This window comes from Yersinia mollaretii ATCC 43969 (assembly GCF_013282725.1).
In the GTDB taxonomy this organism is placed as follows: domain Bacteria; phylum Pseudomonadota; class Gammaproteobacteria; order Enterobacterales; family Enterobacteriaceae; genus Yersinia; species Yersinia mollaretii.
The window spans coordinates 1903159-1960829 of sequence record NZ_CP054043.1; the positions used below are offsets into that span (position 1 = coordinate 1903159).

A 57671-nucleotide genomic window follows, 5' to 3' on the forward strand; every position below is an offset into this window, starting at 1 on the left:
CCGCCCCAGACAGAGCATGGCAAATCTTGAGCAGATCAATTTCATCTAAATACCATCTATGTTCGTTATCTTTATATGTCTGCAACGGAACCTCATTTAAGAAAATAATTTCATTATCAAGATTAAGATATTCTACCTGCGCTTTTAACTCAGAGGCATACTCAGGATCTTCATCCATATTGCCAAATATGAGTAATTTCGGTGTGGCTAATGTTTTCTCTTGATAAATATTAAATAGCTCACTAAATACACTGATTGATATTTCAATCCCTTTAACTCTGAACACCCGGACAGGAACAATAACAACAGCAGAATCTGTCGGGATATGATGTTGGTTTAAAAATTCACTATGCCTCTCTTTGAGAGCCGATAGCTCAATGGTTGGCAATATGTTTGGGATGACATCGGGCTTCATTGTTGTTGGGTAGCTTCTGCTCTCATTTGCCAGTGCTTCAGAGGCGACTATCCATTTAGTATAAGTATTATCTTGGGGTATTGGCGTCAACGGATTTGGTTCTTTAGGGTATAACCTCGCTTCATTTTCATAAATGGCATAACTGCCAAAGAGGTCATGATCCCAAAAAATAATGCCGCCATTATCTTTTTTATCCCAATACTTTTTCGCGGCGTTATGAAGCGCAAGGCTAACAGGGGCCGCATCAGAAAGTGTCAGATTTAAAGAGAATACCCAGTCAATAGCATTATTCTCAAACCAATGAATAAAGTACTCTTCATAGGCTTCAGAAATTGAAGCCATCTCCGCCCTGACATCATTAATCTCTGTGCTTGTTAATGATTCATATTTTGAAATCTGACTTCTTATACTGGAAAATCTATCACTACAAATAGCATTATATGTTGAATGTTGATGGATAGAGCTGACTTTCATCCAGATTGGATAATGTGATTTCTCACTCCCGTTTGGGAAGAAGTGTTTTTTGTCTGGCCGCCAAGAAAATCCTAAGTCTGCCGGTATTTCATTAATGATAATATTATTTTTTATGGCTATTTCTACGACATTTCTAAATATGGTTAGCAGGCCACTGGTTGGAAGTCCATCTCCTGATATGACAGCCCATTTCATTTTTCTCATTATCGAATTCCTGAGGTTAATTGTCTAATTTAATCAATTTTTTGGATAGGTAATTAATTAATATTAAAATGAACAAACAACTTATGATTACTGCAATAAGTGCAACTCTTAAAGATGTCATATCTGCCAGCATCCCGAGTAAAGGTGGAGTGAGCAGTAGGCCAACTCTTGACATCCAAGTGGCGAAAGTGATCCCGTTAGTGGCATTGATATTAGGTAGTTGACCAATAAATGAAATTATTAATGGGAATACAACTGATATCCCCAGTCCAATTAATGAGAATCCTAATACTGTAATAATAGATGAATGGATGCCGACTACGATGATCACACCGAATGCAGCGATGATCACGCCACACTTTAATGTGATTATCTTACCAAATCTGTTAGTGAAGGCGTCGCCAAAAACACGACCAATCACCATGCATATTTGACAGGCTAAATAAGGTAAACCAGACGTCGTAGATGAAACTTCATAGTTGTCCTTCATATAGATTGCTCCCCATATACTGGCTGTTTCCTCTATGCCGCAGGTGAATACGAGTATAATTAAGGCAATGAAATACAGTTCTTTTTCAGGGAAACTCATTTTTTGTTTAATATTTCCACGTATAAATATTTCACTTTGCGTTTTTCCGCTTTGGAAAAAAATAATATAAGCCATTAACATGGCTAAGTTTATACAGAATATAGCAATGCTAAATTGACCCATTGAAAGACCTGCGCCAATAGCAGATACCGCAATAACTCCCCCCCAAATGGTGCCAATACTGCCCGCGCCATGGAATCGATTAATTAAGCTTTGACCATAGGATTTTTGTACATTAATAGCTTGTACATTGATGCAAGTATCGCCCCAAGAGTCAAAAATACCAAATAGAAAAAGTGTTAGTGTTATTCCATACCATGATGATGAAAAAGGAACTATTGATATGCAAGTAATTAAAAGTATAAAGGTTATATTTGTTGCCCAATATAACCCAATGAAATGGATAACTCTTTTCGAGAGTAATCCAAAAGTAATAGAGCCTGCTGGGATCGCCGATACCATGATACCCACCATAGAGTTATTAAGCTCAAAGCGCTCCTTTATTTCAGGAAGCCAAGGCACTAAGCTGGCATAGACCACCCCATGAATGAAGAATAAAAGTGATAATATAATACTTTGTTTTTTTTGCAGACTTACAATATTCATTAAGTTAATGTCGTATAATATTATAGTGACGATATCAGGTTAAAATCAAAACCGAGTATGTTTCGGTATCCAATTTTTATCGATGGCTCTTTTAATGTTATTGGTGTGACTTGGTGCCAAATGGTTGAGTTCTTATCAATATGGAATAACCCTTCACCCGCCGATAAGGTATGCGACTGAATAAAGGCTTTTCTTTCAGCACAGTAGAGTTGGCTGGTGCCGCCCTCAATATTGTATTTATCAATTACCAGAGCCGATACGATATAGTCGCTGCCATCCTGATGTAAACCTTCGGGGGAGTTACAAGCTGATGGTATTGAGCCATCAATAAGCAAAGACATTTGATGGCAGGTGACTTCAATTTTTGTAGGTTTTTTCTGGGATTCACATTCACACAATATCTCCAAGAAGTTTCTAATGAGCACTTTTAATATGGGCGAATGTCGGGTTGCCAACGCCATGGGGGGAAATTTACGGATGAGTTTTCTTAAATCGAATGGATGGTCAGCCCGCTGAGTAAAACTGGCTAGTTCAGGCAACTCAATATTATTCACTATCCATCGATTATTAATGTATTCAGCGACAAATCGACTCATACTTCTTTTCCTAAAGGGCTTATAGGCGTAAAACGTTTTTTTATCTTCATCCGGTAACCTTGATATCAAGTGTTGAATTATTGTGGAGTGAATTGTTGTGGGGGCTAATTCATCATCAAGGTAGTGCTGCGCCTCCTGTAAGATGATCTTCTTCTCTTCAGGATACAGGTCAATTAATAGTTTTAATTGAGATATTTTTATATCATTTAGATCCCAGGTTAATAGTTCAAATGGCATTTCATTTTTAATTGACTCTATATTTATTCCAAATTCATTTGTATTAAACTTAATTATTTTATATTTCAATGTCATGAATCACATATCCTGTTTTAATGGGTGTTATTTGTGTTTTATACTCGCTGATATAAAGTTCCAAAATGAATTTAACCTATTTATATATTTTTATTATACGTGCCCGTTTCTGTTTGGATGTTTTTTATATCTCAAAGATTTCTTTTCAGCAAGCATTTATAATTACATGTGCTTTAAGATATTAAGCTAATCATGCTGTTAAATAATATTTCACTCGATGATGGATGGCTTTATTGACTGCTGATGAAAATATATAGAGTAAAAATGAGTAACATGAAAAAGTAAGATCATATTTTGGTTTTATCAACTATTTCTCAGGCTGAGAAGGATTGATATTAAGTGGATGGGGATTCAGCGCTCTTAAATTGCTGAATATTCATCTGGTGGAGTTTAATTTTGCGCCATAATGTTGTGCGGCCTATCCCTAATAAGGTCGCCATCTCATTGAGTTGGCCTTGGCATACCAGTGCGGCACGAATGATGGCCTGCCTTTCTAATTCTTGTAGTGATAATACGGGTTGAGGTTGCGGCATATCTGGCTCTAATACCAGTTTCTCTCCCAGTAAATGCTCAGGCAAGTCATTGAGAATAATGCGGTTATTGTGACAGGCCATCGCTGCCCGCTCGACCACACTTTTCAACTCCTGATCATTGCCCGGCCAAGGATATTGGCCTAGCTGGCGGATAACACTCTCATCAGGTTGATATTGGCAGTGGAAATGTTGCCCAAGGCTGGCCAGCGTATGCTGGACCAGTAGGGGGATATCCTGTTGGCGCTGGCGCAGGGGAGGAATATGTAACTCGAAAGCTTGCAGGGTATAAAACAACTGACGGCGAAAGCGCCCTTGCTTCACCAGCAGTGGTAGATCTGCGCCAGTGGCGGTAATAATTCTCACATCTACCGGGATGACCCGATTGGAGTTTATCCGCATCACCATGCCAGTTTTGACAATTTGCAGCAGTGCTGACTGCATTTCGGGCGACAGATACTCGACTTGCTCCAGATAGAGAGTGCCACCATTCGCCAGCTCAAACTTGCTGGGCTGGCCGGACTCCCCCTCGCTGGCATCACTGCCCAGGAACTCTCGCGCCATCAAATTTTGGGGTAATGCCTGACAATTCAGCACGATATAAGGGCCATCGGCTTGATTGCTGGCATTATGAATGGCCTGCCCCAATTGCTGTTTGCCTACCCCCTCTTCTCCGTGCAGCAAAATGGGGTGATGGCCTTTGGCAGCTTGCTTGCCATAGCGCACTAAGCGGCGCATTTCGAGCGACGCAATAGGCATATCGTCAAACGTATAACTGGCTCGCCCTAATTGGCTGGAAACCATACGCCGCAGCAATTCTTGTGGGTGCAGCAAGGCGATATAACCGCAGCGATCACCATCAGGGATGGGTTTGAGGGTCAACAGCGCGGGAATAAATTGCTGCTGATTTTCAAAGGTCACTTCCACATGGCTGAGGGGGGTGCGATGCAAAATAGCGTGGGTCAGCAAGGCGGGCAGGGTCAGCAGGTCCGTGACGGGCTTGCCGAGACTACTGGTTTCATCTAGCTGCAAAATGGCGGCTGCACGATGGTTGAGATAGAGCAGATAGCCGCGTTGGTCCCATGCCATGACCCCATCTTCAACCCCATCCAGCAGGGCATTAAGCTCATTCAGATGGCGGTTAGTTTCCGCCAGTAGGGTGTCGGCGTGCAGATAATTGCCAATCTCGCGGGCGATCGCCAAGGTGAGCGGCAAATCACTGGCGGCGTTATCGGCCAGCAAACTCCCCAACACAATCACCGCGCGCTGGCGGCCACTGTTGTCATACACCGGAGTGGCACAAAAACGCCACGGATGCAGCGCTTGCTTAAAATGTTGTTGACCGCTGACCTGTACCGGATGCCCTTCGGCTATTGCCAGCGCAGGGGCATTGGTGCCGATTAATCCTTCAGCCCAATAACTGCCGCAATCAATGCCCAGCGCCCGCAACTGGCTAATGGTCTGCGGATGGCCGCATTGCCACAAGGTACAGCCGCTTTCATCGAGAATTAAGAGCACGCAGTGGCGTGATTCCATGTACTCATAGGCATCTTCCAGTGCAGCCTGACCTAGCACTAATAAGTCATTTTTGCGCTGACAAATGGACTGAAAGGTGGCCCCCGCCGCGCGGTGTGGCTCGCGCCATTGCTGCGCTTGCATCAGTTTTTTGCAGCGCTGCCAAGAGCTAATCAGTGCAGGTGTATCAACCGGTTCACTGTGGCTCATTCAGTGCCTTAGAACCCGGATGACGCCAATGGATCTGGCCCGGTAGGATTAGATGATTTTGCGCCAGTGGCGTTTCGGCGATTAAGGCGGTGATCATCTCAAAGCTATGGCGCGCCAGCCCTGGGCAGTCCTGCGCGATGGTGTCTATTTTCAGGGGTAAGCAGTCGAACAGATAGTGATCGTCAAAACTGCAAAGATGGATGTCGCTCTCCATGAGCTGATGCTGATTAAGATAGCGCAACACCCCTTCCAGCAGACCACAAGCCGCAGTAAATACCGCTTTGGGTGGTCGCCCCAATTGCGCGCAGAGTTGGGCAATCATTTCATAGCCGGAGCTAGGTAGATAATGGCCGCTGAGTATCCATTCTGGTCGACACTCAACCCCTGCCTGTTGCAGCCCTTGCTGAAAACCGGCTAAACGATCGCGGGTAGGGGAGATGCGCGGCTGGCCGCCGAGAAAGTAAAATTCATCGGGATGTTGGCGAGCCACCTTCTCAACCAGTGCGGAGGTGGAGGCTACAGAGTCGGTGATCACCAGCGGTAAGTCTGACTCACCAATCAACCGATCCATCTGCACGACAGGTAGGCGGGCATTGATCTTTTGGTATTCGCTATCACTTAGCTGGCTAGAGGCGACAATCAAACCATCCACTTGGCGCTGTACCAAGCTGTTTACCGCCATCATCTCCTGACCGGGGTTTTCATCGGTACAGGCGATCAGCAGTTGTAAACCCGCTTCGCGACAGAGCATCTCCAGCTCACGGGAGATCAGCGCAAAACCGTGGTTGGTCATCTCTGGCACAACTAACCCGATGGTATGGCTGCGAGTTGACCGCAGCGAACGGGCATGGAAGCTCGGCTGGTAGTTGTGCTCGCTGGCGAGGGCAATAATACGATCTCGCGTTTCATCCGAAACACGATACTCCTTGCTGCGCCCATTAAGCACCAGACTGGTGGTCGATTTCGACACACCCGCCAGTTTGGCGATATCGTTGATGGTGATGCGTTTTTTGCTTTTTAACAGGTTATCGTTTTTCACGGATCATCGTTTTTCGCTGGGTGAATTTGCCATCTTGAAAGATAACTCATTCTAACATGGGCGAAGACAACAACCAGTGCCGCAGACACAGTTCGGCATTTCCGTTAAAAATGGCTATCGGCTCTTCTGTCGGGAAGTAGCACGAGGTCATGACCGCTTCACCGTGATTGATAAAGATCTCGATGCTGCAACGATCGCAAAGCAGTTGTAACTGCTGCAACTCCCCCCACCAATAGCGAGATTCTTGCAATCCCGTGCGCAGATTATGGCGGCTCAGGGTGATGCGTTCGCCATCCCAGACCAAAATCAAAGCATCACCCAATTCGAGGACAAAAGGTTCACTGATGTTGACGATGATCTCAGCACTGCTGATGGGCAGTGCCGGGGCATCTTGCGCGCGGCCTTGCCATTGTTGATGTTCGCCGCGCAGGGCGGTTAATTCACGAGCGGGCCGCTGAATTAATTTGCCCTCATCCAAGCTCAACTCGCGCGGGCAGGTCATGGTATGAATCCAGCCATAGGCAACGGTTGGGTGGTACAGCTCATCGTCATCTGGAATCCCCATCCAGCCGAAGAGCAGGCGACGGCCATCTGCGGCCAGTGTGGTTTGCGGCGCATAGAATTCAAATCCGGCATCCATTTCGTGGAAATCCTGATGGCCGAGCACGGCGTTGGCATAATCCAATTTGCCTAGCAAATAGCCCGCTTGGAAGGTATTACGATAGCACTCAGCTTCGGCGGGTATCCCTTGCGGGCAGAACATCAAAACGTCCTGCTCGCCCAAAGTGAAGAGATCGGGGCACTCCCACATGTAGCCGAATGACCCCAAGCCCCCCAGCCCGGAACCGGCGATCTCACCCAGATTTTGCCATTCATGCAGATTATCGGAGCGCAACAGCAGGACTTTGCCTTGCCGTTGCTTATCTTGCGCGCCCAGTACCATGTACCATTGGCCGTTGTGTTGCCACACTTTAGGGTCGCGAACATGACCAGTGTAACCCGCAGGCAGAGAGAGAACTGGTCCCAGCTTGTCGAATTCACCCTGTTCGTTCTCCTGCGCCAGACACTGGAAAGCGGTGCGGGAGCCGTCGGGATACTTCACATTGCCGGTGTAAATCAAGGTGATAAGATCATCAACGATCACCGCTGAACCGGAGTAGCAGCCGTGACTTTCGTACTCCTCACTGGGAACTAACGCCACTGGCTGATGCTCCCAATGCACCAGATCAGGGCTGCGCCAGTGACCCCAATACTTACTGCCGTGGCGGCAATCCAGTGGATTCCATTGATAGAACAGATGATAGTAGCCAGCATGATAAATGAATCCATTGGGATCATTTAGCAACCCGACACAGGGGGCCAGATGCCAGCTAGGGCGGTGCGGGTCTTGCGATGCGCGGATCTGACCGCGCATCACTGCCAGCGTAAGGTGTTTCAGTAAACTGGCTTCTTGCATTATTCGCTGTCCGTTTTGTATTTAAGTAGCAGAGAAATAATAAATGCAGCGCCGAAGGCAATAACCAATCCAATCAGATAGTTAATGATGGAGTTACCTTGCACGATGGCGATGCCAGGAATACCGGTTAAACCCACCGCCGTCATATTGACATGATTGGCCACCACCCATGCACCCCCTAACGCCCCGCCTGCCAGTGCTGCGAGGAAGGGTTTGATAAAGCGCAGGTTAATCCCGAAAATGGCCGCTTCGGTAATCCCCAGCATGGCAGAAAAGGCGGACGGAATAACAATGGCCTTAATCTTGGTATCACGAGTTTTAAAGTAAACCGCCAAACAGGCTCCCCCTTGTGCGACATTCGCCATGGACCAAATCGGCAGCAAGAAGTTAACGCCGATATTGGGATTCCCTAGCAAGCCTGCTTCGATAGCATGGAAGCTATGGTGGATACCAGTGATCACGATAATTGAATATAGACCGCCAAACAGCAATCCGGCGAGCCAACCAGCATGGGAAATCAGGGTGCTAAGCACCAATGAGATCCCGTCACCCAGTACGCGTCCAGCGGGGCCGATAAACAGCAGTGCGACAAAACCGGTGATAATGACCGTCAGGAATGGCGTGAGGATCAAATCCAGCGCATCCGGGATCACTTTGCGAAGGCGCTTTTCCAATAGGCTCATAAACCACACCGCCAGCAACACCGGGAACACCGTGCCCTGATAGCCGATCATCGCCACCTCCATACCAAAAAAATTCATGGTATGGAAACCGCCCGCAACGCCCCAAGCATTGGTCAGCGCGGGATGGGTCAGAATGCCGCCTAAGGTCGCGCCCAGATAGGGATTACCGCCAAACTCCTTCGCGGCGGTGAAACCAATCAAGATCGGCAAAATAATAAAGGCGGCGGAGCTGAACATATCCAGCATAATAAATAGCGCACTGTTGGCGTCTGCCCAGCCATAGGTTTTCACCATGCCGAGCAGGCCCATCAGCAGACCTGAGGCTACAATTGCCGGGATAATCGGGACAAATATGTTGGATAACAGGCGAGCAATGCGCTGGAATGGATTCAGTTTACGGGCTGCTGCATCGGCAGCTTCTGATTTACTGGATTCGTTGATGCCCGCGACTTGAATAAACTCAGCATAGACTTTATTCACCAGTCCCGTGCCGAAAATCACCTGCAATTGCCCAGCGTTACTGAAACAGCCTTTAACGCCATCAAGTTTTTCCACCGCCGATTTCTGCACCAGAGAGTCATCCGCCAGCACCAAACGCAGGCGGGTAGCGCAGTGCGCAGCACTGACAATATTCTCTTTGCCGCCAAGCAACGGGAGCAGAGCCTTTACGGTCTCATTAATATTCATTCTATCCCTCGCATATTCATTCCGCTTTCTACCTGCCGTAGGGTGTTGATGGCAGAATATCGTCGTCAGCGGATGGTTATCAAATAGGTTTCCCGCTGTGGCAGCCTACCCTCTACCTACAGCGGGGGATGGTCAGAACCAGGTTTCCATTTGGATACCAAAGTTCCATTGACCGCCAGCCGCAAAATCATTTTTACCGAAGGCATCATCCTTGGCGTAATTATCCAGATCTTGGCTCCAATCCATGTAGGTGGCGAAGAGACGTATTTCCGGGCGGCTGAAGAAGTTACTGATATCACCCGCTTTAAAGGTCGGTGCAAAGGTCAGCTTATAGAAGCCACCGCTCACTTTGTGGTAATCCTTGTAGCCCTGCGGGTCCAGATTCATGTACTGATAGCTACCTTCATAGGCCAGCGCAAAGTTCTCAGTGATTTCCTGAATCAGACGGGCATTAAAGGTGACCCACTGATATTTATCGCCCTCAACATAACGATCTTTACTTTGTTGCGCCAAGATAACAGGAGCCAGACTCCAGCTCTTGCTCAGTGCAGTTGTCCCGTAGGTAGCGAAACGCCAAGTGTCTGCGCCGCTGGTCAAATTGCCATCGGCACCAATGGATTTAACTTCAGCGCCTAAGCCATGCCCATATAACAGTGCTGTTTTTGATGTCCCGTCGCGCAGCCCATAGAAGCTGTCGCCGTGGTACGCCAACATGCTGTGGATGCCTTTATCCGCCGCATGGGTATTGATGGTTTCGCCACTGTTTTCGCGCGCTTCGTTATCTTTGGCACGCAAGCCGCTGACCATCCACTGGAATCGGCCGCCGTCGCTATAGGGAGAGAAATAGTTATTGGCGGTGAAAATATAGCTCTGAATATCGCTGTTAACATTCTCGATCTCGCCATAATTGCGGCCATACAACGAGAAGTTGCTCTTCAGACTCTCATTCCACTTGATGTCATAAATACCGCCCCCCGTACCGGCAAGAAACACGACATCGGAATCCAGCCAGTGGATATCGAAATTATCGCGATCAAAACGTTTACCGGCCCACAAGGTCGTGTCTTTGAAAATGCCATTGAAGGTCGGTAGGGTGCCCAGTTCAACAAACGCCTGACGCACATTGAGGTCGCTGCTGTCGGCGGTCCAGTCGTTATAGCTGCGCTGACCATCGGCCAGCATCACTTTGTAGCGAGTGGTCGCCCCATTATCAAGTTTCTGTTTTTTCTCAAGATTGACTTCAACATAGGTATCTGGCTCATTACCTAAACGGCCTATTGCGCCGCCAGTGCTACCGGCCGGTGAGACATAAGGGCCGCCCTGAGTGCCGGTGCCGGATGAGTTCATCAATAGCCCAGAGCGGGCATAACCGTGGAACTCAAACCCATTGTCACTGGCGGTTTTGCTCTCTAACTTCTCGGTACGTTTCGCGACCTGAACGGTTTTTTCTTCTGCCTGAAGTGTGCGAACTTCCAGTTTTTGTGCTTGTTTTTCTGCAATTTCGGCGCGAGTTTCTGCATTTTTCGCCCGTTGTTCGGCTTGTTGTAATCGCTGCTCTAATGCATTGAGGCGGGCTTCGATATCACTCTTTGGGACTGCTGAGGCGGTAGTCGTTGCACAGGAAAGAATAAGTCCTATTGATACAGCAAGATAGCTTGGTTTTATCATCATTTTTTATATCACTCGGTATGTGATTGATTGTATTTATGCTAAACAGCTAAACCGGTTTTTCATGGCTAACATACGGGCGATCCCTTGGGATTAGCAAAACATTTTGCTAACCCGATTCAGCTATTGTGATCTGCTCTACAAATTGAGTGATATGGCGCGAGAGTCAGCATATGGAAGAGATAAGCGAGATCAAAAAACGGCGTCTGGTGAGATTTCCGTGCTGGGTGTTTAGCAAAAATGTGTCGAGTGAGAAAGGGGAGCGGATACCGACCCTAAGTGGGTATCCGACTCTCTCTAGGCAGTTAGTGCTCGCGTTGTAGAAATCGCGCCAGCTCTTGCGCATTTGGCAGTGCGGTCATGGCCCCTTTGGCGCTGGTGGCTAATGCGCCGCAGGCTTGCGCCCTTTCGATCGCCAGCGTGAGATCCTGACTCAAGTGCCAATCCGGGCATTGGGCCAAGGCTGCCAGCAACCCCGCCACAAAAGCATCCCCCGCGCCAGTGGTATCTATGGGGGTGATTCTGCGGCTTGGATACTTTTTCAGGCCACGGCGGTTATGCACCCAAACGCCCTCAGCACCCAGTGTCACCAGCAGTAATTTGCAGGCATAGTCAGCCATTACCTGCTCCATGGCGGTGGCAATATCTGCATGTGGGCAGATAAAGTTCAGCTCTTCCAGCGATAATTTGACTACATCAGCCAACTGCAACGCCTGTTGCAGGCAGGGGAGTAGCTCTTGTGGTGCGCGCCAGATATCAGCACGAATATTGGGATCAAAGCTGACCCATCCGCCATCGGTTTTCATGCGCCGCATCGCCTCAAATGCCGTGCTACGGCTGGGTTCCTGGCTCAAGGCAATAGAGCAAAGATGTAACCACTGATTCGGCTTAAACTCCGGTAAATCATCGAGTTGCAGAAACAGGTCCGCGCTCGGCGTCACCATAAATGTAAAGGTGCGCTCGCCGTGCTCATCCAAATCCACTACCACTGTGGAGGTATGGTGGGCGGGGTCCAGTATCATGGCGCGGGTATCAACATTCTCTTGCTGCAATACCTGCTGCATAAAGCGGCCAAAGCTATCTTGCCCCACTCGCCCAATAAAAGCGCTTTTGCCGCCTAATCTGGCAATGCCGACAGCCACATTCGCGGGTGCCCCACCAGGGCACTTTAGGTAACTGTTTGAATTTTCTGGGACTAAATCAATGACAGCATCGCCCAAAACCCAAATGGTGTTTTCCATGATAAACCCCTATTTTCTTCAATATTACTTTCTGCTAAAAGTAGAAGAATCGGTTTAGCAAAGCAACAGAATAATGATTTATCGATAGAAACAGCAAATACCACCCTAAAAAATATTTAATCGCGACACCGAAGACAATGATTCAATTTATGAAAAGATATGGATTATCATTTACGAAGCGCACGCCGGTATGCCAGGCGAGCTGACCAGCGCGCAATATGCTACCCATCTTTTCCAATCAACTGACCCTTCGATCAGTTTGATGGCCGCCGCCGCGATATGTCATTCAAAATGCTTTCCCGCCCGCTTACCCCTTTTCCTTAATTATCGTGCTCTTAGATAAATGATAATCATTATTGTACGGGTGTTTTGGAACGTGAGTTTTATTCAAGATCTGCGCCAAGGGTATAGCTGAAATTTATCTGGATGGTGGGGGGAGTATTAGGATGGGATTAATAGCGTCACTGACCATTCTAAAATGAATTATGTCACGCTGAGAATTAGAATGATTCGCTTAAATAGATGTTTTCTGCAAACGGATGAGCCAATAATTTATTTTTGTCTATACGATGGCACGGCTTAATAACATAATGAGAGCGAAAAATAATGCCGCAGTATTAAGCTCAACCATTAGCGGTGGAAATAATAATTGAGCGACGTGCTATGCCATTTTGTCAAGGTGACGACTCAACATTTGAGAATTTCTTCCCGGCAAAAGCGACTTTATTTCGGCCATCTTTTTTAGCTCGGTAGAGTGCCTCATCTGCTGCTTTGAGTGAGGAAGCCAAATCATAGGCTTGCAGAGGGGAAATGCCCGCACTCAGTGTGACCGTTGTGGAGACTTTATGATTGAAAACATGCGGTATATCAAGCCCTAACACTCGTTGGCGCACACGCTCCGCTAATTGGCTGGCATACTCCTCACTCACATGTGTCAGTAACACCAAAAACTCCTCGCCACCATAGCGCACCACAATATCTCGTGAGCGCACGGCGTCACGAATCGCCGCCGCAACCCGCACCAGCGCTTGATCGCCCATGGTGTGACCATAGTTGTCGTTATAGGCTTTAAAATGGTCGATGTCGAGCAGCAGCACATAATGATTACCTGGGGACTGCGCTAATAGTGTCTCGAGTTTGTTCTCCAGACCCCGGCGATTATACAAACTGGTTAGGGGGTCTATCATGCTTAAATCACTGAACTTTTCTCTTTCATTATAAAGGCGTGCGACAAGTTTTCGGGTAAAGTCATCACTGCGCCGCGACATCAAATGATGTAGAGAGAAGCCAATCAGCGGCAGCATAAGAGTGAATATGATGCGGAAGATATTTTGAAAATCATCCAGAAAAATAACGGTTAATGTCGCTGGGGCTGTGTGCAGGCAAAAAGCGATAAAGTTATCAGACAGCGCAATGGTGCTGATAAAGAAAATGGTAAACAGACTCAGCAATAAGTAGTTATTTTCATTAGTACCTAGATATTCATATTTTAGAATGATCTGCCAAGCCCATAACAGGCCCAAGATAATTGAAAATAAATTCAGTTTATCCGCATATTTCTTCGAAATAAAAACCAAATAAGCGGTGGCGCAGAGACTGATCACCGTGATCATAACAATCGGCAATGTCACCGCAGGTGTTTTAGGCGATGGTAATATCATACTAAAAATAGCTGACGACGCATTAAGAAATAGAAAAAGCAGTAAAGAGAGCCGATGCTTACTTTTCAGAAGCTGATCGTAGGAGTGGCTATTCATATTCAATTCACTCTGCATAATGTCGTGCTGTCAGTAGACAAATAAACACTATCCTCATGAGGCCTATTATTCAGGCATCACGATAAATAGTTTTTCTAAGTAATTATTCTTGTTTGAATCGTTCTAATGTCGTTTTAGGAATTTTCTTAAGTAAAATTACCATTTTTGTTTCCACCTGTCATCATGATGTTTCTTCGCTGATGTCATCGCCATGCTAGCGCATGTCAACTTCATGATGCAGACTCGCAAAGAGTGATATATGATATTAGTTATCATTATCACTTGAGTGGCCGTTATTATGATTACCACCAGATTAGCTGCTTACCGTTCGTGGGAGATTCGTGGGTTATTGAGCCGTGGCATGTCCAGTGGCTGGGGAATATTGCTCCCTTTTGCGTTGTTACCGCTGCTGGAATGGGCTGACATCACTGTCGGTCAGTTGCGAGTCGTGATAGTGCTCGCGATGCTGGCAACCGTTAGCATGCTGTATCACGCTCGGTTACGGCATTTTCTTTTGCTGCCCTCTTGTTTGGCGCTATTAGGGGGGATGGCCGCAATAATGATGCACAATGGCATAAGCGAACTGTTTTTCTGAATACGAGTTATTTTTTGAATAAGAGAGAACGAGATGACGATGGGGGAAGTATGAAGAGAGAAGAATTTGAAATCATCGTGGTGCGAAGGGAGGGACTTGAACCCTCACGTCCGTAAGAACACTAACACCTGAAGCTAGCGCGTCTACCAATTCCGCCACCATCGCCCAAATGATTTCTTACTGCTTATCCGCTAATTTTGCCTAGCATGATATTTTTAGATTTATATCACCAGCTTGGTGCGAAGGGAGGGACTTGAACCCTCACGTCCGTAAGAACACTAACACCTGAAGCTAGCGCGTCTACCAATTCCGCCACCATCGCATGTGCTGTGCAATATAAATCTGTACTGCTGGCTGTATAAGAAAATCATGTTTGGTGCGAAGGGAGGGACTTGAACCCTCACGTCCGTAAGAACACTAACACCTGAAGCTAGCGCGTCTACCAATTCCGCCACCATCGCGTACCGGAAACATGACTTTTTTGATGCAACCACGGGGGCGAATTCTAGAGATTTTCGCGTTCAGGTCAATACTTATTTCCCCTTAGCGGGACGTTTGTTGTAAAAAGCACCATATGTTGTTCAATTGATTTGATTTCTGGCTTGTTTTTCGTTTTGTTGCCCTAAGCAACCGCTTTCATGGCAGCTTGCTCGGCGGTGGCGGGTAATGGGCAAATAGCGTGATCAGCCAGTCGATCAGCACTCTGACTCTAGGGGCCAGAAAACGACCCGGCGGAAACATAATAAACAGTGGCATCGCGGGCGGAGGGCAGTGGGGTAAGACCTCAATCAGCTCCCCCTGCGCTAATTGAGACTGAATACCTTGTGTTGGCGCTTGAATCAGCCCCAAACCCGCCACCCCTGCGGCAATATAGGCATCAGCACCATTGACACTCAAGATGCTGGGCAACTCCCGCGTTTCCACCTTGCCTTGAACAGTAAATTCCAGTGGATAGTCACGCTGAGTTAGCTGCGAAAAATATCCCACCGCCTGATGCCCCGCCAAATCGTCCAGTGATACCGGTACGCCATATTTCGCCAAATAAGCCGGTGACGCGCAGGTTATCTGGGGTTGCTGACCAATATTGCGCACCGCTAATTGTTCATCATGGGGTAACCAAGCTCGCAACACGCAATCAACCCCTTCGCGCATCAAATCGATCGTGCTGTCATTGGCACCAAGAATCAGTGTGATGTTGGGATAGCGCTGATAAAAGTCACTCAGTGCCGGAATTACGACATTGCGCGCCAGCGAGTGGGGCATATCGATGCGCACTTTCCCCTCGGGTTGTAGCCGCTGGTGGCTAAAGAGTGAGTCCGCCTCTTCAAATGCCGACAGCAATTGCAGGCAGCGCTGGTAGTACAGCGTGCCTTCGGCGGTGATATTCACTTGGCGGGTGGTGCGCACCAGTAAACGCACGCCGAGTCGTTGCTCCAGCCGTTTTAAGGTGTGGCTGACCGTGGCACGCGGCAATTGCAGTTTTTCCGCTGCCCGGCTGAAACTGCCCAACTCAACAATACGGACAAAAATCCGCATGGCTTGAATTTGATCCATGATGAGGCCCGCCTATTGTTGGTGTTTTTTGAACAGTGATGAGTAATCTGCATTATTTATCTTTCTCCGCGAAACAACCACACTTTCTTCCGACATCACTCATCGGGAGTATCACAATGCAACAACGTCAATTAGGGTTGAATGGCCCGCATGTCTCGGCACTGGGCCTTGGCTGCATGGGAATGAGCGATTTTTACTCCACCAATCAAGACAGTAACGAGTCCATCGCGACCCTCCATCGTGCGCTGGAGCTGGGTGTGACCCTGCTTGATACGGCGGATATGTATGGCCCCTTTACCAATGAGGAGTTGGTGGGGCGGGCGATTAAGGGCAAGCGAGATCAGGTCTTTTTAGCCACCAAGTTCGGCATTGTGCGTGACCCGGCAGATCCGACAGTGCGTGGCGTCAGCAGCCGGCCAGACTATATCCGACAGTCGGTTGACGGCAGTTTGAAGCGGCTGGGTGTTGAGGTGATTGACCTTTATTACCAGCATCGTGGTGACCCTACGGTGCCGGTTGAAGAGGTAATTGGCACACTGGCTGATTTGGTCACGGCGGGTAAAATCCGTTATATCGGTCTGAGCGAGGTGTCGGCGGCGACATTAGAAAGGGCGCATCAGGTGCACCCGATTACTGCGGTGCAGAGTGAATACTCATTGTGGACGCGAGATGCAGAAACATCCGTCTTGGCGGCCTGCGAACGATTAGGTGTTGGGTTTGTCGCCTACAGCCCATTAGGACGTGGTTTCCTGACGGGCGCGATTCGCAGTCCAGAGGATTTGGCTACCGATGATTTTCGTCGCCATAATCCCCGTTTTCAGGGCGATAACTTTGTACTGAATCTGGCGTTAGCCGATACAGTGACAAAAATGGCGCAAGATAAGGGGGTTAAACCGTCGCAACTGGCACTGGCGTGGGTATTGGCGCAGGGGAAACATATTGTGCCGATTCCAGGAACCAAACGTCGCGCCTATTTGGAAGAGAACCTGGCAGCATTAGCGGTAGTGCTCAGCCCGCAAGAGTTGGCAGCACTGGATGCAGTGTTCCCGTTCCATGCCGCAGCAGGTGAACGCTACGGCGCGGAAGGGATGGTCTATCTTAACGCCTGATCTTAACGCTTTTTCTTCGCGTCTCGTGGCGCACGACCGACGGTTGCCTGATACACCTTAAAACGGCCATTCTGCGCCAGCACTTCATGGCTGCCAAATGCGGCATCCAGCAGAGCAGGGTAAGGCAAGAAGGAGTTCGCCACGATACGCAATTTACCGCCCACATGCAGGTGTGCGGTTGCACCACGGATCAGCATTTCAGCCGCAGTCAGGCTGGTTTGAATCCCATCATGGAAAGGGGGGTTCGAAATAATCATCTCGAAGCGGCCCTTGATGTCGGAATAGACATTGCTGGCAATCACTTGCGCCTCGATATTATTCGCCGCCAGTGTTGCTCGGCTGGCTTCGATCGCTGCCGCAGAGACATCACTCAGGGTCCATTTGATTTTTGGCGATTGTTGCGCCAAAACAGAGGCCAGCACACCCGCACCACAACCGACATCCAACACGCTGCCTTTAAACGGCTCGCTGAAGGTGGACAGCAACAAGTGACTGCCGGAATCCAGTGAGTCGCGGCTGAATACGCCCGGCAAGGTTTTCACGGTCACATCGCCCACCTGATAGCTTTCCCACCAAGCGTCGGCATCAAATTCGGGCTGTTTATCTAGGCGGCCATGATACAACCCGCAACGGCGAGCGCTGTCTATCTTGGTCAATTGCGCGAAATCAGACAGCATCTCTTCTGCGCTGCGCACACCACTGCGGTTTTCACCCACCACAAAGATATCGGTGCCGACAGGCAATAAGGAGAGCAGATTCGCCAGTTGGAATTGGGCTTCCTGCTTACTTTTGGGCCAGTAATAGATCAGCGTGTCGCAGGTCGCGACGATTTCAGGTGTCGCCAAAAGCCCGAATTGCACATTCTCTTCCAGCGTATTGCTCAGTAATTGCCAGTGGTGATATTGATTGGAGTGAACCCGTACCCCGGCGGCATCAAATTGTGCTGGCAGCGCATCTTGCAAGTCACCGGCAAACAACACATGGCGGGCTATAAATTCATCACTATGGCGCAGTATTACTTCACTGGCTGGGGTTAATGCTGACATCAGTCTTTGGCTCCTCAATAATATGATCGGGGATTATAGAGGTTTGTTGGCTCAACCTCTATTTTTGTATTTTTTAAACAAAAGAAAGATAATACGAACGCGACAAATTGTTGCATTTTGCGCTCTTGTGCTACATTATGGCGCTGTGTGTTATCTGCCCGTGAATGGGGGCGTTTACACAACGAAAAGTGCAGCTACGCACGTTAAAAATTGCGCAAAGAGGAGTAAAACGATGGCAATCAGTATTCGTCTGGATGAGGATTTTGTCACTGACGTTAAAATTCACGCAGAAGCATCAAGCCGCAGCGTGCCAAAGCAGATCGAGCACTGGGCAAAGATTGGTCGCATCGCTGAGGATAACCCTGATCTGCCTTACAGCTTTATTCTGGAAACCTTACTGGCGAAGAGCGAAGTCGAGAATAAGAAGGTGTCACGTTATGTCAGAAGAACCAAACGGACAGAAGATTGATATCTATGAAAGTAGCCGTTTCGCTAAAGCGCTGAGTCGGCTTTCTGAACAGCAGCTTATTGCTGTTGAAGATCAAATTGAGCTCATCATTACCCAGCCAGAAATCGGTGAACTAAAAAGAGGTGACCTGAGTTATCTTCGGGTACATAAGTTCCAACTCAATAATCAACTGACCTTGTTGGGCTACAGTTGGGTCGAACAGAAAATTGAACTGTATCTTTTGAGTCTCAGCTCCCATGAGAATTTTTATCAGGAGCAAAAGCGCTTACGTAAAGTGGACCTGAAACTGATTAGCTAAATATATTTAGCATGAATATGCCTAAGGCGAGCCTGATAAACAGAGGTTTGTTGGCGCATGTACGATGGGTTTGCTAGCATAGCATCGAAATTCGGGTCGCTCTGACAGGAAATGGCATGGCATCGAGACGAGACTTGCTGTTGCAACAGCTTGGCATTACGCAGTGGACATTGCGCCGCCCGGCCGTCTTGCAGGGTGAGATTGCAGTGCGTTTACCTGAAGATACTCGCCTGTTGATCGTGGCACAGACGCCCCCTGAGCAGGATGACCCGCTGTTGTGCGATGTGTTGCGCAGCTTAGGGCTGACTCCTCGTCAGGCTTATGTGCTGACACCGGATCAGGTAGCCATGCTGCCAGCGGATACGCAGTGCAACAGTTGGCGATTGGGCATCAGTGAACCGCTTGCGGTCGCGGGTGCGCAGTTACACAGCCCGGCATTGGCCGGACTTTATCAAGACGCGAGCGCGAAGCGCGCACTTTGGCAGCAGATTTGTCATCATGAAGCAGATTTCTATCCTGACGCCAGCCGATCTGGCCACAGCGTACCAAATTGAGCAAGCCAGCCACGCTTTCCCGTGGACGGAAAAAACCTTAGCCAGCAATCAGGGCGAGCGCTACCTCAATCTTAAATTGAGTGTCGAGCAGAAAATGGTCGGTTTCGCCATCACCCAAATCGTATTGGATGAAGCCACGCTGTTTAATATTGCCATTGATCCGCAGTATCAGCGTCAGGGCTATGGTCGCTTACTGCTTGAGCACCTGATCGCCGAGCTAGAAACACGCAATATCGTGACACTCTGGCTCGAAGTTCGGGCCTCAAACGCAGGCGCTATTGCTCTGTATGAGAGTCTGGGTTTTAGCGAGGTTTCGGTGCGTCGCAACTATTATCCGAGTGCCAATGGGCGTGAAGATGCCATCATGATGGCGTTACCGATGGGATAGCGCTGTTTTGCCGATGATTCTGTCTTGAATAAATTGTCTATCTCGCATAAATCAGGGAAAATACCGCGCTATAACCACTTATACCCCAAGTGATGGGCGTTGCCGCTGAATACGCAGCCACGCCGAGTAAGAAGGGTATAGCGCCATAATCCATGCCTTGCTTTGCCTGACCGACACATCAATAGGGTGTGCGGCCCAGAGCAGGGCGGCCTAAAAGTAGAAATCTCAAACTATGTCTCCAAGTGAATATGCACTGGAAGTGGCGAAAAGACGTACTTTCGCCATCATTTCCCACCCCGATGCCGGTAAAACCACTATTACCGAAAAAGTGTTGCTGTTTGGACACGCCATCCAGACCGCCGGTACAGTAAAAGGCCGTGGCTCCAGCCATCATGCCAAATCTGACTGGATGGAGATGGAAAAGCAGCGCGGTATCTCCATCACCACTTCTGTGATGCAGTTTCCCTATGGCGGCTGTCTAGTTAACTTGCTCGACACCCCAGGGCATGAAGACTTCTCCGAAGATACCTATCGTACTCTGACCGCTGTTGACTGTTGCTTGATGGTGATTGATGCGGCTAAAGGGGTAGAAGATCGAACACGCAAACTGATGGAAGTGACCCGTCTGCGCGATACGCCGATTCTGACCTTTATGAACAAATTGGACCGCGAGATCCGTGATCCTATGGAAGTGCTGGATGAAGTGGAACGCGAGCTTAAAATTGCTTGCTCGCCAATCACTTGGCCGATCAGCTGCGGTAAGTCATTTAAAGGGGTTTACCACCTTTATAAAGACGAAACTTACCTCTATCAGACCGGCAAAGGGCACACCATTCAGGAAGTGCGCATCATTAAAGGGCTAAATAACCCGGATCTGGATGTGGCGGTGGGTGAAGAGATCGCCAAACAGTTCCGTCAGGAGCTGGAGCTGGTTCAAGGCGCTTCCCATGAGTTTGATCATGAGGCTTTCTTGTCGGGTGATTTAACCCCGGTGTTCTTTGGTACTGCGCTGGGTAACTTCGGTGTTGATCATATGCTAGATGGTTTGGTCGAGTGGGCGCCCGCTCCGATGCCGCGTAAAACCGACACCCGAGTCGTGGTCGCGGCGGAAGAGAAATTCACCGGTTTTGTGTTCAAGATTCAGGCAAATATGGACCCGAAACACCGTGACCGTGTTGCTTTTATGCGTGTGGTTTCAGGGCGTTACGAAAAAGGCATGAAACTGCGTCAGGTGCGTACCAAGAAAGATGTGGTGATTTCCGATGCGCTGACCTTTATGGCTGGTGACCGCTCTCATATTGAAGAAGCCTTTGCTGGCGACATTATCGGCCTGCATAACCACGGTACCATTCAAATCGGCGATACCTTCACCCAAGGTGAAGATATGAAGTTCACCGGTATTCCGAACTTTGCCCCTGAATTGTTCCGCCGTATTCGTCTGCGCGACCCATTGAAGCAAAAACAGCTGCTGAAGGGGTTGGTTCAGTTGTCAGAAGAGGGCGCAGTGCAGGTGTTCCGCCCACTGACCAACAACGATTTGATTGTCGGCGCGGTCGGTATTCTACAATTCGAAGTGGTCTCATCACGGCTGAAAAGCGAATACAACGTGGAAGCAGTATATGAGTCCGTTAACGTCTCGACCGCCCGTTGGGTTGAATGTGACGACGTGAAGAAATTCGAAGAGTTTAAACGTAAGAATGAAGTTAACTTGGCACTCGATGGCGGTGATAACTTGAGCTATATCGCCCCAACGATGGTCAATCTCAACATTACGCAAGAGCGTTACCCAGAAGTCCGTTTCCGCAAAACTCGCGAGCATTAATCACGCCGCAAGCCGCATTCTATAGGGGTACTCTGTACCCCGATTCATTAATTTCCCTCATAATTATCCCCTTAAGATAACTCTCACTTAGTCATAAATATCCACCTTTAGGCCGATTCCGACTGTATTTCTGCCAAGATGCTCTATCTTTATAACTACGCGCAGACTTGAGTCGCATTCACTTTGGGGCGACCAATCTGTAGTAATCGTAAAGTATTCATCAAATAGCTACCCATCTGCGGTGGCATAAGAATCCGTAAATTGGGGCATCTATCCAGTTTGGGGTTCAGAACAATAAAGGAAGAAATCGATGACAAACACAAAATTTGCCCGTTCAGTGATGGCTGTTGTTTTAGGTACTGCGCTTATCAGCGGTAGTGTGCTGGCCGAAGACACGTTGCTCAATAAAGCCTCCGACGCTGTGGACAGTACTGGTGCCAAACTCGATAGCTCGATGAAGAAAGTCGATAACTACATGGGCGACAGCGCCGCAACAGCGAAAGTGAAAAGTGCGCTGTTGGAAGAGAAATCCCTCAAAAGCACAGATATTTCAGTCGAAACCAGCCATGGCGTGGTGACGCTGAGTGGCTTCGTCACTTCTCAGGCAGAAGCTGAAACCGCCGTTGACATTGCTAAAAACGTTGAAGGGGTGAAATCCGTTAGCGATAAGCTGCATGTCAAAGATCAGAAAACACAATCAGTCAGTGAATATGCTGGCGATGCGGCGACAACCAGCTCTATCAAAGCCAAATTACTGGCCGATGATATTGTCCCGTCACGTAAAGTCAAAGTTGAAACCACCGAGGGCGTGGTTCAGTTGTCTGGTTCTGTTGAGAACAAAGCCCAGTCCGAACGTGCTGAAAGTATTGCCAAAGCGGTTGATGGCGTAAAAAGCGTTAAAAATGATCTGAGCATCAAGCCTTAATTTTTTATCCGACAGACAGGTGTTTCGTGGGTTATCGATAAACCCACGGAATATTTTTTAAAACGGTAAGGAGAAGCTTATGTTTCGTTGGGGCATCATATTTCTAATTATTGCTTTAATCGCTGCGGCATTAGGTTTTGGTGGGCTAGCCGGTACGGCCGCTTGGGCCGCAAAAGTCGTCTTTGTCGTCGGTATTGTTCTCTTCCTCATCAGTTTGTTTACAGGACGTAAGCGCCTTTAGTGTGCGAGAGGGTTACAGCCAGGGTGAAGAAGGGGTATCCTCGACACCTGTTGTAGCGGAATTAAGGATGGATGGTGGGATACAGAATACCTATCACGCTCGGTAATATTGAGCCACTCGCCTATAAACCATACCAACCCGGTAAAATGGCGTTGGTCTGTGAGGGCGGCGGGCAGCGGGGAATTTTTACAGCCGGTGTGCTGGATGAGTTCCAGCGCGCCCGCTTTAACCCTTTTGATCTGATGATCGGCACCTCTGCTGGCGCACAAAATCTCTCTGCTTTTATCTGCGGCCAACCCGGCTATGCTCGCCGCGTGATTACCCGCTACACCACCACCGCTAATTTCTTCAATCCATTACGTTTTGTTCGTGGTGGACACCTCATTGATCTCGACTGGCTGGTGGATATCACCTCCCAGCAACTGCCGCTGGCCCTCGACCACGCTGAACAGCTCATGCTTAATGGCCGCGAATTCTTAATGTGCGCCTGCCGCAGTGATGATTTCGAGCCAACCTATATCGCCCCCACCCGTGAAAGCTGGTTGTCGGCACTCAAAGCCTCCAGTGCTATTCCCGGTTTTTACCGTCAGGGTGTTGATTTAGATGGTATTAGTTATCAAGATGGTGGCATCAGCGATGCGATTCCAGTTGAGGAAGCTTACCGCCGTGGCGCGGATACTATTGTGGTTATCCGTACAGTTCCTTCGCAAGCTTACTGTACGCCACAATGGATGAAGCGGATGGAGCACCTGCTGAGTGAAAGCAGCTTACAGCAGCTGGTGCGTATTATGCAGCAGCATGAACAGAGCTATCATCGTATTCAGCAGTTTATTGAGAAGCCGCCGGGTGACTTGCGGATTTTCGAGATTTTCCCGCCGAAGCCCCTTGCCAGCAATGCGTTGGGGAGCCGTGTCGCGGCACTGAATCAAGATTACCATTTGGGTCGCCGCTGTGGCCGCTATTTTCTGGCGACCGTCGGGCACTGGCTCTTGCCTCGTGACGCGCAGAATCAAGCCGAAATGGGTGACGAGAAAACCACCATTCCACTATCTCGCCGTATGATTCAACCGCAAGATATTAACCAGACAGATGATATGGCCGAGTTGATTGATGACTATGATTTTTCATTTGATGTCATTCAAACGCCGGATATCATCACCCCGGTCGATTCATCCGCCGTGGCGAATCAACCTCTCCCAGCTCAGATGACAGTGGCAGGGAGTGGGCTGATCGTGCCCACCTTAACGCCCAGTAAAACTAAGCTCTTGGCGGGCGAGATCATTTCACCTGCCAGTGCGCCAGAAACCAAAGGTGATATAGCCTAATGGTGCAGATAGCGGGGCCGACGGCCCATCTCATCGATCCCCCCTATTTTGTTGACACCCATTGTCACTTTGACTTTTCCCCATTCAGCGGCGTGGAAGCCGCCAGTTTGGTGAGTGCGGCACAGGCGAATGTCAGGCAACTGATTATCCCAGCCGTCAGTGCGGTTTACTTCCCCCGCATTTTAGCCTTGGCAGAGCGCTATCCGCCGCTGTTTGCCGCACTGGGCCTGCACCCGCTCTATATTGCCGAGCACCAAGAGGCTGATTTGGCGACGCTGGCCTCTTATTTGGCGAATAAACCGGAAAAACTGGTGGCGATAGGGGAGATTGGGCTGGATCTCTATATGGATGAGCCACAGTTTCCACGGCAATTGGCGCTGCTACAGGCACAACTTAAGCTGGCGAAACAGCATGATCTCCCAGTTATTCTACACTCCCGCCGTTCCCATGATCAGCTCGCTGCCGCATTGCGCAAAGTCGCGTTGTCGCGCACGGGTGTGGTGCATGGTTTTGCTGGCAGCTTAGCGCAGGCGCAGGCATTCATTCGCTTGGGTTATTACATTGGCGTTGGGGGCACCATCACTTATGAACGGGCACAGAAAACTCGCAATGTGATGGCAGTATTACCGCTCTCAGCCCTGTTACTGGAAACCGATGCGCCGGATATGCCATTAGCCGGTTTTCAAGGCCAACCCAATCGGCCCGAACGAGCGGCGAATGTGTTCGCGGCCTTGTGTGAATTGCGCCCAGAAGCACCACAAGAGATAGCCACCCATCTGCTGGAGAATAGCCAGCGCTTATTTCAGTTGCCCCCAGCTGATCAATCCACGCGATAATCTTCTGTCCGACATACTAAAATCGCACTAATAGTTAGCCGGCTATTATTTTCTCACGGAAATTTCTGTGATGTTAGTCACATTAACTCTCTTGGAGTTGCTCTGAGTTGTGTTTATTTGTGACAGAGATTGTTTGATAGCCTGCTCATGTCGGTATAATCCCGCCCATATTATTTCTATACAAATCATTAACAGGATGATCTTACATGCTTATGAGCTTGGTCGGGATGGCAGTACTGATATTAATAGCCGTACTTCTTTCAAGTAATTTTAGGGCGATTAATATCCGCACTGTAGTAGGGGCTTTTATTCTTCAGGTGGGTATCGGGGCGCTGGTATTATATGTGCCAATTGGCCGCAGTATCTTGGGTGGTATGTCTGCTGGCGTTGCGAATGTTATCGCTTACGGCAATGACGGTATCTCATTTATGTTTGGCGGTTTAGTGTCCGACAAAATGTTTGAAGTCTTTGGTGGGGGCGGTTTTGTCTTCGCCCTACGCGTATTACCGGTCATTGTTTTCTTCTCCTCATTAATTGCGGTTTTGTATTATCTCGGCATCATGCAAATCGTGATTAAGGTATTAGGCGGCGGCTTACAAAAGCTGCTGGGCACCTCTCGCACTGAATCCCTCTCCGCGACCGCCAACATTTTTGTCGGGCAAACTGAAGCCCCACTGGTGGTGCGCCCTTATATTGCCACCATGACCCAATCGGAGTTGTTTGCTGTGATGTGTGGCGGTTTAGCCTCTGTCGCGGGCTCCGTCTTGGCCGGTTACGCGCAGATGGGGGTGCCGTTGGAATACCTGATCGCCGCCTCCTTTATGGCGGCTCCGGGCGGGTTACTCTTTGCTAAATTGATGGTGCCAGAAACTGAAAAAACCCACGATACGGTAGATGCCACAACGCTAATTGCGGAAGATGAGCGCCCGGCTAACGTGATTGATGCGGCGGCTTCTGGTGCGGCTTCGGGTATGCAACTGGCGCTGAATGTCGGCGCAATGTTGCTGGCCTTCATTGCATTGATTGCATTGCTGAATGGTATTTTGGGCGGAATTGGTGGCTGGTTCGATTATCCGCAACTTTCGCTAGAGCTGATTCTGGGCTGGGTCTTCTCGCCAATTGCTTACCTGATCGGTATTCCGTGGAGTGAAGCGATGGTGGCTGGCTCCTTTATCGGCCAAAAAATCATCGTCAACGAATTCGTGGCATTTATGAATTTCGGCCAATATCTACAGGCAGAAGAGTTAGTGAAAGCGGCGGGCTTGCAGGTGTTGTCGGATCACACGAAAGCCATTATTTCCTTCGCGCTCTGTGGGTTTGCCAACTTGTCATCAGTCGCCATCTTGCTGGGCGGGTTGGGCAGCATGGCACCAAATCGCCGCCATGACATCGCGCGATTTGGCCTAAAGGCGGTGGCCGCAGGGACTTTATCTAATTTGATGAGTGCGACGATCGCCGGTTTCTTCCTGGCTTTATGATTAGGCTAGCTTGACTGGCCATTTTGAGCTTGGGCAGTGCTCATTGCCGTCACATACTGCGTGTATGCTCCGGTTCTTGCGCGCTGTCCGCACTCAAACTGACTGCGGCTGACGCCTAATAGACCAGTTATAAGCTATTCTTGATGTGAGTGGGTATAATAGTGCCGTAAGCCATAAATCAGGGTATTTTGTGACGTCAATCACATATAATATTTTGGCGTTACAAATTACTATTGATTAGTGTGAAATTGAACACATCTCAGGTGTCGAGAACGTGTTCAAATAACATGATTAACTTTTTTGAGTGAAGTCGCGAATATCGCGAGAGCTTCCTGTCAGAAAAGTATTGCGGTGAGAAGGATCTCAATTGCAACCACGGGACTGACCCGCGGGGCTATCTTCAAGGAACCAAGTCCGCTCGCCAACGTCTTGAGTTCAAAGCCAAAGATATCGATACTCTCTCTTGGCTCGCTCATAAATAAATGCTCAGTTTTGGCAAGGTGCCGGGGCTGAAATAGTGTTGGAGAGTTTTATGACCGAATTAACCGCCTGCGCGAATCTGCACGATTATGCCAAACGCGCGCTGAGTTTGATGGATTTAACCACCCTGAATGACGACGACACCGATGATAAAGTGATCGCGTTGTGTCATCAGGCAAAAAGCCCTGCCGGTAATACGGCGGCAATCTGTATTTATCCTCGCTTTATTCCTATTGCGCGTAAAACATTGCGTGAGCAAGGGACACCTGAAATTCGCATTGCGACTGTGACTAACTTCCCCCACGGCAATGACGATATTGCCATTGCACTGGCCGAAACCCATGCCGCTATCGCCTACGGTGCTGATGAAGTGGATGTGGTTTTCCCTTATCGCGCCTTAATGGCGGGTAACGATAAAGTCGGCTTTGAATTGGTGAAACAGTGCAAAGAGGCTTGCGCCGCCGCGAATGTGTTGCTGAAAGTCATCATTGAGACGGGTGAGTTAAAGCAAGAGCATTTGATTCGTCAGGCGTCTGAAATTGCTATCAAGGCGGGTGCTGATTTTATCAAAACCTCCACCGGTAAAGTGCCGGTTAATGCCACGCTGGAAAGTGCGGACATTATGATGCGCACCATTCGCGATTTGGGGGTGGGCAAAACCGTGGGCTTCAAGCCAGCGGGAGGCGTACGCACTGCGGAAGATGCCGCGCAATTCCTACAACTGGCTGATCAATTGATGGGGGAGGGCTGGGCAGATGCTCGCCACTTCCGCTTTGGGGCGTCCAGTCTGTTAGCCAGCTTATTAACCACACTGGGTCATCAGAGCGACAGCAAAAGCAGCGGCTACTAAGTCTGCGCACTGATTTGAGCTGAGCCAATAACTGAATTTAGCAGATGCACTGCGGGCTGATTTGCTCGCAGTGCAGCTTTCATTCCATAAACAGGGGGATGCCTTGTTTCTCGCACAAGAAATTATCCGTAAAAAACGCGACGGCCAGCCACTCAGCGAAGAAGAGATTCGTTTCTTTATCAATGGTATTCGCGACAACGTAGTTTCCGAAGGGCAGATTGCGGCTTTGGCGATGACCATTTACTTCCATGATATGAGTATGCCTGAACGTGTGGCCCTCACCATGGCGATGCGCGATTCTGGCACGGTGCTGAACTGGAAGAGCCTGAATCTCAATGGCCCGATTGTGGATAAACACTCCACAGGCGGCGTCGGGGATGTGACCTCCCTGATGCTCGGCCCAATGGTCGCCGCTTGTGGTGGCTATGTACCGATGATCTCAGGCCGTGGCTTGGGTCATACCGGTGGGACACTGGATAAACTAGAAGCCATTCCCGGTTTTGATATTTTCCCCGATGATAATGCGTTCCGCAAAATCATTCAGGATGTCGGCGTGGCGATTATCGGCCAAACCAGCTCACTCGCACCGGCGGATAAGCGCTTTTATGCCACGCGCGATATCACCGCCACCGTGGACTCTATCCCGCTGATTACCGCCTCCATTTTAGCCAAAAAATTGGCGGAGGGATTGGATGCGCTGGTGATGGATGTGAAAGTCGGCTCTGGTGCCTTTATGCCGACGTACCAACTATCTGCTGATTTGGCGCAGGCGATTGTCGGCGTAGCGAATGGCGCAGGTTGTAAAACCACGGCGCTACTGACCGATATGAATCAAGTCTTGGCTTCCAGTGCGGGCAATGGCGTGGAAGTGCGCGAAGCCGTGCGCTTCCTGACGGGTGAGTATCGCAATCCCCGTCTGCTGGAAGTGACCATGGCGCTATGTGTTGAAATGCTGCTGTCAGGTGGCTTGGCGCAAGATGAGGCCGAGGCCAGAGCCAAGCTGCAAGCGGTGCTGGATAACGGCAAAGCGGCAGAGGTTTTTGGTCGGATGGTGGCGGCGCAAAAAGGACCAAGTGATTTCGTCGAGCGCTATGACAGCTACTTGCCGGTTGCCATGCTGAGCAAACCCGTCTTTGCTGAGCGCCCCGGTATTATCACGGCCATGGATACCCGCGCATTAGGGATGGCGGTGGTTGCCCTCGGTGGGGGGCGTCGCCGTGCAACAGATCCGATTGATTACAGTGTCGGTTTAACTGATATGGCCCGTTTAGGGGCCAGTGTGGAGGGTCAACTGCCATTAGCCGTGATTCATGCCAATAACGAAGATGATTGGCAGCAGGCGGCAGATGCTGTGCGCACGGCCATTACATTGGGTGATAAATCGCCGGAAGAGACGCCGGTCATCTATCGCCGTATCACTGAATAACCGCCCCATTTTGATGATGCCCGCCCAGCGGGTGAATCTTCGCAGGAGAGAATAATGAAACGCACATTTATTATGGTATTAGACTCATTTGGTATCGGCGCGAGTGCAGATGCCAAAAAATTTGGCGACGAAGGGGCAGATACACTGGGCCACATTGCTGAGGTCTGCGCCCGTGGTGAAGCTAACGTGGGCCGTAGCGGCCCCTTAACACTGCCGAACCTGAGCCGTTTAGGGCTGGGTAAAGCGGCTGAAGAATCAACGGGTAAATTCCCGGTCGGGCTGGATAAAGATGCCGATATCATTGGCGCTTATGGCTATGCCAGCGAGCTATCTTCCGGTAAAGACACCCCATCAGGCCACTGGGAAATTGCCGGTGTGCCGGTATTGTTCGACTGGGGCTACTTCAGTGATGTAGAGAACAGCTTCCCGCCGGAACTACTGGAGAAACTGGTCAAACGCGCCAATTTACCGGGCTATCTGGGTAACTGCCACTCCAGCGGCACGGTTATCCTTGATCAACTGGGTGAAGAGCATATGAAAACCAGCAAGCCGATTTTCTACACTTCCGCTGACTCGGTATTCCAGATTGCTTGTCATGAAGAGACATTTGGCTTGGATCGCCTGTATGAGCTGTGCGAAATTGCCCGTGAAGAGCTGACCGAAGGTGGTTACAATATTGGCCGCGTGATTGCACGTCCGTTCATCGGCGATAAGCCGGGGAACTTCCAGCGCACCGGTAACCGCCATGATCTGGCTGTTGAACCGCCAGCGCCGACCATGCTGAAAAAACTGGTGGATGAGAAGGGCGGCGAAGTGGTTTCAATCGGTAAAATCGCCGATATCTACGCCCATGTGGGGATCACGCAAAAAGTGAAAGCCACCGGTCTGGATGCGCTGTTTGATGCCACCATTGAAGAGATGAAAAAAGCGGGTGATAACACCATCGTGTTCACCAACTTTGTTGATTTTGACTCCTCATACGGTCACCGCCGTGATGTGGCGGGCTATGCCGCGGCACTGGAACTGTTTGACCGCCGCCTGCCAGAATTGCTGGCGCTGGTAAAAGATGATGACATGATGATTCTGACTGCTGATCACGGCTGTGACCCAACCTGGCCGGGCACCGACCATACTCGTGAGCATATTCCGGTCTTGGTTTATGGCCCGAAAGTGAAGCCGGGGTCGTTGGGGCACCGTGAGACTTTTGCCGATATTGGGCAGACAGTGGCGACATATTTTAATTTGTCGCCAATGGATTACGGTAAGAATATGTTTTAGGGCACGAGGCTAAGCTGAGCGTGCCATTTTGGGATTGGGCAGTGCTAAAAATCCTCACGTACTTCGTGTACGCTCCGGTTTTTGCGCGCTGGCCGCACCCAAACTGTCTATGCTCATCTACGCCTTTTTAATTGATCGAATTCTACTGAATTGGAATTGCGTCAAAATACGAACAGTTCAGTAATTAAAATTTTAATTCTCTGATTTTTAAGGAAAGTGATTATGGCAACGCCACATATTAATGCTGAAATGGGTGATTTCGCTGACGTTGTATTGATGCCAGGGGATCCGCTGCGTGCGAAGTTTATCGCAGAAACCTTCCTACAAGATGTGAAGCTAGTGAATGACGTGCGTGGCATGTTGGGTTTCACCGGCACTTATAAAGGCCGCAAAATCTCGGTCATGGGCCACGGGATGGGTATCCCATCCTGCTCCATTTACGCGAAAGAGCTGATCACTGATTTCGGCGTGAAGAAAATTATCCGCGTGGGTTCATGCGGCGCGGTACGTGCTGACGTTAAATTGCGCGATGTGGTTATCGGCATGGGGGCTTGTACTGATTCCAAAGTCAACCGCCTGCGTTTTAAAGATCACGACTACGCGGCGATTGCTGATTTCGAAATGACCCGCAATGCCGTTGATGCCGCGAAAGCGAAAGGGATTGATGTCCGTGTGGGCAACATCTTCTCCGCTGATCTATTCTACACGCCAGATCCGCAAATGTTTGATGTGATGGAAAAATACGGCATTCTGGGTGTGGAGATGGAAGCCGCTGGTATCTATGGCGTGGCCGCTGAATTCGGTGCAAAAGCTCTGACCATCTGCACCGTGTCTGACCATATCCGTACCGGCGAGCAAACCACCGCCGCCGAGCGCCAGACCACCTTCAATGACATGATCGAAATTGCATTGGAGTCTGTGTTGCTGGGCGACAAAGCCTAACACCGCACCGCGCTTTCTATTCAGCAGCAGCTTTTTCTGCTGCTGAATCTATTCATGAAAATCGCTATAAAAAATCAGTCTCTTTACACATCAGCCAATTAGCGCTATATATCTATTCACCTATCTATTCTTCTTTCTATTCAAGAATCTATTCATATGCTCACTCTGGAAACTCTATTACGTCAAGGTCCAGCAACGGCGGCTCATCTGGCCGATGCCATGAAGGTCAGTCAGCCCACGGTGTCGCGGCAATTAAGCGGATTAAAAGAAAAAGTGCTGAAAATAGGTAAAGCGAGATCAACGCAGTATGCCTTACGGCGGTCTGGTGTCGGAGATAGCGGGGAGGCGGGGAAGTTCCCTCTGTATCGTATCGATGAGCGGGGCCATGCTGCTCATTTCGCTACACTCTATCTTATCCATCCTACTGAAAAGTGCTGTGTGCACCAATTGGAATCTGATACCTGGCAGCAATTTGATAGCTTACCTTGGTATTTGACTGATATGCGGCCTCAGGGATTCCTCGGGCGGATTTGGGGAAAGTCAGTCGCGGCCCAGTTACAGCTCACAGATGATGTTCGTTTGTGGAATGAAGAACATATTTTACTCGCGTTATCTCGTCAGGCGGATGACATGAATGGCAATATCTTGATTGGGCAGCAAAGCTATCAACGTTGGCTGGCGGCACCCGATGCGATACCGATTGAGCCAGCAGATAAGCTATCCCGCTACACTGAATTGTCTCAAACGGCACTCGCCGGTGAAATGGTGGGATCATCAGCAGGGGGGGAGCAACCGAAATTTACCTGCTATGCTGGCTACGATGGAGCCTCTCCATCCTATGTCATCGTTAAGTTTACCGCCGTGCAGGATAACCCGAATGCGCAACGTTGGGCTGATTTACTCATTGCAGAGTCTTTGGCACTAAACACATTGAGGGATGCGGGTTATGCGGCAGCCGTCACCCATGTCCTGCATAATCAGGATCGGCAAACCTTTCTTGAGGTTGAACGTTTTGACCGATATGGGCAACGCGGTCGTGTAGGTATGGTCTCTCTGGAAGCGGTGAATGCTGAATTTGTCGGTATGCCGGTTGTCAGTTGGCCCAAAGTTTGTCGTGAACTGGCGGAAAAAGGTTTACTGAGTCTCGCACAACTTGAACAGGTGCGCTTAATCTGGGCTTTCGGGGTATTGATTGCGAATACAGATATGCATCATGGAAATCTATCATTCTTGCATCCCGAACATCGGCCTTTCTCACTTGCCCCTATTTACGATATGTTGCCGATGGCTTTTGCGCCATCAGGCACGGGGAATATGCGGCACACAGTACCCAATATGACATTGTCAGTTGATATCAGTCGTGAGCATTGGCTGCGAGCGCAAGAGTTAGCACAACCATTTTGGCAGAAAGTGAGCACTAACCCAGATATCAGTGCGGGATTTAAAACGATAGCCGACCAGATGCAGGAAAAGATAGCGTCGTTAACCCCCCTCATTGAGAGGATGGCTTAATCCTTTCCGCTGCCGCTGCACCGCCAAATGATTTTGGGCATCATCGGTATTTTCTACGCTATTTATCATCCGATTTTTTATCTGTTTCCGCCGTGTCATCTTCACTGTCATCTTCTTTCACTGGCGTATTGGCGGTCAGCAGATAGGGTGATTGCTGCCAGCGGCTGCGGCGGCCTTGCAACAGGGTACGTGCCAGAATGATGCCCACCGCCAGCGCGACCAATATCATCAGGCGCAGTAAATTGGTGGTATTATCCACTTGCTTGGATTCGGTCGCCAATACATGGGTATCCAGCGTCATCCGCAGAAATCCACTTGGCCCGTTTTTGCCGGGGATCAACTCGACAATCTGGTGGTTGAAATAACTGCCGGGGCGTTTACCATCTAACGCCAGTCGATCACGCACTTTGACGTTCTCTCCGGCAGCAGCCACTAATGTACCGTCAATTTGATAGACACTGGCATCCAAGATGCGGCTTGATTGGGTTAGTTGCTGGAGAACGGCATCGACTTTCTGGCTGTCGATATCGTCATCACCGCTGTCCATGATAGGCGACAGGCTGAAAGTGACTTGTTTCGCTAATGTTTTCGCCAGCTCTTCAACTTGTTCCGAACGTGCCAGTTGATGGCTGAGGCTGAAATAGGATGCACCTTGCATCAGCAAGACGAGTAATGCCAGACAAATCAGCACAATAGCGGTCCGGTGCAGTCGGAATTTTAATTTAGCCTTGGCCATGCAGGTTCCTTGCCGGATTTGCTCAGTTGCCGCCTTCCTGCAACTCGAATTATTTAGGGTATATGTTGCCAGAAGCAAGGGCGATAGGATAGCTTGATGCGTTGTTTTACCCTTCATCTTTCATGATGCAGCGGTGCTGACTGCTCCCCAATCAATGGGCGGGAAGAGTGGTCCAGTTAGCGCCTTGCCAAAACGCGAAAGTGATGGGGCCTTATATTGCTGAGTCTGGGTTTCTACAGGAGTTATTCATGTCTAATAGTCTGACCTATTGTGATCTTCCCTCGGAGATCTACCAATGGCCGGGTTTGCCACTTTCACTCAGTGGCGATGAAGTGATGCCGCTGGATTATCGTGCTGGTCACACGGGTTGGCTGTTGTACGGTAGGAAACTGGATAAAAAACGGATTACCGATTTCCAGCGCCAACTGGGCGCGGCAATGGTGATTGTTTCAGCTTGGTGCGTGGAAGATTATCAGGTGATCCGTCTCGCGGGCAGCTTGACGCCTCGGATTAAAACGCTGGCCGATGAGAGTGGCTTGGATGTTGCGCCATTGGGTGCCATTCCGCATCTGCGCACCCCCGGCCTGCTGGTGATGGATATGGACTCCACCGCCATCCAAATCGAATGTATCGATGAGATTGCCAAGTTGGCGGGTGTGGGTGAAGAGGTGGCAGCCGTCACGGAACGCGCCATGCAAGGTGAGCTGGATTTCTCAGCCAGCCTGCGCCAGCGAGTGGCGACCCTGAAAGGGGCCGATGCGAATATTTTAAAACAGGTGCGCGACGAGTTGCCACTGATGCCGGGGCTGACCAGTCTGGTGCGTAAGCTTCAGGCGCTGGATTGGCATGTGGCGATCGCCTCCGGTGGTTTTACCTATTATGCCGAGTATCTGCGCGACAAATTACGGCTAGTAGCGGTTGCTGCTAATGAGCTTGAAATCAAAGATGGCAAGCTGACCGGCAAAGTTCTCGGGCCAATTGTCGATGCGCAATATAAAGCCGACACCCTGCTCAAACTGGCTGAAAAGTTGAATATTCCGGTCGCGCAGACCGTAGCAATAGGCGACGGTGCCAACGACCTGAAAATGATGCAAGCCGCCGGTCTGGGTCTGGCTTTCCATGCCAAACCCAAGGTCTACGCCAAAGCGAAAGTGGCTATCCGTCACGGTGATTTGATGAGTGTGCTTTGCATCCTAACCGGCAGCCTAAAACACGAAGAGCGCTAATCCCCTTTGTCCTTGGCACGACAGCGTTGTTAGCGGCACGCACTCACCCGAATCACTGACTTGAGTCAGCTCATCGGGATGAGTTTGTTTGCTGCCTAGCTGTAGCACCAATGCCTTTGCGGATGTTTTATTATTAGATTGAGGTGAATCGTGGCTAAAGCGCCAAAACGGGCATTTGTCTGTAATGAATGCGGGGCGGATTATCCGCGCTGGCAGGGGCAGTGCAGCGCCTGCAATGCTTGGAATACCATTACTGAGGTGCGGTTGGCGGCGGTGTCCTCCTCCTCGTCACGCACTGAACGTTTTGGCGGCTATGCCGGTGATGCGGGGGTGAGCCGAGTACAGAAGCTATCGGATATCAGCTTGGACGAACAGCCGCGCTTCTCAACCGGCTTCCTTGAGTTTGATCGGGTGCTGGGGGGGGGCGTGGTGCCGGGCAGCGCCATTCTGATTGGTGGCAATCCGGGGGCGGGGAAAAGTACCTTGCTGCTGCAAACGCTCTGTAAATTGTCCGAAAACATGAAAACCCTGTATGTCACTGGCGAAGAGTCGCTGCAACAGGTTGCGATGCGAGCGCACCGCTTGGGCTTGCCCACGGCGGGCCTGAATATGCTGTCGGAAACCAGTATCGAGCAAATCTGCCTGATTGCCGAGCAAGAGCAGCCACGGCTGATGGTGATCGACTCGATTCAGGTGATGCACATGGCGGATATCCAATCATCACCGGGCAGTGTGGCGCAAGTGCGTGAAACTGCCGCCTACCTGACGCGCTTCGCCAAAACACGCGGTGTCGCCATTGTGATGGTGGGTCATGTGACTAAAGATGGCTCGCTGGCGGGACCCAAAGTGCTGGAGCACTGCATCGACTGCTCGGTGATGCTCGATGGTGATGGTGACTCACGATTCCGTACGCTGCGCAGCCACAAAAACCGCTTTGGTGCCGTCAATGAGTTAGGCGTATTCGCCATGACGGAGCAAGGCCTGCGGGAAGTCAGTAATCCCTCGGCGATTTTCCTCAGCCGAGGTGATGAAGTGACGGCGGGCAGTTCAGTGATGGTGGTGTGGGAAGGGACGCGCCCGCTGCTGGTTGAGATTCAGGCGCTGGTGGATCACTCGATGATGTCTAACCCCCGCCGAGTAGCAGTCGGGCTGGAGCAAAATCGGTTGGCCATCTTACTGGCGGTATTACACCGCCATGGCGGCTTGCAGATGTCGGATCAAGACGTGTTCGTCAATGTGGTCGGTGGCGTGAAAGTGACGGAAACCAGTGCCGATCTGGCGCTGCTGATGTCGCTGGTCTCCAGCTTGCGTGACCGCCCGCTGCCACAAGATCTGGTGGTGTTCGGGGAAGTGGGACTGGCGGGTGAAATCAGGCCGGTGCCCAGTGGTCAGGAGCGTATTTCCGAAGCCGCCAAGCACGGCTTTAAGCGCGCGATCGTGCCTTACGCCAATATGCCGAAGAAACCGCTGCCCAATATGCAGGTTTTCGGCGTGAAGAAGCTGGCTGATGCATTAGCCGTTTTGGAAGATCTGTAATCGCGTATTTAGTAGTACGAATCTCGCAGCATACTGTGCTATTTTTGTTTAGCGCACTAAACAAGGAGGCGGCATGCTGCAGTTCGACTATCTCAAAACAGCCATTAAGCAAAAGGGCTGTACCCTACAGCAGGTGGCTGAAGCCAGCGGCATGACAAAGGGGTATCTTAGCCAGCTACTCAACGACAAAATCAAAAGCCCCAGTGCGCAAAAGCTGGAAGCCTTGCACCGTTTTCTTGAGCTGGAGTTCCCACGCCGTGAGAAAAAAGTGGGCGTAGTGTTTGGTAAATTTTACCCGCTCCACACCGGCCATATCTTTTTAATCCAGCGTGCCTGTAGTCAAGTTGACGAGCTGCATGTCATTTTGTGCCACGATGAACCTCGTGATCGCGAGCTGTTCGAAAACAGTTCGATGTCACAACAGCCGACAGTCAGTGACCGCCTACGTTGGTTGCTACAAACTTTCAAGTATCAGAAAAATATCCATATTCACTCATTTGATGAGCACGGCATTGAGCCTTATCCGCACGGTTGGGATGTCTGGAGCCGTGGCGTCAAAAAGTTTATGGCGGAAAAGGGCATCGTCCCCAGCTTTATCTATTCCAGCGAAAGTCAGGACGCCCCCCGTTACCGCGAGCAACTGGGTATCGAAACCATCCTGATCGACCCACAACGCTCATTTATGAATATCAGCGGCCGCCAAATTCGCCGCGACCCTTTCCGCTACTGGGATTACATTCCGACCGAAGTGAAGCCCTTTTTTGTCCGCACCGTGGCGATACTGGGGGGCGAATCCAGCGGAAAATCTACTCTGGTCAATAAGTTAGCCAATATTTTCAATACCACCAGTGCGTGGGAGTATGGCCGCGACTATGTTTTCTCCCATCTGGGCGGTGATGAGATGGCGCTGCAATATTCAGATTATGACAAAATTGCACTGGGGCAGGCACAATACGTTGATTTTGCGGTGAAATATGCCAATAAAGTGGCGTTTATCGACACCGATTTTGTCACCACGCAGGCGTTCTGCAAAAAATATGAGGGGCGCGAGCACCCCTTTGTGCAGGCACTGATTGATGAGTACCGCTTTGATCTGGTTATCTTGCTAGAGAACAACACGCCGTGGGTTGCCGATGGTCTGCGTAGCCTCGGCAGTGATCGTGACCGTAAATCCTTCCAGAACTTACTGGAGCAGATGCTGCGCAGTAATAATATTGAATACGTGCATGTCGAGTCGGCAGATTATGACGAGCGCTTCCTGCGCTGTGTTGAATTGGTTCAGCAGCTCTTGGCCGCCGACCTGCAACGCCTTGCCCGCCCTTCAGTATTGGCTGAAGTGCGGGAGGAGTGACCTTAGTAGGCAATCACTATCTTGCCTTGCATATGCCCGCCCGCCACTTGTGCATGGGCGGTATGCAGGTTTTCGACTGTTAGCCCGTGCAGTGTCTCGCTCAGCGTCCCTTGCAGTTTTCCCCCATCGACCAACTGACTCACCTGCTTGAGAATCTCCCCTTGCTGGGCGATATCTGGCGTAGAGTACATGCTGCGGGTGAACATAAATTCCCAATGTAAAGCCGCACTTTTCAGTTTTAACTGATTCTGATCCAAGGGTTTTTCGTTCTCCACAATAGTGCAGATCTGCCCCAGTGGCGCGATCAGTTCGCTGATGGCTGGCCAGTGGCCGTCGGTATCATTCAGGCAGAGAATGTAATCCACCTTATCAATACCTTCTTTCGCCAATTGCGCTTTCAGGTCGCGGTAATCTACCGTCAGGTCGGCACCTCGTTCACGGCACCAAGCGGCTGATTCTGGGCGTGAGGCAGTCGCAATCACTTTTACCGGGCTGCGCAACGCCGCCAGTGGAATGGCTAATGAGCCGACACCGCCCGCGCCGCCGATGATCAGTAGGTTTTGATCTGCACTGGCATGCTGGATCTTCAGGTGCTCGAACAGCGCTTCCCATGCAGTGATGGCGGTTAATGGCAGGGCGGCGGCCTGCGCCCAGTTGAGCGTGCGGGGTTTGTGGGCCGCAATGCGGGCATCGACCAACTGTTGATGAGCGTTACTGCCGGGGCGGGTGATATCACCGGCATACCACACTTCATCGCCGACGCGAAAGCCGCTGACTTTCTCGCCGACACTCATGACCACACCCGCGGCATCCCAACCCAGAATCCTTGGCTGTTGTAAGCCATTTTTCTTTAAGCTGCTATGCACTTTGGTATCAACCGGATTGATGGATGCCGCTTTGACTTCAACCAGCAAATCAAAGGGACCAGGTGTGAGTATATCTAGCGTGATTTCAATAAAATCAGCGGGTTGTTGTGGGTTCACTGCAATGGCTTTGAGGGTCATTTTTATCTTCCTGTTTTAGTGTATGGATGAAGTCTAGACCTATTTGATGGTAGTGATAAGATGGACAATTATTAATTCAGTGTTCGTCTGAGACAAACAATCATGTTTAAGCAACTTCAGGATATGGCACTGTTTGCGCGAGTTGCCGAGTGTGGCAGCTTTACCCGTGCGGCTGAAATGGCCGATTTGCCGAAATCGAGTGTCAGTAAGCGCATCAGTCAGTTAGAGCAAAATCTGGGGATTCGGTTGATCAATCGCACCACTCGTCAGTTGAATCTGACCTTTGCGGGTGAGCGCTATTTGGTGCACTGCCAAGAGATGTTGCAGGCGGCTGAGCGCGCGGATCTGGCACTGCAACGGCTGAAGGATAATCCCAGTGGCCGCTTGCGTATCTCGACCCCGGCAGGATTAGGTGCAACCTTAGTGGCGCGGCTGGCGACTGATTTTCAGCGGCAATATCCAGATGTGCTGTTGGAGGTTTTGGCGTCGGATACCATGGTGGATCTGGTGGAGGAGGGCTTTGATGTGGCGCTGCGCACGGGCAAACCGCAGGATTCGTCACTGATTGGCCGCCGATTGGGCTACGCCCCGCGCTACCTGTTGGCCTCGCCAAACTATCTGGCGCAGCACCCGCCATTGTCTCACCCCAGCCAATTGGATAAGCACCATTGCATTGCCCACCGTGCTTGGCAGGCGCTCATTTTGCGCTGTGAAGGTGAGTTTTACCGCTGGCAAGTGCCGATGCAGCATGTCACGGATAACCTGCTGTATGCCCGCGAATGTGCCCTTGCAGGCGGGGGGATCACGCTACTCCCTGCTTTTTTAAGCCGTGAAGTAGTGGCAAACCGTCAGCTTATTGAAGTGTTGCCCCAATGGCGGCCTGAAGGGAATGAGCTGTATTTGGTATATCCCAGCCGCAAATTAAACTCCCCCGCCTTGAGCTGTTTTATTGATGTGGCGATTGGGCACCCGGTCTTTGGGGATTATGTGCAAGGGCTGGAAATCTCTTAGTGAGCCGAATATACTGCTTATTCGGCTCATATTATGAGCCGAATAGAGTCGATAACCGGCTCATTCTCAATACGGGAGAGAGTGATGAACGAAAACCTATGGGTGTGGCAACATGAGAAGTGGCCCCATTTTTACTGGGATGATGCGCTTATTCAGCCTCAGCTACGCAACACCCGGTTTAAGCTCGGGCAACTCCTCGGCGAAAACAGGGGGAATACCTCTACTGAAAGCGCCTCAAAAACCTTAGATATGCTTTTGGCGAATATTGTTGCGTCATCAAAAATAGAGAATGAGCAACTTAATATCAGGTCGGTGCGTTCATCGCTGGCAAAAAAACTCGGGATGACGTGGGAGGTAAGTGACCCGACGTCTGATCGCTCTGATGGTTTGGCCGCCATTATGCTCGACGCCATTAATGAATGTCATGCGGACTTAACGCTGGAACGATTGTATCAATGGCATGAATGGCTATTCCCCAATGACCCATGGGTCCTGAATCCTATCAAGGCGGGCCAATTGAGGGGGGGTGAACCTATGCAGGTAGTTTCTGGCCGAATGGGCAAGGAACGGGTTCATTTTGAAGCACCACCTCGCGAGGTTTTATTTGCGGAGCTAACACAGTTTATCCATTGGTTTAATGTGTCTCGCATTGAGAATGCTGTTGATCCACTGTTGCGAGCGGCAATCGCGCATTTTTGGTTTGTCACTTTGCACCCGTTTGAAGATGGTAATGGCCGTATTACCCGAGCACTGACCGATATGGCACTATCACAGGCGGACAACCAAAGTATTCATCTTTACGCTATGTCAGTTGCCATCCTTGAAAACCGAGATGGGTATTACGCTATTTTGGAAAAGTGCCAACGTGGCGGTCTGGATATTACCCCTTGGTTACTCTGGTTTATCGCCACTCTGGAACAGAGTTTAGATCAGGCATCTGAGCAGGTTCGCGCGACATTGGCTAAAAATCGTTTCTGGTTAAAGCACAATGGCAGTGGGCTGAGGGTGGAGCAAATTAAAGTGCTTAATCGTCTGCTAGATGGGGGTGAAAACGGCTTTGCTTTAGGTATCAATGCCTCTCAATATCAAAAAGTCGCGAAAGTCAGTAAAGCGACAGCGACCCGTCATCTCGCAGAGTTATTGGCGCGTGAGTGTATTGAAAAGCTACCGGGGGAGGGGCGGAGTACCCGATACCGAGTGAAGTATCCAGAGTGAAATGGCCTGCAATATTCAATTGCAGACCATTTGTTTCGATATAAGGTTAAACTTACTTAACCATTTTCTTATACTTAATACGGTGGGGTTCCAGTGCTTCGGCACCCAGAGTGCGTTTTTTCCACTCTTCGTATTCAGTAAAGTTACCTTCGAAGAATTGCACTTTACCTTCATCTTGATAATCGATGATATGAGTGGCAATTCGGTCAAGGAACCAACGGTCATGGGAGATGACCATCGCGCAGCCCGGGAACTCCAACAAGGCGTTTTCCAGTGCGCGCAAGGTTTCGATGTCCAGATCGTTGGTCGGTTCATCGAGCAGCAGCATGTTGCCGCCGACCTGTAGCAGCTTAGCCAAATGAATACGGCCACGCTCACCACCGGACAGCTCGCCGACACGCTTACCTTGATCAATCCCTTTAAAGTTAAAGCGGCCGACATAGGCACGGCTTGGAATTTCAAAGTTGCCGATCTTCATGATGTCCTGACCACCGGACACCTCTTCCCAGACGGTTTTGCTGTCATCCATGTTGTCACGGAACTGATCAACTGAGGCCAACTGCACGGTATCACCCAGTGAAATGGTGCCGGAGTCCGGTTGTTCCTGACCTGATAACATGCGGAACAGTGTTGATTTACCCGCGCCGTTCGGCCCGATGATCCCCACTATCGCGCCTTTTGGCAGCGCAAAGGTCAGATCGTCAATCAACAGGCGATCACCGTAAGATTTGCTCAGATGCTCGACTTCCAGCACTTTATCGCCTAGGCGTGGGCCGGGTGGAATGAACAACTCACTGGTTTCGTTACGTTTTTGATATTCGACGCTGTTAAGTTCTTCAAAGCGGGCCAGACGGGCTTTACCTTTCGCCTGACGGCCTTTTGGATTCTGACGAACCCACTCCAGCTCTTTCTGGATAGATTTACGGCGTGCAGCTTCGGAAGAGGCTTCCAGCGCCAGTCGATCATCTTTTTGCTCCAGCCATGAGGAGTAGTTGCCTTCCCATGGAATCCCTTCGCCACGGTCCAGCTCCAGAATCCAACCTGCCACGTTATCGAGGAAGTAACGGTCATGGGTGATGGCGACCACGGTGCCTTCATAATCGTGCAGGAAGCGCTCGAGCCATGCCACGGATTCCGCATCCAAGTGGTTGGTCGGTTCGTCCAGCAGCAGCATATCTGGTTTTTCCAGCAGCAGGCGGCAGATGGCAACACGACGGCGTTCACCACCGGACAGATTGGCAATTTTGGCATCCCACGGCGGCAGACGCAGTGCATCCGCAGCGCGTTCTAACTGGTTATCCAGATTATGGCCGTCTTGGGCTTGGATAATGGCTTCCAGCTCACCTTGCTCTTTCGCCAATTTATCGAAATCAGCATCAGGATCGGCATACAGCGCATACACCTCATCCAAGCGGGTCAGTGCGCGTTTGACGTCGCCCACCGCTTCTTCAACTGATTCACGCACCGTTTGCTCAAGATTTAACTTAGGCTCCTGCGGCAAGTAACCAATTTTGATGCCAGGTTGGGGACGCGCTTCGCCTTCGATATCGGTATCGATACCCGCCATAATGCGCAATAGGGTCGATTTACCGGAGCCATTCAGACCCAGCACACCAATCTTGGCCCCAGGGAAAAAACTCAGGGAGATGTTTTTCAGAATATGACGTTTCGGCGGAACCACTTTGCCGACACGGTGCATAGAATAGACGAATTGAGCCACGTTGCGTCTGCCTCTCTAATTAGTAGTGATGTCTGGTGCGGAGTGTAGCCCGTTTGGATTCTGCGAACCAGTATCCAGAGTGGATAGTCGAGCCGTGTCGACAGATTTCAGTGGGATAAAGGCAGAAACCGGTTTGCCAAAGCAAACCGGAGAGCAAAAAAGCTTAGGGTGCGGTGACTATCATCGAGACTCGGCGGTTTTCTGCCCGCCCTTTGGCGGTGCGGTTATCAGCCACCGGATCGAGCTTGCCGCGACCACGAACATCAATATTGGCTCTTGGAATACCAATGAGTGCCAGTGTATCCGCGACGGCCGCCGCACGCTGGTAGGAGAGTTGCTGGTTATAGCTATCCTCGCCTGTGGAGTCGGTATGACCATCCACCCGCAAATGGGTGATGCCCACAGCGGTTAATGCTTTGCCAATGTTCTGCACGGTACGCACGCCGTCGGGATTCAATTTTTTAACGTCACTGTCGAACAGCACTTTATTCGCCAGCCCAAACTCCCAACCGTTGTCGGTTAACTTAAACCCCTGCTCCTGTAGTGCGGCAATTTGCTCAGCACTCAGCCCTTGCGGTTTTGCCTGACAACCCACCAGTACCAATAAGCTGATAGCGAAAAAACTGAGCCAGATACGGCTGATCAGATTTTTATCTTTCAATCCCTGCATGTCACCTACCCTAAGCTTTCTGTGAGAGGAGTATCCGATAGGTGAGCAATGACTCTCCCGCCACCGGACTGGATGTTTTTCTTGGCTTGATACATGGCTTCATCTGCCCGCTGTAACAGCGCTTCGGGCGTCTGCGCATGATCAGGATAAATGGCAATACCAATGCTCAGCGAGGTTGTAATTTCACGCCCATCCGCCAAAACGATGGGTTGGCTCATACTTTCAATAATATTGCTGGCGATAAGCAAAACATCGTCTGTTTTGTGGATAGGGGCCAGCAGTACGGCAAACTCATCCCCACCTAAACGGGCCACTAAATCGGTTTCACGTAACAACGCGCGGATACGGTCGGCAATGGTGGTGAGCACCACATCACCCGCTGCATGACCATAATTATCGTTGATCTCTTTGAAGCGATCGCCATCCAGAAAGAGCACGGCGGCATGTTCGCTCGGTTTGCAATCACTGAGTGTGCGACTTAAGCGGCCCTCAAAAAAAGCGCGGTTTGCCAGTCCGGTCAGGCTATCGTGTGCCGCCCGATGGGCGAGTGAGTCATGCTCTTGCGTTAGATGCTCCTGCCACACTTCCAACTCCTCCAGCAAGCCGTTGAAGTCACTGCTTAGCTCATTCAGCTCCGCAATTTTGGCTGAAGGTACCCGCTGACCAAAACTGCGGTTGCGACTGACATTATGGGCTACGTCGGTAATTTGGTTTAGTGAGCCGATGATGCCAAAAAGCATGCGCCGTGACAGGACTAACGCCACCACGGTACTGAGCAGCAGACACGCCAGCAAGCCCGCTAATCCTTGCAGCAGAAAACGCAGCAGGCTGCCACCATGACCCACAATCACTATGGTGCCAATCTCATTGCCGGCATGCACCATCGGGAGGACCACGGGCTGAGGCAGCGCCCAGCGAGCGACATTTTGCTCTAAATAGTGCATGGGGCCATCGTCAGGCTGTGTCCAGCTCGCCATCTCACGCCCATTCACATCCAGAATTTTTGCTTCGGCCACCTCTTCATTGGCGGCAATCAGGGAGAGCGATTCGTTAGCGGCCACCTTGTCGCCAAACACCACAGCGGCTTCCGTGGTATAGCTAATCGAGCGAGCAATCAAATGCAGGTTATGGTCAGCATAGACCCGTAAGGCAAACAGCGCCGCCAGTGTCAGGAAAATACCGGCGGTCGTGACCGACACCAAGACGACGGTTAAATGTATTCGGCCCAATACACGGCCGAGTGTGGGGAGCTTTGTGGCGTTATGATGATCTGGTGCCCGTGTGGCGGACTGTTTTTTTATTGAACTCATAATGCGTCAGCCTTTTTACGGGCAAGTTGCAACACACTGGGGTGAACTCGCACCCCACCGCGTGCTAATGCATCCATATTGACTTTGAAAGAAGCTTGCTTATCTTCCAGCAGTAGACAAAATGCACTGCCCAGTGTGCACTCGTCATAATCTTCACTGATGGTCAGCACCGGGTGCCCAGAGAGTAAGGCCGCCAATTCCTGCCGCTTTTGTACCCCGATACGGCCCAGATAAACCACATCACAATTGGTGGCAATCGATTTGTCGGGCTGTGGGTAGCGCTGCGTTTTAATCGGGTGAGGCGTTTGCATTAATGCCGGGTTAAACAGAGCTTCCGCGTAATCGGTTTGCGCCACGACACATAAGCGAATCACCGGTAATGGGGCTGGCCAGCGCGCATAGCTGATGATACCCAACACCATTTTGGTGGCGGCATCACTGCGCTCATGTATGAGTTCGGCACTCAGGTTATTCGCAGCCCTTAAGGGCAGGGCGGTAAACAGGAGCGAGAAAAGGAATAAAGCAGAGGCACAGGCCTGCCAGACACGCCATGGCGTCATCTGTTTTAGCGGGGGATAGCGTTTATCACTACTGACGCCATTAATTGCGCAAGTGACGGTATTCATTTTTGCGCTTCCTGTAGGGCGACACGGTTCAGATGTTAATGACATCCGGCGAATAATAAGCTTCCGCTATAACCATTATAAGATTTAATTGATGCAATAATAGTCATGATATCGGCAATATGAGATTTATCTTAAATATTATTTTGAATCTATAAAAAAGCCCGACTGATTAGCCGGGCTTGATGATTGTGGCTAAAGGTCAGACTGCGCTCGACGCCCCTTTAAAGCGCCCGATGATCCATTTTTCGATCTCTACGATGATAAAGATGGCAATAGAAACCAGCAGTGTGACGCCCCAGTAGTAAGCCGGTAATGGCTCAGTACCGAACGCGGTATTCATAAACGGCAGGTAGATAATGGCTAGCTGCAACAGAATCAGCACGCCAGAGACTAACCACAACCCTTTGTTGACAAAGAGTTCTTTGTTCAGCGGGAAGCGATCCATCACGCGGCAGTTAAACATGTAAATCCACTGCGCAGTCACCAAGGTCTGCATCAACACGGTACGGATAAATTCAGTGCTGTAACCGCGTGGCTCCATGTAGGCCTCCAAGGCGAAAGCACTACAGGCGATTAAGGTGCCGACAAAGGCGATACGCCAGATAGCGTGGCCATCTAACACATGTTTTGATGGGTCACGTGGGTTACGGCGCATAATGCCGCGTTCTGCTGGTTCAAAGGCCAAACCGAAGGAGAGCGTGGTGGAGGTCGCCATGTTTATCCAGAGAATTTGCAGTGGCGTCAATGGAATCACCGCACCGACCAGAATAGCAAAGATGATTAATAGCCCTTGCGCCAAGTTGGTCGGTAACACGAACAGAATGGTTTTCTTCAGGTTATCGTAGACGCGACGGCCCTCTTCAACCGCATGGGCAATGGTGGCGAAGTTGTCATCAGAGAGCACCATATCGGCGGCCTCTTTTGTCACTTCGGTGCCCTTGATTCCCATGGCGATACCGACATCGGCCTGTTTCAGCGCTGGAGCATCATTGACGCCATCGCCGGTCATGCCGACAATTTCGCCTTTATCTTGCAAGGCTTTGACCAGACGCAGTTTATGTTCCGGGCTAGTACGGGCGAAGATATCATAACGAACCGCCGCTTCCGCCAGCTCCTTATCGTCCATATGCTCCAACTGACCGCCAGTAATGGAGTCTTTCCCATTGCCTATCCCCAACATGGCACCAATTGCCATGGCGGTTTCCTGATGGTCGCCAGTGATCATCTTCACGCGAATACCGGCCTGCTGGCAGGTGGCAATCGCGTCGATAGCTTCAGGGCGCGGCGGGTCCATCATGCCGGCGATACCGACAAAGACCATGCCTTGCTGGATGTCGCTGTGATCTAACTCACCAACCGTCTGCTCTGTTGGGCGGTAGGCTGCGGCCAACATACGCAAACCCTGCTGGGTATAGCGCGTCATCTCGGCATCCCAGTAATCACGGCGGAATGGCACCACACCCTTTTCCGTCAGCTCTTGCTGGCAGAAAGTGAACAGCACGTCAGGTGCGCCGGTCAGGAAGATGCAGTTTTCCGACTCAACCTGATGGCTGGTGGCCATGTATTTATAAGCAGAATCGAAAGGAATTTTACCGTGCTGAGTAACCTGACCCAGCTCGATCCCCGATTTGGCAGCCAAAACTTTCAATGCACCTTCGGTAGGGCCACCGACAATGGTCCAGTGGCCTTGGTCATTCTTTTGAATCTGGCTGTCATTACATAAATTCACCGCAGTGATAAATGTTTTTAGCGGTCCCGCCAGTGAGGCTTGCTGATCACTGCCCTCAGGATAGATATTGCCGACTGGCTCGTAGCTTTCGCCAGTGACTCGGTAGCAGTTATCGGCCAAAATCACCGCTTTGACGGTCATTTCGTTCATCGTCAGTGTGCCGGTTTTATCGGAACAGACGACGGTCATGGCACCTAAGGTCTCCACCGTTGGCAGCTTGCGGATAATCGCGCGATTGCGCGCCATGGCTTGCACGCCAAGTGAGAGGATAATCGAAATAATCGCCGGTAAGCCTTCCGGCACTGAGGCGACCGCCAGACTGATCAATGCCAGCAGCAGTTCATTGACTGGCAGATCGCGAAGGATAAAGGCGAAGACGAACAAGAAGGCCATCATCACTAAAATTAGGATGAAAATGGCTTTGCCCAAACGGTCCATCTGTTGGAGCAGCGGTGTGCGAATGGATTCAACCGCTGACATCATTTGGTTGATGTGGCCCAACTCGGTGTTACCGCCGCTGGCAATGACCACGCCTTTTGCGGTGCCCGCACTGATTGTGGTGCCTGAGAACAGCAGATTTTTGCGATCGCCAATGACCGATTCGTCCTCAATCACCCCGATTTGCTTCTCCACCACGGTGGACTCACCGGTCAAGATTGCTTCTTCAATCTGGAGGTTGTGAGCTTCAAGTAACCGCAGGTCGGCTGGGATCTTGTCCCCCGGTTTCAGGGTAACAATATCACCCGGCACCAGATTCTGTGCGTCAATGGTTTGTGCGTTGCCATCACGGATGACCACGGCTTTACTGGAAAGCATGTTCTGTATGCTTTTCAGCGACTTCTCCGCTTTATTTTCCTGCACATAACCAATTAAGGCATTAATGACTGCGACACAAAGGATAATAATGGTGTCAACAGTGTGGCCCATCAAGCCCTTAACTAAGGCGGCCGCTAATAAGATGTAAATCAGAACATCATTGAAATGGGCTAAAAACTGTATCAGTGGGTGCTTACTTTTCTTGGCAGGTAGGGCATTGGGTCCGTACTGTTTAAGGCGCTCTTCTGCCTCTTGTTGGCTTAAACCTTCTTCGCGGCTACTTAAATGCTGCAAAGATTCTTCCGCAGTGAGTTGATACCAGGCCTTACCCTCTGGGGGCGGGGAGGCGGATTTATGGTCTGATGAGTTTTGCATTGAAAGAACCTTCTTAAAAATTAATAAATCTACAATCTTGCTATCCGTTTTCACTTATTTACCGCAAAAATATGACTCTTCGTCCTCGCCCCTACCGGACCTTAGCAAGGCCAATGACTTTGGGTATAAATGAAATATTTACAACAGCATAGTTATATTAAGCAAGGATAGTAGATTTTTATCAAAATAGTGCCTTGATCTGAGATAATAAATAAGAAATATTTGGCAACAACTTAAGATTAACTTATTGAATAATAAATGATTACGTAGTCATCTATTTTGCATTCTGTCTGTTTTAAAGCACAGAATATCGACAGTAAGGCGCTGAAATTCATCGCCCATTCCATTTATCACTCAAAAAGATTAATCCTATACATCCATTACTGTGTGTAATCACTGGCTATCAGGTGAAACTCTTCGTTAGTATATCCTGCTGCCGAAACCCATCTTAAAATCTATAGGGCAGATGCTAATTAGCGGTTACGGTAAGTGAAATGCAGTAGCCAACAACCAGTGAGGAAACAGTAAGTATGGAAAAGTGGCGATATCTGGCGATTGGCGTATGTCTGGTGACGACTTCAGGAGTGGCATCCGCTGACTCCCTTGATGCCCAACGGCAACGCTATCAGCAAGTTAAACTGGCTTGGGACAGCAATCAGATGGATACCGTGGCGCAATTGATGCCCACATTGCGTGACTATCCGCTGTATCCGTATTTGGAGTACCGCCAGTTAACACAAGATCTGAGCCAAGTGAGCGCGGCGCAAGTCAATGATTTCCTGAGCCGGAATCCCACATTGCCGCCAGCGAGTTCACTGCCATCCCGCTTTGTTAATGAGCTGGCTCGCCGCGAAGATTGGCGCGGATTATTGACCTTCAGCCCAACCGCACCGAAACCGGTCGCTGCCCGCTGTAACTATTACTATGCCAAATGGGCGACGGGCGAACAGCAAGCTGCTTGGGATGGCGCGAGTGAAATCTGGCTTAATGGTCAGGCGCTACCCGGTAGCTGCGATAAATTATTCACTGTCTGGCAACAAGCTGGGCATCAAACGCCCTTGGCGACACTGGCACGGATGAAGCTGGCCCTGAAAGAGGGGAATGCCAGTTTGGTCAGCTACTTACTCAAACAGTTGCCCGCCGATTACCAGACCATGGGCACGGCACTGGCGAAACTGCAAAGTGACCCAGCCAGTGTAGAAAGCTTCGCCCGCACCGTCGGGCCGACGGACTTTACCCGCTCCGCGACCATTATTGCGTTTACCCGTTTGGCGCGTCAGGACGTGGAAAATGCCCGTGCGATGATCCCAACCCTAGCGCGGCTACAAAAAATGAGTGACAGCGAGAAGCTGGAGCTGGAAGAGGCGGTGGCCTGGCGTTTGATGGGCACGGATGCGACTTACGATCAAGCCAAATGGCGAGATCAAGTCACGTTACGTAGCCACTCGACCCCCTTGTTGGAGCGCCGTATCCGCATGTCTCTGGGCAGTGGCGATCGCAAAGGCTTAGCCACTTGGCTGGCGCGTTTGCCAGCAGAGGCACAAAATAAAGATGAGTGGCGCTACTGGCGCGCATCGCTGTTATTGGAGCAAGGGAAGAAAGCAGAGGGCGAAGCTATCTTACGCAGCCTGATGCAAGAGCGCGGCTTCTATCCGATGGTGGCGGCTCAGAAACTGGGGGTGCCTTATCCGATTAATGTGCAGGTTGCCACCAAACCAGATGCTTCGTTGGCAAAGCGGCCAGAGATCGCCCGTGTGCGCGAGCTGATGTACTGGAATATGGACAATCTGGCCCGCAATGAGTGGAGCTATTTGGTCGCCAGCCGTAGTAAACCTGAGCAGGAAGCCTTGGCGCGTTACGCCTTTAACCAGAAGTGGGCCGATCTCAGTGTGCAGGCGACCATCACCGCCAAGCTGTGGGACCATCTGGAAGAGCGCTTCCCACTGGCATGGCCGGCAGAGTTCCGTCAGGCGACTGATGGCAAAGGGATCACGCCAAGTTATGCCATGGCGATTGCTCGTCAGGAGAGTGCTTGGAACCCGAAAGCACAATCTCCGGTGGGTGCAGCCGGGCTGATGCAGGTGATGCCGCGTACCGCAGAACACACGGTGAAACTGAATAATATCAGTGGTTATGTGAATAGCAGCCAGTTGCTCGACCCCATCACCAACATTGAGATTGGCACCAGCTATCTGGAAGAGGTCTATCAACAGTTCGGGCGCAACCGCATTCTAGCCAGTGCGGCCTATAATGCGGGGCCATCACGGGTCAATACTTGGTTAGGCAACAGTGCCGGGCAGGCCGATGCCGTGGCATTTATCGAGAGCATTCCTTTCTCCGAAACCCGTGGCTATGTGAAGAACGTGTTGGCGTATGATGCATTTTATCGTCACTTTATGAATCGTCCAACGAAGGTGCTGAGTGATGCCGAGTGGCAGCGTCGCTACTGATCCTCTTCGTCCTTGACGTTACAGGGTTGTTAGCTGCGCGCACTTACCCGAATCACTTACTTGAGTAAGCTCATCGGGATGCGTTTGCTTGCTGCCTACCTGTAACGCCAATGACTTTGAGGATCTCCTTTGTCCTTGACGCTGCGGCGATGCCAAGTTCTTTGGGTATGTTTGGGGTTATGATAAGCTGTTGTACTAGTTAAATAGTATGACAGCTTTATTTTTGGGTACTTATCATGACAAAACTACGATTGACCGATCCCAATCTGTCGACTGAAGAAGATAGCCAGCACTGGCTGAGCTTTGTTGCGCTGCTGCAAAATGCGATTGCGCAAGATCTCCATTTGCCGCTGTTGCAATTGATGCTGACACCCGATGAGCGCACCGCGCTGGGGACTCGTGTTCGTATCATTGAGGAGTTAATGCGGGGTGAGATGAGTCAGCGCGAACTGAAAAACCAGTTGGGTGCTGGAATCGCGACTATCACCCGAGGTTCTAATAGCCTGAAGGCCGCGCCACCAGAGCTTAAAAACTGGCTCGAGGACCAATTGCTGGCCGATAAAAAGTAGCTTATTTCGCGGTAACTTAGCCTGAAATTGGGCGTTGATAGATTTCATTATGAAATGGCACTAGCGCCAACAATAACGCTTGATGATAGACGCTGGTACGGGTCAATTTGCCGTCGGTGAAGATACCGATGGCTCCGCCCTGATGCTTTACATTCGATATCCCCGTTAAAACTGCCATTTCGTCGCCTAGCTCACGGCCTTGGCGAATCCCTTGCAATATAATATCGGGCAGCATCAAACTGGCAGAACGAGACTCTCCTCGTGATTGTAAGTGCTCAATAACCATCCATGCAAAGGTCATATTATCTTCGATACCCGCTTCAACCCCGACCCAAAAATCAGCCTCAGGGCGAATCTGACGAGCATTCTTCACTCGCTGCCTGGCACCTGTGCGCGTCTCAATACTGCCGATAGGTTGCAGGGGAACGCCGCTATCAACATTGACACCTTCAATGCGGTAGCTGCCGGGGCCATAAACATCATCGAAAGCGAGGCTAATCGCCTTAATCTTTGCAGGGTTGGTAGTTGCGGCAACAACATGGTACATAATGAGTCTCGATATCTTTAAGCACCTATACTCTTTATTTGGGTTAGATATCCATTTAGGTCGATATCCAAAGTCATAGGCTAAGCGGTTATTTCACGCAGTATAACGGAAAAAAGACATGTTACAGGTATATCTCGTGCGTCATGGCGAAACCATTTGGAACGCGGAACGCCGTATTCAAGGCCAATCAGACAGCCCGCTAACCGAGACTGGTATCCGTCAGGCGTACTTGGTTGCGCAACGGGTCCGCAGCCAAGGGATCACGCATATCATCGCCAGTGATCTTGGGCGCACACAGCAGACGGCAAAAATTATCGCCGAGGCTTGTGGGCTAAGAATGGTGACCGATCCCCGTCTGCGCGAGCTGGACATGGGGGTGCTGGAAACACGGCCGATTGAGAGCTTAACGCCAGAAGAAGAGCAGTGGCGCAAGCAGATGGTCAATGGCACCGAAGGCGGCCGTATCCCTGAAGGGGAGTCGATGACAGAACTGGGGCGGCGGATGCGCGCGGCGCTGGATAGCTGCCTCGAGTTGCCTGCTGGCAGCAAACCACTGTTAGTCAGCCACGGTATGGCGCTGGGGTGTTTGCTGAGCACCTTGCTTGGCTTACCGGCACATGCCGAACGGCGTCTACGGTTGCGCAACTGTTCGCTATCACGCGCTGATTATCAGGAAAGTCCTTGGTTGGCGTCGGGGTGGGTCATTGAAAGTGCTGGCGATACCGCTCACTTGGATATGCCAGCACTCGATGAGCTACAGCGCTAGCGCCGGATAGGTATCAGATATTCACATTTCAGCGAGGTCGGAGGCTGATCTTTTGGCCTCCCCAGCGGGAAGAATCGTTCGATATCATACCCACGTCTGCGGGTTAATCCCAACTGAGGCAAACAGGTGCCATAGAGTGTCAGGATGAAGTTCTGCAAACCATCCAGCGGCCCTTCGTAGCCAAACAGCACATATTCGCCACCCTGCAAGATAACGGCTTGCCCTTCCTGCACGTTACTCGGCACATGCTGTGGCTCAATGGCCGTGGTGTAGAAAATCTCCTGCTCATCATCTTTCTCCTGATTGGGGCGGGAGTGATGTAAGCCATAGAGCACGGGCGGTAGTTGATCGGCTTCACCCAGATATTGTTGCCAGAAATGTGTGCGCAATTCAGTCCGATACGTCGATATCTGCTCAAGAGTACAGGAGTAGCTCTGTGTCAGACCAACCAGATGCTGCTCGGGTAAGGTGATGAATTCAGCTTGAGGCAGGGTATAGGTCCCTAACCGGATAGGCGGGCATATTCCCGCCGAGTGCCAATCCTCTGACCGGCGGTAGAGCGCAGGTGTTTGCGCAAACTGTTTTTTAAACGCGCGGGTGAAGGTTTGCTGCGAATCAAAACGATATTGCAGCGCAATATCTAGAATGGGGCGGCTGGTAAGTCGCAACGCAACAGCGGCTTTAGATAGCCTTCTTGCACGAATATAAGCACCGATAGCATTTCCGGTGACATCCTTGAACATTCGCTGCAAATGCCATTTTGAATAGCCTGCTTTAGCAGCGACATTGTCCAGTGCTAAAGGCTGGTCTAAATGACTTTCTAGCCAGCTGAGCAAATCACGAATGATACTGGCTTGATCCATAGATCTTCCTCGTAAAGCGGCCTAAATTTAGGGTGTTAATAGTATGGGAATAATAACTCTGGCGCATAGTAGCAACTTTTTATGTTCCCGACTGCTTAAGAATTTCCTGCCGTTATGTGTTAAAAAAGTCGCTAAGATTGATAAAATGGCTTTTTAACGAATATTTTATTCTTGCTAAAAAGCGTTAACGTTGAATAACGTTATTCAACGGAATGGAGTAAGTGTATGAAAAAAAGTTGGATATTGCTTGGTTGCCTGCTTTCTTTGGGGGCACATGCAGAGGAGATTGGTTCAGTCGATACCGTTTTTAAACTGTTGGGGCCGGATCATAAAATCGTGGTTGAAGCCTTCGATGACCCCGATGTTAAAAATGTAACTTGTTATATCAGCCGGGCAAAAACCGGCGGTATCAAAGGTGGTTTGGGGTTGGCGGAAGATACGGCAGATGCGGCAATCTCTTGTCAGCAAGTGGGGCCGATTGAGTTGACGGACAAAATTAAGAATAAGAAATCGGATGGTACAGTGGTTTTCCAGAAGCGAACTTCACTGGTATTTAAAAAGCTACAAGTGGTGCGTTTCTACGATCAAAAACGCAATGCGCTGATTTATCTGACCTATTCGGATCGCGTGGTGGATGGTTCACCGAAAAATGCCATTAGCGCTGTGCCGGTTATGCCTTGGTAGCTCGTCTGGATAACAGTCTAATTCTACAGGCTAAAAAGCATAAAAAAGCCAGCATTTGATGTGCTGGCTTTTTACTGTTGATGATAGGCAGAGAGTTACTCTTCCAGATCACCACAGAAACGATAACCTTCGCCGTGGATAGTGGCGATAATCTCAGGCGTGTCCGGCGTAGACTCGAAATGCTTACGAATACGGCGGATGGTCACGTCAACGGTACGGTCATGCGGTTTCAACTCGCGACCGGTCATTTTCTTCAACAATTCGCCACGGGATTGAATTTTCCCCGGATTTTCGCAGAAGTGCAGCATGGCGCGGAACTCACTGCGTGGCAGTTTATAATGCTCACCAGCAGGGCTTATCAGTGAGCGGCTATTGATATCCAGCTCCCAGCCATTAAATTTATAGCTCTCAACCAAGCGGCGCTCTTCACCGACACTGCCCAAGTTCATGGTGCGTGACAGCAGGTTACGCGCTCGAATGGTTAATTCGCGCGGATTGAACGGTTTGGTGATGTAATCATCAGCGCCAATTTCCAAGCCAAGGATCTTATCTACTTCGTTATCACGACCTGTCAGGAACATGAGGGCAACACTGGCTTGTTCACGAAGTTCCCGTGCCAGCAGCAGGCCGTTTTTGCCCGGCAGATTGATGTCCATGATAACTAAGTTAATATCATTCTCAGACAGAATGTGGTGCATTTCTGCGCCATCATTGGCTTCATGAACAACATAGCCTTCCGCCTCGAAAATGCTCTTCAGGGTGTTACGAGTAACTATCTCATCTTCTACGATCAGAATGTGCGGGGTCTGCATGTTTGCTACCTAAAATTGCCAACAAAATAGAAATAGGAAGTACAAAAGTCTTTGTTATATCAGGATTTTTATTGACTAGTTACTCGTCATCCCATTCATCACATGACTAAAGTACGTAAACGCGTTCTTGATGCACTTTCCATCAACGTCAACAACATCATTAGCTCGGTCGGGGTGTTACTCCCTACAGCCCCAAAGGCGACAAAAGCGGCGCATATCCTAACCCTATTAACAGCAATATAACAGTGTGAGCCGAATCTACCACCCAACAAAACTACGCTTTGTTGACATATATCAAATTCAATTGTAGCACGTTAACACTTTTGTGAAAAAGACTTACAAGAATACCAGCTTAAGCAATGACGAGTTAAAATAGGCGATCGATTCAGTGTTATTAATATTAAAAATTGACCGATAGACGTAACAAAAAAAACAATTCGCTAATCTATTGATTTTTATTGTTTAAAATCAATATTCTTCCAGCATCGTGGCAATGAAGCTGTTTTTCTTGCCAATGTGCTATTTCGCATAAAAGCATAAGAAGAATTATCGCCAATGTTAGCCAAATGTAAAATGGCAAAGGTGAGAGGCATTTTTTGCGACTTTTAGAACGTTAGTCTGAATAACGAATCAGCGAATCACTATTTGTTTCTTTAAGCGGACTTTATCATAACGGTTGTGTCTATTGTCTGTTGGGTTGTTTCGGATCATTAAGTTGAAAAAAAACGCTAAAGTTAATCATAGGGACTAAAGTGAATATTTCAGTTTTATTCTCTGGATGTCAGCGGTTATTTTTATTTATTACCGGATAAGTCCTGTGGGCTTAGAGGATTGCCCCTGATGAAATAGCTACTTTATTTGGGGCAATAGATGAAAAAATTTGACTTCATAGGGCGATTGCTTTAACCAATAGAGGGACAGCTTCATTATTGATGAGACAGACAGACGCCATGCGATACATCAGCCTGATTACAACAATTATTACCACCACCGAAACCACAGGTTACGGGGCGGGCTGACGCGTACAGGAAACAACAGAAAAAAGCCCGCACCTAGACAGTGCGGGCTTTTTTTTTCAATCAAATCTTTGCAAAAAAGTTTGCGATAAAAAAGCGCGAAAGCGGGAGAGAACCAGAAATGCGAGTGCTGAAATTTGGCGGGACATCAGTAGCAAATGCAGAACGCTTTATGCGTGTTGCCGATATCATTGAAAGTAATGTGCGTCAGGGACAAGTGGCTACGGTGTTATCCGCTCCCGCTAAAATTACCAATCATCTGGTGGCGATGATTGACAAAATGGTCGCTGGGCAAGATATCTCTCCCAACATCAGTGATGCCGAGCGGATTTTTTCCGAGCTATTACGCGGGTTAGCCGATGCCCAATCGGGCTTTGACTATGAGCGTTTGAAAGCCTTGGTGGCCCATGAGTTTGCGCAACTGAAGCACGTCCTGCACGGTATCTCCCTGCTGGGGCAGTGCCCGGACAGTATCAATGCGTCTATCATCTGCCGTGGCGAAAAACTCTCCATTGCTATTATGGAAGCGGTATTCCAAGCGAAAGGCTATCAAGTCAGCGTGATTAATCCGGTCGAGAAGCTGCTGGCTCAAGGGCACTATCTCGAATCCACCGTGGATATCACGGAATCGACTCGCCGCATTGCCTCCAGCCATATTCCTGCCGACCACATCATCCTGATGGCGGGTTTCACTGCGGGTAATGACAAAGGTGAGTTGGTGGTGCTGGGGCGTAATGGTTCCGACTATTCAGCCGCTGTGCTGGCCGCCTGTTTACGTGCTGACTGTTGTGAGATCTGGACTGACGTCGACGGGGTTTACACTTGCGACCCCCGTGTCGTCCCGGATGCGCGGTTATTGAAATCGATGTCATACCAAGAGGCGATGGAGCTTTCCTACTTTGGCGCTTCGGTTCTCCACCCCCGCACTATCGCCCCTATCGCCCAGTTCCAGATCCCTTGCCTGATAAAAAACACCTCTAACCCACAAGCGCCCGGCACATTGATTGGCGGTGAACACACGGATGACGGCTTCCCAGTCAAAGGCATCACCAACCTGAATAACATGGCGATGATTAACGTTTCAGGGCCGGGAATGAAAGGGATGGTCGGTATGGCTGCCCGCGTTTTTGCGGTGATGTCACGTAGCGGGATCTCGGTAGTGCTGATCACTCAGTCCTCTTCCGAATACAGCATCAGCTTCTGTGTGCCACAGGGGGAGCTGTTGCGCGCCCGTAAGGCATTGGAAGAGGAGTTTTATCTGGAACTGAAAGATGGCGTGCTGGAGCCACTGGATGTGATGGAGCATCTGGCGATTATCTCCGTGGTCGGTGATGGTATGCGCACTTTGCGTGGGATCTCGGCCCGCTTCTTCTCGGCACTGGCCCGCGCCAACATCAATATCATTGCGATCGCCCAAGGTTCTTCTGAGCGCTCTATTTCGGTGGTGGTCAGCAATGATGCGGTGACGACAGGGGTGCGCGTTTGCCATCAGATGCTGTTTAACACTGACCAAGTGATTGAAGTATTCG

The 57671-nt window shown here is 50.0% G+C and carries 51 protein-coding genes, 3 tRNA genes and 1 other annotated feature (2 of these 55 only partly in view); of the genes, 29 read left to right on the top strand and 25 right to left on the bottom strand.

Annotation, left to right across the window (positions count from 1 at the left end; translation table 11 throughout):
* The 10 genes from HRD69_RS08490 to HRD69_RS08535 all read right to left on the bottom strand — a co-directional run.
* On the bottom strand, nt 1–1093 hold the 5' portion of the coding sequence (locus tag HRD69_RS08490) for a glycosyltransferase family protein (protein ID WP_032815034.1). 308 nt of this gene lie to the left of the window's left edge; the window shows 1093 of its 1401 coding nt (coding positions 1–1093); its start codon is at nt 1091–1093; its stop codon lies beyond the left edge, outside the window.
* Between the two features lie 16 nt (nt 1094–1109).
* Nucleotides 1110–2288 (bottom strand): MFS transporter, encoded by a 1179-nt coding sequence (locus HRD69_RS08495; RefSeq protein WP_004876095.1) that lies wholly within the window; start codon nt 2286–2288, stop codon nt 1110–1112.
* 20 nt (nt 2289–2308) lie between these two features.
* Complete coding sequence (locus tag HRD69_RS08500; RefSeq protein ID WP_004876094.1) at nt 2309–3196, bottom strand: 2OG-Fe dioxygenase family protein; 888 nt, start codon at nt 3194–3196, stop codon at nt 2309–2311.
* Nucleotides 3197–3531: 335 nt separating this feature from the next.
* Entirely contained in the window at nt 3532–5451 is a 1920-nt protein-coding gene (gene dhaR, locus HRD69_RS08505) for a dihydroxyacetone kinase operon transcriptional regulator DhaR (RefSeq protein WP_032815033.1), read from the bottom strand.
* A complete protein-coding gene (locus HRD69_RS08510; RefSeq protein WP_004876092.1) occupies nt 5438–6490 on the bottom strand; it encodes a LacI family DNA-binding transcriptional regulator in 1053 nt (350 codons plus the stop codon). The genes dhaR and HRD69_RS08510 overlap by 14 nt, the downstream gene beginning before the upstream one ends.
* Before the next feature lie 46 nt (nt 6491–6536).
* Nucleotides 6537–7946, bottom strand: a complete 1410-nt coding sequence (locus HRD69_RS08515) for a glycoside hydrolase family 32 protein (protein WP_004876091.1) — start codon at nt 7944–7946, stop codon at nt 6537–6539.
* The gene (locus HRD69_RS08520; RefSeq protein WP_032815031.1) at nt 7946–9316 is read right to left on the bottom strand and encodes a sucrose-specific PTS transporter subunit IIBC; all 1371 of its coding nucleotides are present in this window, start codon (nt 9314–9316) and stop codon (nt 7946–7948) included. Before HRD69_RS08520 ends, HRD69_RS08515 begins: the two co-directional genes overlap by 1 nt.
* A gap of 132 nt (nt 9317–9448) precedes the next feature.
* Entirely contained in the window at nt 9449–10987 is a 1539-nt protein-coding gene (locus HRD69_RS08525) for a carbohydrate porin (protein WP_004876090.1), read from the bottom strand.
* A gap of 302 nt (nt 10988–11289) precedes the next feature.
* Complete coding sequence (locus HRD69_RS08530) at nt 11290–12225, bottom strand: aminoimidazole riboside kinase (protein WP_004876088.1); 936 nt, start codon at nt 12223–12225, stop codon at nt 11290–11292.
* Nucleotides 12226–12899: 674 nt separating this feature from the next.
* Nucleotides 12900–14000 (bottom strand): GGDEF domain-containing protein, encoded by a 1101-nt coding sequence (locus HRD69_RS08535; protein ID WP_004876087.1) that lies wholly within the window; start codon nt 13998–14000, stop codon nt 12900–12902.
* 280 nt (nt 14001–14280) lie between these two features.
* Here HRD69_RS08535 and HRD69_RS08540 point away from each other — a divergent pair, with 280 nt between their 5' ends.
* The gene (locus tag HRD69_RS08540) at nt 14281–14577 is read left to right on the top strand and encodes a DUF1435 family protein (RefSeq protein ID WP_032815037.1); all 297 of its coding nucleotides are present in this window, start codon (nt 14281–14283) and stop codon (nt 14575–14577) included.
* 78 nt (nt 14578–14655) lie between these two features.
* On the opposite strand, the gene HRD69_RS08545 is transcribed toward HRD69_RS08540, so the two are convergent.
* From HRD69_RS08545 to HRD69_RS08560, 4 genes are all read right to left on the bottom strand, one after another.
* Nucleotides 14656–14742, bottom strand: a tRNA-Leu gene (locus HRD69_RS08545).
* A 70-nt stretch (nt 14743–14812) separates the two neighbouring features.
* A tRNA-Leu gene (locus HRD69_RS08550) sits at nt 14813–14899 on the bottom strand.
* A gap of 52 nt (nt 14900–14951) precedes the next feature.
* Nucleotides 14952–15038: transfer RNA gene (locus tag HRD69_RS08555), tRNA-Leu, on the bottom strand.
* A gap of 175 nt (nt 15039–15213) precedes the next feature.
* The gene (locus HRD69_RS08560) at nt 15214–16131 is read right to left on the bottom strand and encodes a LysR family transcriptional regulator (protein ID WP_004876085.1); all 918 of its coding nucleotides are present in this window, start codon (nt 16129–16131) and stop codon (nt 15214–15216) included.
* Between the two features lie 116 nt (nt 16132–16247).
* Here HRD69_RS08560 and HRD69_RS08565 point away from each other — a divergent pair, with 116 nt between their 5' ends.
* Nucleotides 16248–17240, top strand: coding sequence for an aldo/keto reductase (locus tag HRD69_RS08565; RefSeq protein WP_004876084.1), 993 nt, complete (start codon nt 16248–16250; stop codon nt 17238–17240).
* A gap of 2 nt (nt 17241–17242) precedes the next feature.
* On the opposite strand, the gene rsmC is transcribed toward HRD69_RS08565, so the two are convergent.
* Nucleotides 17243–18286 (bottom strand): 16S rRNA (guanine(1207)-N(2))-methyltransferase RsmC, encoded by a 1044-nt coding sequence (gene rsmC, locus HRD69_RS08570; protein ID WP_004876083.1) that lies wholly within the window; start codon nt 18284–18286, stop codon nt 17243–17245.
* Between the two features lie 232 nt (nt 18287–18518).
* On the opposite strand from rsmC, the gene HRD69_RS08575 reads away from it, so the two are divergent.
* The 15 genes from HRD69_RS08575 (at nt 18519) to yjjJ (ending at nt 33110) form a co-directional block, all read left to right on the top strand.
* Entirely contained in the window at nt 18519–18755 is a 237-nt protein-coding gene (locus HRD69_RS08575) for a TA system antitoxin ParD family protein (protein ID WP_032815030.1), read from the top strand.
* Nucleotides 18724–19053: a type II toxin-antitoxin system RelE/ParE family toxin gene (locus tag HRD69_RS08580; protein ID WP_004876082.1), complete on the top strand. Its 330-nt coding sequence runs from the start codon at nt 18724–18726 to the stop codon at nt 19051–19053. The genes HRD69_RS08575 and HRD69_RS08580 overlap by 32 nt, the downstream gene beginning before the upstream one ends.
* A 116-nt stretch (nt 19054–19169) precedes the next feature.
* Entirely contained in the window at nt 19170–19607 is a 438-nt protein-coding gene (locus HRD69_RS20505; protein ID WP_032815028.1) for a DNA polymerase III subunit psi, read from the top strand.
* Nucleotides 19552–19995, top strand: coding sequence for a ribosomal protein S18-alanine N-acetyltransferase (gene rimI / locus HRD69_RS08585; RefSeq protein ID WP_032815027.1), 444 nt, complete (start codon nt 19552–19554; stop codon nt 19993–19995). The genes HRD69_RS20505 and rimI overlap by 56 nt, the downstream gene beginning before the upstream one ends.
* A gap of 232 nt (nt 19996–20227) precedes the next feature.
* On the top strand, nt 20228–21817 hold the full coding sequence (gene prfC, locus HRD69_RS08590; RefSeq protein ID WP_004876078.1) for a peptide chain release factor 3: 1590 nt from the start codon (nt 20228–20230) through the stop codon (nt 21815–21817).
* Between the two features lie 310 nt (nt 21818–22127).
* Complete coding sequence (osmY, locus tag HRD69_RS08595) at nt 22128–22742, top strand: molecular chaperone OsmY (protein WP_004876077.1); 615 nt, start codon at nt 22128–22130, stop codon at nt 22740–22742.
* A 79-nt stretch (nt 22743–22821) separates the two neighbouring features.
* Nucleotides 22822–22983 carry a DUF1328 domain-containing protein gene (locus HRD69_RS08600; RefSeq protein WP_004876076.1) on the top strand — a complete coding sequence of 54 codons (162 nt, stop codon included), beginning with the start codon at nt 22822–22824 and terminating at the stop codon, nt 22981–22983.
* 71 nt (nt 22984–23054) lie between these two features.
* Nucleotides 23055–24308: a patatin-like phospholipase family protein gene (locus HRD69_RS08605; RefSeq protein ID WP_004876075.1), complete on the top strand. Its 1254-nt coding sequence runs from the start codon at nt 23055–23057 to the stop codon at nt 24306–24308.
* The gene (locus HRD69_RS08610; RefSeq protein ID WP_032815026.1) at nt 24308–25144 is read left to right on the top strand and encodes a TatD family hydrolase; all 837 of its coding nucleotides are present in this window, start codon (nt 24308–24310) and stop codon (nt 25142–25144) included. Before HRD69_RS08605 ends, HRD69_RS08610 begins: the two co-directional genes overlap by 1 nt.
* A gap of 206 nt (nt 25145–25350) precedes the next feature.
* Nucleotides 25351–26622 (top strand): NupC/NupG family nucleoside CNT transporter, encoded by a 1272-nt coding sequence (locus HRD69_RS08615; protein WP_080545055.1) that lies wholly within the window; start codon nt 25351–25353, stop codon nt 26620–26622.
* Between the two features lie 532 nt (nt 26623–27154).
* Complete coding sequence (deoC, locus tag HRD69_RS08620) at nt 27155–27952, top strand: deoxyribose-phosphate aldolase (protein ID WP_032815025.1); 798 nt, start codon at nt 27155–27157, stop codon at nt 27950–27952.
* A gap of 103 nt (nt 27953–28055) precedes the next feature.
* Nucleotides 28056–29378: a thymidine phosphorylase gene (gene deoA, locus HRD69_RS08625; protein ID WP_032815024.1), complete on the top strand. Its 1323-nt coding sequence runs from the start codon at nt 28056–28058 to the stop codon at nt 29376–29378.
* A gap of 54 nt (nt 29379–29432) precedes the next feature.
* Nucleotides 29433–30656, top strand: a complete 1224-nt coding sequence (gene deoB, locus HRD69_RS08630; RefSeq protein ID WP_004876071.1) for a phosphopentomutase — start codon at nt 29433–29435, stop codon at nt 30654–30656.
* Nucleotides 30657–30878: 222 nt separating this feature from the next.
* Nucleotides 30879–31598, top strand: a complete 720-nt coding sequence (deoD, locus tag HRD69_RS08635) for a purine-nucleoside phosphorylase (RefSeq protein ID WP_032815023.1) — start codon at nt 30879–30881, stop codon at nt 31596–31598.
* Between the two features lie 156 nt (nt 31599–31754).
* Entirely contained in the window at nt 31755–33110 is a 1356-nt protein-coding gene (gene yjjJ / locus HRD69_RS08640; RefSeq protein ID WP_004876069.1) for a type II toxin-antitoxin system HipA family toxin YjjJ, read from the top strand.
* Nucleotides 33111–33168: 58 nt separating this feature from the next.
* Here yjjJ and HRD69_RS08645 read toward each other — a convergent pair whose 3' ends face one another.
* Nucleotides 33169–33846 (bottom strand): YtjB family periplasmic protein, encoded by a 678-nt coding sequence (locus HRD69_RS08645; protein ID WP_004876068.1) that lies wholly within the window; start codon nt 33844–33846, stop codon nt 33169–33171.
* Nucleotides 33847–34094: 248 nt separating this feature from the next.
* Between HRD69_RS08645 and serB the strand changes: the two genes are divergently transcribed.
* The 3 genes from serB (at nt 34095) to nadR (ending at nt 37959) form a co-directional block, all read left to right on the top strand.
* Nucleotides 34095–35072, top strand: a complete 978-nt coding sequence (gene serB, locus HRD69_RS08650) for a phosphoserine phosphatase (protein WP_032815022.1) — start codon at nt 34095–34097, stop codon at nt 35070–35072.
* 150 nt (nt 35073–35222) lie between these two features.
* Entirely contained in the window at nt 35223–36608 is a 1386-nt protein-coding gene (gene radA / locus HRD69_RS08655) for a DNA repair protein RadA (protein WP_004875399.1), read from the top strand.
* 73 nt (nt 36609–36681) lie between these two features.
* Nucleotides 36682–37959: a multifunctional transcriptional regulator/nicotinamide-nucleotide adenylyltransferase/ribosylnicotinamide kinase NadR gene (nadR, locus tag HRD69_RS08660; RefSeq protein WP_004875398.1), complete on the top strand. Its 1278-nt coding sequence runs from the start codon at nt 36682–36684 to the stop codon at nt 37957–37959.
* A 2-nt stretch (nt 37960–37961) separates the two neighbouring features.
* Here the strand turns inward: nadR and HRD69_RS08665 are convergent, their stop codons facing one another.
* Complete coding sequence (locus tag HRD69_RS08665; protein WP_004875397.1) at nt 37962–38963, bottom strand: zinc-binding alcohol dehydrogenase family protein; 1002 nt, start codon at nt 38961–38963, stop codon at nt 37962–37964.
* Nucleotides 38964–39065: 102 nt separating this feature from the next.
* Between HRD69_RS08665 and HRD69_RS08670 the strand changes: the two genes are divergently transcribed.
* The gene (locus HRD69_RS08670; RefSeq protein ID WP_004875396.1) at nt 39066–39974 is read left to right on the top strand and encodes a LysR family transcriptional regulator; all 909 of its coding nucleotides are present in this window, start codon (nt 39066–39068) and stop codon (nt 39972–39974) included.
* An 84-nt stretch (nt 39975–40058) separates the two neighbouring features.
* A complete protein-coding gene (locus HRD69_RS08675) occupies nt 40059–41189 on the top strand; it encodes a Fic family protein (RefSeq protein ID WP_032814586.1) in 1131 nt (376 codons plus the stop codon).
* Nucleotides 41190–41241: 52 nt separating this feature from the next.
* On the opposite strand, the gene ettA is transcribed toward HRD69_RS08675, so the two are convergent.
* The 5 genes from ettA to HRD69_RS08700 all read right to left on the bottom strand — a co-directional run bounded on the left by ettA (nt 41242) and on the right by HRD69_RS08700 (nt 48435).
* A complete protein-coding gene (gene ettA / locus HRD69_RS08680; RefSeq protein WP_032814584.1) occupies nt 41242–42909 on the bottom strand; it encodes an energy-dependent translational throttle protein EttA in 1668 nt (555 codons plus the stop codon).
* Between the two features lie 163 nt (nt 42910–43072).
* On the bottom strand, nt 43073–43579 hold the full coding sequence (yfiB, locus tag HRD69_RS08685) for an outer membrane lipoprotein YfiB (protein WP_004875393.1): 507 nt from the start codon (nt 43577–43579) through the stop codon (nt 43073–43075).
* Between the two features lie 5 nt (nt 43580–43584).
* Nucleotides 43585–44889: a diguanylate cyclase DgcN/YfiN gene (dgcN, locus tag HRD69_RS08690; RefSeq protein ID WP_032814582.1), complete on the bottom strand. Its 1305-nt coding sequence runs from the start codon at nt 44887–44889 to the stop codon at nt 43585–43587.
* Entirely contained in the window at nt 44886–45515 is a 630-nt protein-coding gene (yfiR, locus tag HRD69_RS08695) for a regulatory sequestration protein YfiR (RefSeq protein WP_004875391.1), read from the bottom strand. The genes dgcN and yfiR overlap by 4 nt, the downstream gene beginning before the upstream one ends.
* Before the next feature lie 199 nt (nt 45516–45714).
* Nucleotides 45715–48435, bottom strand: coding sequence for a cation-transporting P-type ATPase (locus HRD69_RS08700; RefSeq protein ID WP_032814579.1), 2721 nt, complete (start codon nt 48433–48435; stop codon nt 45715–45717).
* Nucleotides 48436–48965: 530 nt separating this feature from the next.
* Between HRD69_RS08700 and sltY the strand changes: the two genes are divergently transcribed.
* The gene (gene sltY / locus HRD69_RS08705; protein WP_004875389.1) at nt 48966–50885 is read left to right on the top strand and encodes a murein transglycosylase; all 1920 of its coding nucleotides are present in this window, start codon (nt 48966–48968) and stop codon (nt 50883–50885) included.
* A gap of 236 nt (nt 50886–51121) precedes the next feature.
* Complete coding sequence (gene trpR, locus HRD69_RS08710) at nt 51122–51454, top strand: trp operon repressor (RefSeq protein ID WP_032814577.1); 333 nt, start codon at nt 51122–51124, stop codon at nt 51452–51454.
* A 16-nt stretch (nt 51455–51470) separates the two neighbouring features.
* Here the strand turns inward: trpR and yjjX are convergent, their stop codons facing one another.
* Complete coding sequence (gene yjjX, locus HRD69_RS08715) at nt 51471–52001, bottom strand: inosine/xanthosine triphosphatase (protein WP_004875387.1); 531 nt, start codon at nt 51999–52001, stop codon at nt 51471–51473.
* Nucleotides 52002–52119: 118 nt separating this feature from the next.
* On the opposite strand from yjjX, the gene gpmB reads away from it, so the two are divergent.
* Entirely contained in the window at nt 52120–52767 is a 648-nt protein-coding gene (gene gpmB / locus HRD69_RS08720) for a 2,3-diphosphoglycerate-dependent phosphoglycerate mutase GpmB (protein ID WP_032814576.1), read from the top strand.
* Here the strand turns inward: gpmB and robA are convergent.
* The gene (gene robA / locus HRD69_RS08725; protein WP_004875386.1) at nt 52764–53630 is read right to left on the bottom strand and encodes an MDR efflux pump AcrAB transcriptional activator RobA; all 867 of its coding nucleotides are present in this window, start codon (nt 53628–53630) and stop codon (nt 52764–52766) included. The two genes, gpmB and robA, sit on opposite strands and share 4 nt — an antisense overlap.
* 225 nt (nt 53631–53855) lie before the next feature.
* Here robA and creA point away from each other — a divergent pair, with 225 nt between their 5' ends.
* Nucleotides 53856–54314, top strand: a complete 459-nt coding sequence (creA, locus tag HRD69_RS08730) for a protein CreA (RefSeq protein WP_004875385.1) — start codon at nt 53856–53858, stop codon at nt 54312–54314.
* Nucleotides 54315–54409: 95 nt separating this feature from the next.
* On the opposite strand, the gene arcA is transcribed toward creA, so the two are convergent.
* Nucleotides 54410–55126: a two-component system response regulator ArcA gene (gene arcA, locus HRD69_RS08735; protein ID WP_004706052.1), complete on the bottom strand. Its 717-nt coding sequence runs from the start codon at nt 55124–55126 to the stop codon at nt 54410–54412.
* 102 nt (nt 55127–55228) lie between these two features.
* Between arcA and yjjY the strand changes: the two genes are divergently transcribed.
* From yjjY to thrA, 3 genes are all read left to right on the top strand, one after another.
* Complete coding sequence (gene yjjY / locus HRD69_RS20580; RefSeq protein WP_032814574.1) at nt 55229–55369, top strand: YjjY family protein; 141 nt, start codon at nt 55229–55231, stop codon at nt 55367–55369.
* Nucleotides 55370–56076: 707 nt separating this feature from the next.
* Nucleotides 56077–56145, top strand: coding sequence for a thr operon leader peptide (gene thrL / locus HRD69_RS08740; protein ID WP_099462105.1), 69 nt, complete (start codon nt 56077–56079; stop codon nt 56143–56145).
* Nucleotides 56084–56202: a sequence feature (Thr leader region), on the top strand. It overlaps the preceding gene by 62 nt.
* A gap of 61 nt (nt 56203–56263) precedes the next feature.
* A protein-coding gene (thrA, locus tag HRD69_RS08745) for a bifunctional aspartate kinase/homoserine dehydrogenase I (protein WP_004875382.1) crosses the window boundary here: on the top strand, nt 56264–57671 show its 5' portion. 1052 nt of this gene lie beyond the right edge of the window; the window shows 1408 of its 2460 coding nt (coding positions 1–1408); it begins with the start codon at nt 56264–56266; its stop codon lies off the right edge, out of view.

Bases quoted from the DNA above. Each gene is read 5' to 3' on its own strand.
- HRD69_RS08495 (WP_004876095.1), bottom strand. From the start codon at position 2,288: ATGAATATTGTAAGTCTGCAAAAAAAACAAAGTATTATATTATCACTT.
- HRD69_RS08500 (WP_004876094.1), bottom strand. From the start codon at position 3,196: ATGACATTGAAATATAAAATAATTAAGTTTAATACAAATGAATTTGGA.
- dhaR (WP_032815033.1), bottom strand. From the start codon at position 5,451: ATGAGCCACAGTGAACCGGTTGATACACCTGCACTGATTAGCTCTTGG.
- HRD69_RS08515 (WP_004876091.1), bottom strand. From the start codon at position 7,946: ATGCAAGAAGCCAGTTTACTGAAACACCTTACGCTGGCAGTGATGCGC.
- HRD69_RS08520 (WP_032815031.1), bottom strand. From the start codon at position 9,316: ATGAATATTAATGAGACCGTAAAGGCTCTGCTCCCGTTGCTTGGCGGC.
- HRD69_RS08525 (WP_004876090.1), bottom strand. From the start codon at position 10,987: ATGATGATAAAACCAAGCTATCTTGCTGTATCAATAGGACTTATTCTT.
- HRD69_RS08530 (WP_004876088.1), bottom strand. From the start codon at position 12,225: ATGGAAAACACCATTTGGGTTTTGGGCGATGCTGTCATTGATTTAGTC.
- HRD69_RS08535 (WP_004876087.1), bottom strand. From the start codon at position 14,000: ATGCAGAGTGAATTGAATATGAATAGCCACTCCTACGATCAGCTTCTG.
- HRD69_RS08540 (WP_032815037.1), top strand. From the start codon at position 14,281: ATGATTACCACCAGATTAGCTGCTTACCGTTCGTGGGAGATTCGTGGG.
- HRD69_RS08560 (WP_004876085.1), bottom strand. From the start codon at position 16,131: ATGGATCAAATTCAAGCCATGCGGATTTTTGTCCGTATTGTTGAGTTG.
- HRD69_RS08565 (WP_004876084.1), top strand. From the start codon at position 16,248: ATGCAACAACGTCAATTAGGGTTGAATGGCCCGCATGTCTCGGCACTG.
- rsmC (WP_004876083.1), bottom strand. From the start codon at position 18,286: ATGTCAGCATTAACCCCAGCCAGTGAAGTAATACTGCGCCATAGTGAT.
- HRD69_RS08575 (WP_032815030.1), top strand. From the start codon at position 18,519: ATGGCAATCAGTATTCGTCTGGATGAGGATTTTGTCACTGACGTTAAA.
- HRD69_RS08580 (WP_004876082.1), top strand. From the start codon at position 18,724: ATGTCAGAAGAACCAAACGGACAGAAGATTGATATCTATGAAAGTAGC.
- HRD69_RS20505 (WP_032815028.1), top strand. From the start codon at position 19,170: ATGGCATCGAGACGAGACTTGCTGTTGCAACAGCTTGGCATTACGCAG.
- rimI (WP_032815027.1), top strand. From the start codon at position 19,552: ATGAAGCAGATTTCTATCCTGACGCCAGCCGATCTGGCCACAGCGTAC.
- prfC (WP_004876078.1), top strand. From the start codon at position 20,228: ATGTCTCCAAGTGAATATGCACTGGAAGTGGCGAAAAGACGTACTTTC.
- osmY (WP_004876077.1), top strand. From the start codon at position 22,128: ATGACAAACACAAAATTTGCCCGTTCAGTGATGGCTGTTGTTTTAGGT.
- HRD69_RS08600 (WP_004876076.1), top strand. From the start codon at position 22,822: ATGTTTCGTTGGGGCATCATATTTCTAATTATTGCTTTAATCGCTGCG.
- HRD69_RS08605 (WP_004876075.1), top strand. From the start codon at position 23,055: ATGGTGGGATACAGAATACCTATCACGCTCGGTAATATTGAGCCACTC.
- HRD69_RS08610 (WP_032815026.1), top strand. From the start codon at position 24,308: ATGGTGCAGATAGCGGGGCCGACGGCCCATCTCATCGATCCCCCCTAT.
- HRD69_RS08615 (WP_080545055.1), top strand. From the start codon at position 25,351: ATGCTTATGAGCTTGGTCGGGATGGCAGTACTGATATTAATAGCCGTA.
- deoC (WP_032815025.1), top strand. From the start codon at position 27,155: ATGACCGAATTAACCGCCTGCGCGAATCTGCACGATTATGCCAAACGC.
- deoB (WP_004876071.1), top strand. From the start codon at position 29,433: ATGAAACGCACATTTATTATGGTATTAGACTCATTTGGTATCGGCGCG.
- deoD (WP_032815023.1), top strand. From the start codon at position 30,879: ATGGCAACGCCACATATTAATGCTGAAATGGGTGATTTCGCTGACGTT.
- yjjJ (WP_004876069.1), top strand. From the start codon at position 31,755: ATGCTCACTCTGGAAACTCTATTACGTCAAGGTCCAGCAACGGCGGCT.
- HRD69_RS08645 (WP_004876068.1), bottom strand. From the start codon at position 33,846: ATGGCCAAGGCTAAATTAAAATTCCGACTGCACCGGACCGCTATTGTG.
- serB (WP_032815022.1), top strand. From the start codon at position 34,095: ATGTCTAATAGTCTGACCTATTGTGATCTTCCCTCGGAGATCTACCAA.
- nadR (WP_004875398.1), top strand. From the start codon at position 36,682: ATGCTGCAGTTCGACTATCTCAAAACAGCCATTAAGCAAAAGGGCTGT.
- HRD69_RS08665 (WP_004875397.1), bottom strand. From the start codon at position 38,963: ATGACCCTCAAAGCCATTGCAGTGAACCCACAACAACCCGCTGATTTT.
- HRD69_RS08670 (WP_004875396.1), top strand. From the start codon at position 39,066: ATGTTTAAGCAACTTCAGGATATGGCACTGTTTGCGCGAGTTGCCGAG.
- HRD69_RS08675 (WP_032814586.1), top strand. From the start codon at position 40,059: ATGAACGAAAACCTATGGGTGTGGCAACATGAGAAGTGGCCCCATTTT.
- yfiB (WP_004875393.1), bottom strand. From the start codon at position 43,579: ATGCAGGGATTGAAAGATAAAAATCTGATCAGCCGTATCTGGCTCAGT.
- dgcN (WP_032814582.1), bottom strand. From the start codon at position 44,889: ATGAGTTCAATAAAAAAACAGTCCGCCACACGGGCACCAGATCATCAT.
- yfiR (WP_004875391.1), bottom strand. From the start codon at position 45,515: ATGAATACCGTCACTTGCGCAATTAATGGCGTCAGTAGTGATAAACGC.
- HRD69_RS08700 (WP_032814579.1), bottom strand. From the start codon at position 48,435: ATGCAAAACTCATCAGACCATAAATCCGCCTCCCCGCCCCCAGAGGGT.
- sltY (WP_004875389.1), top strand. From the start codon at position 48,966: ATGGAAAAGTGGCGATATCTGGCGATTGGCGTATGTCTGGTGACGACT.
- trpR (WP_032814577.1), top strand. From the start codon at position 51,122: ATGACAAAACTACGATTGACCGATCCCAATCTGTCGACTGAAGAAGAT.
- yjjX (WP_004875387.1), bottom strand. From the start codon at position 52,001: ATGTACCATGTTGTTGCCGCAACTACCAACCCTGCAAAGATTAAGGCG.
- gpmB (WP_032814576.1), top strand. From the start codon at position 52,120: ATGTTACAGGTATATCTCGTGCGTCATGGCGAAACCATTTGGAACGCG.
- robA (WP_004875386.1), bottom strand. From the start codon at position 53,630: ATGGATCAAGCCAGTATCATTCGTGATTTGCTCAGCTGGCTAGAAAGT.
- creA (WP_004875385.1), top strand. From the start codon at position 53,856: ATGAAAAAAAGTTGGATATTGCTTGGTTGCCTGCTTTCTTTGGGGGCA.
- arcA (WP_004706052.1), bottom strand. From the start codon at position 55,126: ATGCAGACCCCGCACATTCTGATCGTAGAAGATGAGATAGTTACTCGT.
- yjjY (WP_032814574.1), top strand. From the start codon at position 55,229: ATGACTAAAGTACGTAAACGCGTTCTTGATGCACTTTCCATCAACGTC.